Source organism: Psychromonas sp. MME1 (genome assembly GCF_041080865.1).
Classification (GTDB): Bacteria; Pseudomonadota; Gammaproteobacteria; order Enterobacterales; family Psychromonadaceae; genus Psychromonas.
Map to the genome: position 1 here is coordinate 3460288 of NZ_CP160906.1, position 57671 is coordinate 3517958.

At 40.2% G+C, this 57671-nt stretch carries 62 protein-coding genes, 3 tRNA genes and 1 pseudogene (2 of these 66 only partly in view); 42 read left to right on the top strand and 24 right to left on the bottom strand.

Translation table 11 applies throughout. The annotated features are described in order from the left end of the window. The 10 genes from AB2N10_RS15785 to mutY all read right to left on the bottom strand — a co-directional run. Window positions 1-88, bottom strand: partial view of a GGDEF domain-containing protein gene (locus AB2N10_RS15785; protein ID WP_369434086.1) — the 5' portion only. 1418 nt of this gene lie to the left of the window's left edge; the window shows 88 of its 1506 coding nt (coding positions 1-88); its start codon is at window positions 86-88; the stop codon falls past the left edge of the window. Between the two features lie 71 nt (window positions 89-159). Further along, window positions 160-663, bottom strand: a complete 504-nt coding sequence (locus AB2N10_RS15790) for a hypothetical protein (RefSeq protein ID WP_369434087.1) — start codon at window positions 661-663, stop codon at window positions 160-162. Window positions 664-688: 25 nt separating this feature from the next. Beyond that, entirely contained in the window at window positions 689-1894 is a 1206-nt protein-coding gene (locus AB2N10_RS15795; RefSeq protein WP_354623318.1) for an extracellular solute-binding protein, read from the bottom strand. Between the two features lie 197 nt (window positions 1895-2091). Further along, window positions 2092-3573 carry a TIM-barrel domain-containing protein gene (locus AB2N10_RS15800; protein ID WP_369434088.1) on the bottom strand — a complete coding sequence of 494 codons (1482 nt, stop codon included), beginning with the start codon at window positions 3571-3573 and terminating at the stop codon, window positions 2092-2094. Next, window positions 3489-4604: a TIM-barrel domain-containing protein gene (locus tag AB2N10_RS15805; RefSeq protein ID WP_369434089.1), complete on the bottom strand. Its 1116-nt coding sequence runs from the start codon at window positions 4602-4604 to the stop codon at window positions 3489-3491. Before AB2N10_RS15805 ends, AB2N10_RS15800 begins: the two co-directional genes overlap by 85 nt. A 153-nt stretch (window positions 4605-4757) precedes the next feature. Further along, window positions 4758-4833 (bottom strand) — tRNA-Phe (locus AB2N10_RS15810). 23 nt (window positions 4834-4856) lie between these two features. Beyond that, window positions 4857-4932 (bottom strand) — tRNA-Thr (locus AB2N10_RS15815). An 81-nt stretch (window positions 4933-5013) separates the two neighbouring features. Further along, window positions 5014-5089 (bottom strand) — tRNA-Phe (locus AB2N10_RS15820). Window positions 5090-5320: 231 nt separating this feature from the next. Continuing rightward, window positions 5321-5599, bottom strand: coding sequence for an oxidative damage protection protein (locus AB2N10_RS15825; RefSeq protein ID WP_354623320.1), 279 nt, complete (start codon window positions 5597-5599; stop codon window positions 5321-5323). After that, a complete protein-coding gene (gene mutY / locus AB2N10_RS15830; protein ID WP_354623321.1) occupies window positions 5592-6674 on the bottom strand; it encodes an A/G-specific adenine glycosylase in 1083 nt (360 codons plus the stop codon). Before mutY ends, AB2N10_RS15825 begins: the two co-directional genes overlap by 8 nt. Before the next feature lie 206 nt (window positions 6675-6880). On the opposite strand from mutY, the gene trmB reads away from it, so the two are divergent. Continuing rightward, a complete protein-coding gene (gene trmB, locus AB2N10_RS15835; protein WP_354623322.1) occupies window positions 6881-7612 on the top strand; it encodes a tRNA (guanosine(46)-N7)-methyltransferase TrmB in 732 nt (243 codons plus the stop codon). 129 nt (window positions 7613-7741) lie between these two features. Here the strand turns inward: trmB and AB2N10_RS15840 are convergent, their stop codons facing one another. Further along, window positions 7742-9112 (bottom strand): NCS2 family permease, encoded by a 1371-nt coding sequence (locus AB2N10_RS15840; protein WP_369434090.1) that lies wholly within the window; start codon window positions 9110-9112, stop codon window positions 7742-7744. Window positions 9113-9137: 25 nt separating this feature from the next. Between AB2N10_RS15840 and AB2N10_RS15845 the strand changes: the two genes are divergently transcribed. Both AB2N10_RS15845 and AB2N10_RS15850 read left to right on the top strand, forming a co-directional pair. After that, window positions 9138-10010, top strand: a complete 873-nt coding sequence (locus AB2N10_RS15845) for a carbon-nitrogen hydrolase family protein (RefSeq protein WP_354623324.1) — start codon at window positions 9138-9140, stop codon at window positions 10008-10010. Between the two features lie 9 nt (window positions 10011-10019). Then, window positions 10020-10763 carry a metallophosphoesterase family protein gene (locus AB2N10_RS15850; RefSeq protein ID WP_354623325.1) on the top strand — a complete coding sequence of 248 codons (744 nt, stop codon included), beginning with the start codon at window positions 10020-10022 and terminating at the stop codon, window positions 10761-10763. A 46-nt stretch (window positions 10764-10809) separates the two neighbouring features. Here AB2N10_RS15850 and AB2N10_RS15855 read toward each other — a convergent pair whose 3' ends face one another. After that, on the bottom strand, window positions 10810-11904 hold the full coding sequence (locus AB2N10_RS15855; protein WP_354623326.1) for a GNAT family N-acetyltransferase/peptidase C39 family protein: 1095 nt from the start codon (window positions 11902-11904) through the stop codon (window positions 10810-10812). A 74-nt stretch (window positions 11905-11978) separates the two neighbouring features. On the opposite strand from AB2N10_RS15855, the gene AB2N10_RS15860 reads away from it, so the two are divergent. The 6 genes from AB2N10_RS15860 to AB2N10_RS15885 all read left to right on the top strand — a co-directional run bounded on the left by AB2N10_RS15860 (window position 11979) and on the right by AB2N10_RS15885 (window position 17046). Further along, on the top strand, window positions 11979-13430 hold the full coding sequence (locus AB2N10_RS15860) for a RimK family protein (protein WP_354623327.1): 1452 nt from the start codon (window positions 11979-11981) through the stop codon (window positions 13428-13430). Between the two features lie 333 nt (window positions 13431-13763). Continuing rightward, entirely contained in the window at window positions 13764-14381 is a 618-nt protein-coding gene (locus AB2N10_RS15865; RefSeq protein ID WP_354623328.1) for a PEP-CTERM sorting domain-containing protein, read from the top strand. Between the two features lie 277 nt (window positions 14382-14658). Beyond that, the gene (locus AB2N10_RS15870; protein ID WP_354623329.1) at window positions 14659-15162 is read left to right on the top strand and encodes a PEP-CTERM sorting domain-containing protein; all 504 of its coding nucleotides are present in this window, start codon (window positions 14659-14661) and stop codon (window positions 15160-15162) included. A 379-nt stretch (window positions 15163-15541) separates the two neighbouring features. After that, complete coding sequence (locus tag AB2N10_RS15875) at window positions 15542-15796, top strand: hypothetical protein (protein WP_354623330.1); 255 nt, start codon at window positions 15542-15544, stop codon at window positions 15794-15796. 237 nt (window positions 15797-16033) lie between these two features. Further along, window positions 16034-16525 carry a transcription elongation factor GreB gene (gene greB / locus AB2N10_RS15880; protein WP_354623331.1) on the top strand — a complete coding sequence of 164 codons (492 nt, stop codon included), beginning with the start codon at window positions 16034-16036 and terminating at the stop codon, window positions 16523-16525. Window positions 16526-16662: 137 nt separating this feature from the next. Further along, complete coding sequence (locus AB2N10_RS15885; RefSeq protein WP_354623332.1) at window positions 16663-17046, top strand: DUF3461 family protein; 384 nt, start codon at window positions 16663-16665, stop codon at window positions 17044-17046. Between the two features lie 349 nt (window positions 17047-17395). Here AB2N10_RS15885 and AB2N10_RS15890 read toward each other — a convergent pair whose 3' ends face one another. Both AB2N10_RS15890 and AB2N10_RS15895 read right to left on the bottom strand, forming a co-directional pair. After that, the gene (locus AB2N10_RS15890; protein WP_354623333.1) at window positions 17396-17767 is read right to left on the bottom strand and encodes a PilZ domain-containing protein; all 372 of its coding nucleotides are present in this window, start codon (window positions 17765-17767) and stop codon (window positions 17396-17398) included. Further along, complete coding sequence (locus AB2N10_RS15895; RefSeq protein ID WP_369434091.1) at window positions 17767-18147, bottom strand: flagellar brake protein; 381 nt, start codon at window positions 18145-18147, stop codon at window positions 17767-17769. The genes AB2N10_RS15890 and AB2N10_RS15895 overlap by 1 nt, the downstream gene beginning before the upstream one ends. 275 nt (window positions 18148-18422) lie before the next feature. Between AB2N10_RS15895 and AB2N10_RS15900 the strand changes: the two genes are divergently transcribed. Beyond that, window positions 18423-18911: a DUF5610 domain-containing protein gene (locus AB2N10_RS15900; protein ID WP_369434092.1), complete on the top strand. Its 489-nt coding sequence runs from the start codon at window positions 18423-18425 to the stop codon at window positions 18909-18911. Next, on the top strand, window positions 18880-19059 hold the full coding sequence (locus AB2N10_RS15905; RefSeq protein ID WP_369434093.1) for a DUF5610 domain-containing protein: 180 nt from the start codon (window positions 18880-18882) through the stop codon (window positions 19057-19059). Before AB2N10_RS15900 ends, AB2N10_RS15905 begins: the two co-directional genes overlap by 32 nt. Before the next feature lie 73 nt (window positions 19060-19132). On the opposite strand, the gene AB2N10_RS15910 is transcribed toward AB2N10_RS15905, so the two are convergent. Both AB2N10_RS15910 and epmB read right to left on the bottom strand, forming a co-directional pair. Continuing rightward, entirely contained in the window at window positions 19133-19450 is a 318-nt protein-coding gene (locus AB2N10_RS15910) for a hypothetical protein (protein WP_354623335.1), read from the bottom strand. Between the two features lie 41 nt (window positions 19451-19491). Further along, window positions 19492-20508 (bottom strand): EF-P beta-lysylation protein EpmB, encoded by a 1017-nt coding sequence (gene epmB, locus AB2N10_RS15915; RefSeq protein ID WP_354623336.1) that lies wholly within the window; start codon window positions 20506-20508, stop codon window positions 19492-19494. 28 nt (window positions 20509-20536) lie between these two features. Here epmB and efp point away from each other — a divergent pair, with 28 nt between their 5' ends. After that, the gene (efp, locus tag AB2N10_RS15920) at window positions 20537-21106 is read left to right on the top strand and encodes an elongation factor P (RefSeq protein ID WP_354623337.1); all 570 of its coding nucleotides are present in this window, start codon (window positions 20537-20539) and stop codon (window positions 21104-21106) included. 181 nt (window positions 21107-21287) lie between these two features. Here the strand turns inward: efp and frdD are convergent, their stop codons facing one another. Genes frdD through frdA form a run of 4 tightly spaced genes read right to left on the bottom strand, consistent with a single transcriptional unit; the run spans window position 21288 to window position 24590 of the window. Further along, window positions 21288-21665 (bottom strand): fumarate reductase subunit FrdD, encoded by a 378-nt coding sequence (gene frdD, locus AB2N10_RS15925; RefSeq protein ID WP_354623338.1) that lies wholly within the window; start codon window positions 21663-21665, stop codon window positions 21288-21290. Between the two features lie 12 nt (window positions 21666-21677). After that, the gene (locus AB2N10_RS15930; protein WP_354623339.1) at window positions 21678-22067 is read right to left on the bottom strand and encodes a fumarate reductase subunit C; all 390 of its coding nucleotides are present in this window, start codon (window positions 22065-22067) and stop codon (window positions 21678-21680) included. A 10-nt stretch (window positions 22068-22077) separates the two neighbouring features. Then, the gene (locus AB2N10_RS15935) at window positions 22078-22815 is read right to left on the bottom strand and encodes a succinate dehydrogenase/fumarate reductase iron-sulfur subunit (RefSeq protein WP_354623340.1); all 738 of its coding nucleotides are present in this window, start codon (window positions 22813-22815) and stop codon (window positions 22078-22080) included. Beyond that, window positions 22815-24590 carry a fumarate reductase (quinol) flavoprotein subunit gene (gene frdA / locus AB2N10_RS15940; protein ID WP_354623341.1) on the bottom strand — a complete coding sequence of 592 codons (1776 nt, stop codon included), beginning with the start codon at window positions 24588-24590 and terminating at the stop codon, window positions 22815-22817. Before frdA ends, AB2N10_RS15935 begins: the two co-directional genes overlap by 1 nt. A gap of 315 nt (window positions 24591-24905) precedes the next feature. On the opposite strand from frdA, the gene AB2N10_RS15945 reads away from it, so the two are divergent. The 6 genes and pseudogenes from AB2N10_RS15945 to AB2N10_RS15970 all read left to right on the top strand — a co-directional run bounded on the left by AB2N10_RS15945 (window position 24906) and on the right by AB2N10_RS15970 (window position 29794). After that, window positions 24906-26186, top strand: coding sequence for a hypothetical protein (locus tag AB2N10_RS15945; RefSeq protein WP_354623342.1), 1281 nt, complete (start codon window positions 24906-24908; stop codon window positions 26184-26186). Between the two features lie 13 nt (window positions 26187-26199). After that, window positions 26200-26973: a VacJ family lipoprotein gene (locus AB2N10_RS15950; RefSeq protein WP_354623343.1), complete on the top strand. Its 774-nt coding sequence runs from the start codon at window positions 26200-26202 to the stop codon at window positions 26971-26973. Between the two features lie 12 nt (window positions 26974-26985). Next, complete coding sequence (locus tag AB2N10_RS15955; protein WP_354623344.1) at window positions 26986-28179, top strand: amino acid ABC transporter substrate-binding protein; 1194 nt, start codon at window positions 26986-26988, stop codon at window positions 28177-28179. Between the two features lie 94 nt (window positions 28180-28273). Next, window positions 28274-29253 (top strand): annotated as a pseudogene (epmA, locus tag AB2N10_RS15960) (elongation factor P--(R)-beta-lysine ligase). A gap of 1 nt (window position 29254) precedes the next feature. Next, a complete protein-coding gene (locus AB2N10_RS15965; protein WP_354623345.1) occupies window positions 29255-29479 on the top strand; it encodes a hypothetical protein in 225 nt (74 codons plus the stop codon). A gap of 54 nt (window positions 29480-29533) precedes the next feature. Continuing rightward, complete coding sequence (locus AB2N10_RS15970) at window positions 29534-29794, top strand: DUF4404 family protein (RefSeq protein ID WP_354623346.1); 261 nt, start codon at window positions 29534-29536, stop codon at window positions 29792-29794. Between the two features lie 96 nt (window positions 29795-29890). Here AB2N10_RS15970 and rpsT read toward each other — a convergent pair whose 3' ends face one another. Next, window positions 29891-30151 carry a 30S ribosomal protein S20 gene (gene rpsT / locus AB2N10_RS15975; protein ID WP_354623347.1) on the bottom strand — a complete coding sequence of 87 codons (261 nt, stop codon included), beginning with the start codon at window positions 30149-30151 and terminating at the stop codon, window positions 29891-29893. Between the two features lie 306 nt (window positions 30152-30457). On the opposite strand from rpsT, the gene murJ reads away from it, so the two are divergent. The 12 genes from murJ to AB2N10_RS16035 all read left to right on the top strand — a co-directional run bounded on the left by murJ (window position 30458) and on the right by AB2N10_RS16035 (window position 44530). Continuing rightward, on the top strand, window positions 30458-32038 hold the full coding sequence (murJ, locus tag AB2N10_RS15980) for a murein biosynthesis integral membrane protein MurJ (protein ID WP_354623348.1): 1581 nt from the start codon (window positions 30458-30460) through the stop codon (window positions 32036-32038). Window positions 32039-32103: 65 nt separating this feature from the next. Then, window positions 32104-33045: a bifunctional riboflavin kinase/FAD synthetase gene (gene ribF, locus AB2N10_RS15985; RefSeq protein WP_354623349.1), complete on the top strand. Its 942-nt coding sequence runs from the start codon at window positions 32104-32106 to the stop codon at window positions 33043-33045. 28 nt (window positions 33046-33073) lie between these two features. Continuing rightward, window positions 33074-35908, top strand: coding sequence for an isoleucine--tRNA ligase (gene ileS / locus AB2N10_RS15990; RefSeq protein WP_369434094.1), 2835 nt, complete (start codon window positions 33074-33076; stop codon window positions 35906-35908). Window positions 35909-35976: 68 nt separating this feature from the next. Beyond that, window positions 35977-36498 (top strand): signal peptidase II, encoded by a 522-nt coding sequence (lspA, locus tag AB2N10_RS15995; protein ID WP_354623351.1) that lies wholly within the window; start codon window positions 35977-35979, stop codon window positions 36496-36498. A gap of 10 nt (window positions 36499-36508) precedes the next feature. Further along, entirely contained in the window at window positions 36509-36946 is a 438-nt protein-coding gene (gene fkpB / locus AB2N10_RS16000) for an FKBP-type peptidyl-prolyl cis-trans isomerase (RefSeq protein WP_369434095.1), read from the top strand. Window positions 36947-36955: 9 nt separating this feature from the next. Further along, entirely contained in the window at window positions 36956-37900 is a 945-nt protein-coding gene (gene ispH / locus AB2N10_RS16005) for a 4-hydroxy-3-methylbut-2-enyl diphosphate reductase (protein ID WP_354623480.1), read from the top strand. Window positions 37901-38237: 337 nt separating this feature from the next. After that, entirely contained in the window at window positions 38238-38810 is a 573-nt protein-coding gene (gene pilV / locus AB2N10_RS16010) for a type IV pilus modification protein PilV (RefSeq protein WP_354623353.1), read from the top strand. Then, on the top strand, window positions 38807-39814 hold the full coding sequence (locus AB2N10_RS16015; RefSeq protein ID WP_354623355.1) for a PilW family protein: 1008 nt from the start codon (window positions 38807-38809) through the stop codon (window positions 39812-39814). The genes pilV (AB2N10_RS16010) and AB2N10_RS16015 overlap by 4 nt, the downstream gene beginning before the upstream one ends. Next, window positions 39807-40256 carry a hypothetical protein gene (locus tag AB2N10_RS16020; protein ID WP_369434096.1) on the top strand — a complete coding sequence of 150 codons (450 nt, stop codon included), beginning with the start codon at window positions 39807-39809 and terminating at the stop codon, window positions 40254-40256. Before AB2N10_RS16015 ends, AB2N10_RS16020 begins: the two co-directional genes overlap by 8 nt. Before the next feature lie 54 nt (window positions 40257-40310). Beyond that, entirely contained in the window at window positions 40311-43748 is a 3438-nt protein-coding gene (locus tag AB2N10_RS16025; RefSeq protein WP_369434097.1) for a pilus assembly protein, read from the top strand. A 45-nt stretch (window positions 43749-43793) separates the two neighbouring features. After that, window positions 43794-44201 carry a type IV pilin protein gene (locus AB2N10_RS16030; protein ID WP_354623359.1) on the top strand — a complete coding sequence of 136 codons (408 nt, stop codon included), beginning with the start codon at window positions 43794-43796 and terminating at the stop codon, window positions 44199-44201. Window positions 44202-44212: 11 nt separating this feature from the next. After that, complete coding sequence (locus tag AB2N10_RS16035; RefSeq protein WP_354623361.1) at window positions 44213-44530, top strand: TapY2 family type IVa secretion system protein; 318 nt, start codon at window positions 44213-44215, stop codon at window positions 44528-44530. Window positions 44531-44689: 159 nt separating this feature from the next. Here AB2N10_RS16035 and AB2N10_RS16040 read toward each other — a convergent pair whose 3' ends face one another. Continuing rightward, window positions 44690-45130 (bottom strand): GspH/FimT family pseudopilin, encoded by a 441-nt coding sequence (locus tag AB2N10_RS16040; RefSeq protein ID WP_369434098.1) that lies wholly within the window; start codon window positions 45128-45130, stop codon window positions 44690-44692. A 128-nt stretch (window positions 45131-45258) separates the two neighbouring features. Between AB2N10_RS16040 and AB2N10_RS16045 the strand changes: the two genes are divergently transcribed. Continuing rightward, entirely contained in the window at window positions 45259-45597 is a 339-nt protein-coding gene (locus AB2N10_RS16045; RefSeq protein ID WP_354623363.1) for a P-II family nitrogen regulator, read from the top strand. A gap of 72 nt (window positions 45598-45669) precedes the next feature. Here AB2N10_RS16045 and AB2N10_RS16050 read toward each other — a convergent pair whose 3' ends face one another. Beyond that, the gene (locus AB2N10_RS16050) at window positions 45670-46440 is read right to left on the bottom strand and encodes an outer membrane protein assembly factor BamD (protein WP_369434099.1); all 771 of its coding nucleotides are present in this window, start codon (window positions 46438-46440) and stop codon (window positions 45670-45672) included. A 153-nt stretch (window positions 46441-46593) separates the two neighbouring features. Here AB2N10_RS16050 and rluD point away from each other — a divergent pair, with 153 nt between their 5' ends. The 4 genes from rluD to AB2N10_RS16070 all read left to right on the top strand — a co-directional run bounded on the left by rluD (window position 46594) and on the right by AB2N10_RS16070 (window position 51958). Continuing rightward, a complete protein-coding gene (gene rluD / locus AB2N10_RS16055; RefSeq protein WP_369434100.1) occupies window positions 46594-47562 on the top strand; it encodes a 23S rRNA pseudouridine(1911/1915/1917) synthase RluD in 969 nt (322 codons plus the stop codon). Window positions 47563-47564: 2 nt separating this feature from the next. Then, complete coding sequence (gene pgeF / locus AB2N10_RS16060; RefSeq protein WP_354623365.1) at window positions 47565-48305, top strand: peptidoglycan editing factor PgeF; 741 nt, start codon at window positions 47565-47567, stop codon at window positions 48303-48305. 144 nt (window positions 48306-48449) lie between these two features. Then, window positions 48450-51023, top strand: a complete 2574-nt coding sequence (gene clpB / locus AB2N10_RS16065; RefSeq protein ID WP_354623366.1) for an ATP-dependent chaperone ClpB — start codon at window positions 48450-48452, stop codon at window positions 51021-51023. Window positions 51024-51088: 65 nt separating this feature from the next. After that, complete coding sequence (locus tag AB2N10_RS16070) at window positions 51089-51958, top strand: hypothetical protein (RefSeq protein WP_369434101.1); 870 nt, start codon at window positions 51089-51091, stop codon at window positions 51956-51958. A 48-nt stretch (window positions 51959-52006) separates the two neighbouring features. Here the strand turns inward: AB2N10_RS16070 and AB2N10_RS16075 are convergent, their stop codons facing one another. Further along, window positions 52007-53602: an ABC-F family ATPase gene (locus AB2N10_RS16075; protein WP_369434102.1), complete on the bottom strand. Its 1596-nt coding sequence runs from the start codon at window positions 53600-53602 to the stop codon at window positions 52007-52009. 404 nt (window positions 53603-54006) lie between these two features. Here AB2N10_RS16075 and AB2N10_RS16080 point away from each other — a divergent pair, with 404 nt between their 5' ends. From AB2N10_RS16080 to AB2N10_RS16110, 7 genes are all read left to right on the top strand, one after another. Beyond that, complete coding sequence (locus AB2N10_RS16080) at window positions 54007-54201, top strand: Tfp pilus assembly protein FimT/FimU (protein WP_369434103.1); 195 nt, start codon at window positions 54007-54009, stop codon at window positions 54199-54201. Beyond that, window positions 54165-54479 (top strand): GspH/FimT family protein, encoded by a 315-nt coding sequence (locus tag AB2N10_RS16085; RefSeq protein WP_369434104.1) that lies wholly within the window; start codon window positions 54165-54167, stop codon window positions 54477-54479. The genes AB2N10_RS16080 and AB2N10_RS16085 overlap by 37 nt, the downstream gene beginning before the upstream one ends. Further along, window positions 54472-54954, top strand: coding sequence for a type IV pilus modification protein PilV (pilV, locus tag AB2N10_RS16090; protein WP_354623370.1), 483 nt, complete (start codon window positions 54472-54474; stop codon window positions 54952-54954). The genes AB2N10_RS16085 and pilV (AB2N10_RS16090) overlap by 8 nt, the downstream gene beginning before the upstream one ends. Before the next feature lie 74 nt (window positions 54955-55028). Continuing rightward, window positions 55029-56024 carry a PilW family protein gene (locus AB2N10_RS16095; RefSeq protein WP_354623371.1) on the top strand — a complete coding sequence of 332 codons (996 nt, stop codon included), beginning with the start codon at window positions 55029-55031 and terminating at the stop codon, window positions 56022-56024. A 9-nt stretch (window positions 56025-56033) separates the two neighbouring features. Then, window positions 56034-56384, top strand: a complete 351-nt coding sequence (locus AB2N10_RS16100; protein WP_369434105.1) for a PilX N-terminal domain-containing pilus assembly protein — start codon at window positions 56034-56036, stop codon at window positions 56382-56384. Further along, complete coding sequence (locus tag AB2N10_RS16105; protein ID WP_354623373.1) at window positions 56362-56556, top strand: hypothetical protein; 195 nt, start codon at window positions 56362-56364, stop codon at window positions 56554-56556. The genes AB2N10_RS16100 and AB2N10_RS16105 overlap by 23 nt, the downstream gene beginning before the upstream one ends. Before the next feature lie 28 nt (window positions 56557-56584). Further along, window positions 56585-57671: the 5' end (the start) of a pilus assembly protein gene (locus AB2N10_RS16110; RefSeq protein WP_369434106.1), read on the top strand. It continues 2285 nt past the right edge of the window; 1087 of the gene's 3372 nt are visible here — the first part of the coding sequence; it begins with the start codon at window positions 56585-56587; the stop codon falls past the right edge of the window.

The following is a 57671-nucleotide window of genomic DNA, read 5'->3' on the forward strand; positions in this document are numbered from 1 at the left end:
TTCCATAAATGACTTTGCCATTCATGGCAAAACTGACATCGCTTGTAGGGCTTTTAAAGCTATTTGCGATGGCCATAATATTGCGCATGGGAATGACCGCGACTAAGGCACCCTGTACATGTGTTTTGGTAATTGTGCGTACTCTTTTTACTGGAATGGTTAAGGCAAAACCATGCGCTTCACCCTCGCTATTAAGCAGGAATGAATTATCAAAATAGTCGATCCAAAGTGCTGAACGGGGCGATTTTCATCACTGTTTTTAGTTAAAAATCGCTGCACAATTTCGGACTCTTCTAGAGCTGGAATATTTCCTGAATAGGATTCAATGACAAAGCCATCACTATCAATCAGGTATAAAGATTCAACTAATGAAGAGTTCATCGCAAACTCAGCAAGTGCATCAGATGCTAAGCGAGAGTAATGAAGATCGCTAATTGCGGAAACTAATATATCCTGCTGTGAAAATTGTGTAATACGAGTAGATAACAGTTCAACCTGATGAATAATATGCTCCTCTATTTGTTGGGTCATCCTCTCTATTTTTTGATATACAGAAAACTCAGTCATTTGATATGCTTTTTGATAAATAGCCACAGACAAGCTCAAGCTTGGGACTAGGACAAGCAGTACCGATAGGGTTAAAATGAGTTTTCTTAATGTCACAACGGTTTCTCGCCCATATTAAATATTATTTATCGATCGTTTTATTTTGGCGAGACAACTCTTTGCTAGCCGTGCGTTGCATGAATAAAGCGGTTTGTTCCGGCGTATAGTTGTGTTCCATTAAGCGAACAAAGCCTCTTTTCATTGCAAACCATGCTACGGACATGTTTGGACTCGTCGGGAGTGGGTGAGTAAAATTAATCTGTTCCATTACCGCTTTTTCATTGCTGTTCATACGTGTATAGGCATCCGCTAATATTTTATCATTAACGGGCATTAAACCACCTTCATCTAACACCAATTGCTGGGCTTCGAGGCCTTGTGTATATAGTGCGAATTTTTCGAGGATTTTATATTTTTCGCTATCTTCTTGTAAGTTAGGGAAAGCGAGTACATAACTGCCAAACATCGGATACATAGTTTGCCCTTCGACTTTAGGTAGAGTGGCAATACCCAGTTTATTACCCATCTCTTTTTCTAAAGTATGAATGATCCAATCGCCATCAATTAAGTAAGGTGATTGACCATTTTTAAAGTTGGCAACACTACAGGTATGGTCACAGTTAGGATCAACTAGCTTATCTTTAGCTAGGTTTTGGTAGAAACGCAGTGCTTTGACCATTCCAGGGGTATTTAGGGTGACATTGTCGCCAACCATCGGCCAGCTTTGATAAGCTGAAATAAAGGGAATTAACCAGTACATTTCACTGTAATGCCAGGTAATTGGAAAGGTTACCTGATCGCTAAAAGAACGGCTCTGTTCCTTTAACTGCTGCCAATCCGTTATTGGGGTTGTAACCATCTCGCGATTATAAAAGAGCATCAGATGATTACCTTGAAAGACGGGAATACCGTAGCTTGTTTCATTAATTTTGCTAATGGAACGTATTTTCATACTGAGATGTTGTGAAAACCACGAACTAGGGATGGGGGATAGCTTGATTTCATTGTGCATACCCACGAAGTCTGAGGGGATATAAAGCATATCCGGTAGTTCTGCTGTACGTGCTAATGTAACGACTTCATCGCGTAAATCTTCAGCAAGGAATTGGTGTAGCTCTATCTCTATTCCATGATTTTTTTCAAAATTGCTAATAATATTATCTAAATAGTCGTTATGTTGTTGAGTTGTCCAAAAGACTATCTTAGACGCTGCGATTAAGTGCGTAGAAAAGAGAAGCATAAACAGTGGAAGGGCCATTAGTTTCAGTAATCGCACTATGTTTTGCATCGATATAGACTCCTAATTGGGGATATGATGAATAAATTTAATCGAAACAACTATCCATAATAACATTTTCAATTATTTAGCATACTTTTACTGCCTGACTTAGGTCACTTTTTTTGATAATAGTGACCGTTATCTCCATGCGCGATATAAGCTTATCCTTGATAGCCTCTCTTTACGAGAGGCGAGGTGGATAATGATTAAAATTTAAGTTTTATATTCAGCTCATCATCAATGCTAGGTAGTGTGATCGTGACAACGTTACCCTGCTGTGAAAAGGTTAAATCACCACTGTTTGAGCTAACTGATTTAATCTTCATTTGCTTGGGTAATAGCCAAACTAAGCGATCAATATTCAAGGTGCTTCCGTTCACTCTAGATAACGCCACTTCTTGCTGTTTGCTTTGTAATTGGATTTTTTGATAATCGCCCTGCAGATATGCGGTGCTGGCACCATCATCGTCATACCAAGCAAATTGTTGTTCACCGAATCCGAACACTTTTAGTATATTTAAGTTATCGACATGTTCAGGGATTAATGAACCTTGTTGTGCAAATAGCGGTAGAGTTAACCGTTCATTAACATACAGATCTTGTGTTATCCACTGCCCTTTAGAGTCGATGCGCTGTGCCGTTCTAAAATCAAACCAAACGCCTTTAGGTAAGTAAATTTTTGCCAATTTTTGTTCGGCTTTGGCAACACCTGAGCCTACTAAAAAGGGGCCAATCATTTTAACTTGCCCTAAGTTTTTAGCTTGCATGTCATTATCATAGTAATATTCTAAGGATGGAAACATCGGCTCGCCATCTAAAGTCGCTCGATGGGCGAGTGAATAGTAGTAAGGTAATAACTGATAGCGTAAATTAATATTGGCGCGATTACTTGCTAGATCACCGACTCTATCGGGTGCTGTTTCTTTGCAGTTACAAAGGTTTTCCGTGTGTGCGCGCACGGGTACTTCAAATAGGCTTGCATAAGCAAACCATTGCGTGAACAACTCGTCCATCGCTTGCTCTTTAGTTTGTTCTGTACCAATGTGCTGAAGCGCCTTACGATGGAAGCCACCGACATCTGAGCTGTAATAGTCTATTCCTGACCACATCATGTGTGCTTGCTGCGGCATTTGTGAAGCGAGAGAGGCAAAATCACTGGCGATATCTCCAGACCAAATAACCGCACCTAAAGCTTGCATGCCCATGCCGCCTGAGCGAGACATCATGAAGGGACGTTTTTCTGGCGTATTGCGTAAGTAGCCGTCATAAATACCCTGTAACCACTCAATATTATAAGAGTTATGTATCATTTCATGGTCTAACTCTTTGGAATATTTAAAGTAGGGATTATGCATTTCTGGTTCACCTAAATCAGTCCAGTGCCCTACTATGCCTGCATCAATGAGTGCTTGACGGCGATAATCATGCCAAAAATCACGTCCTTTTTTATTCGTCCAATCAAACATGCCTCCATGCCCCCACCAGGCTGGATCTTCCGTGGTATCTAAGCTTTTTCCATTTTCATCGTGAGCAAGGAACCCTTTTTGATCAAGGAGTTGATACTCTTCTAAGCCTTTACTTATATAGGACTCTTCAATGACGATCATATCGATATTTTGTTTTTTGTAGTCGGCAATTTTTGCAACGGGATCTGGGAAGTTTTGCACATCCCATGTAAGGCTACCCATTTTGCTTTTTTCATCTTCACTGATGCCACCAAACCACTGCAATCCATCACAACACCACTTAGTGGAAATTTATTTTTCTTTAGTGTGGTAATTTTGTCGTCCAATTCAGACCAATTATCAAATCCATATTCAGATAACCATAAACCAAAGGCTGATTTTGGTGGTAATAGCGGTGTTCCTACTAACTGCATATATTGGCGACGAATCGTGGCTAAGTCCTTGCCAGTTAATACATGTAATTTAAAGTCACCGCCTGCGGTGTGAAGCGTGTAAGGTGTGCTGCTAAAATCCCAGTTTTGTGGATAGCGGTTATCGAGAATAAGGGCAAAAGGCGGTTTATTTTTATTGTTAGGAAACTCAAAATAGGCTATTGGAAATAGGGTGTTACCATTAAACCCTTTATTAAATGGGGACATAGTATTTTTCCCTTCACGTACTTCACCAAATCGGTTTGCCTTGGTCTCTCCGGGATTTTTAAATTCTTGTCCTAAGCCCAAGATAGATTGGGCTTCAGTTTTTAGTAGCGCACTGGTTTGCTGCCCGCTTTTATTTCCTGCACATAGCTCAAATAATGCATGTTTGCTTGCAGATACTTGTAGGCATTTATCATTAAACTTGACACTGAGTTGTTCAGAGGGGGCAAGCTCGGGTAACGTTAACCAACTTCTTTGCGTAAATTTATTTTCATCTTGGTGATGCTCTGCATCACTAATGATTAAGCTTAATAACGATTTTCTCGATTCAGCCCCATAACTAATGGCTGGTTGTTTTGCTTTTTCGATAAGTGATGCGGTGAGCGCCTGATCATCTCCAATATTGTTACTGAGTGCTTTTTTAAAATCATTGAGATTATCAAAGGGGACATTACGTATGTTGGATAGTTGTTGTCGTTGTTCTTTGCTTAACTCTTTGCGCATTTTAAAGAGGCTTGCTGCACTTAAGTTATACTCCTGTTCATCAGCGAGCCATTGTATTTCAGCCCATAAATGGCTAGAAAATATGAGAGAAAAAAATAATAGCAAACCACGCATTACACTGTCCTTATGTTTTAAATGATAAGCAAAGATAATATTTTTGCTAATAGAGTGCAACTATTGATAGTTAAGCGAGTCTGTAGGTCACGTTTGTGGGGAACAATATAAACAAAAAAGCCACAACTAAAGATTTAGTTGTGGCTTAAATGATGGTGCTTCGTCTCGGAATTGAACCAAGGACACGAGGATTTTCAATCCTCTGCTCTACCGACTGAGCTAACGAAGCAAAACTGGTACTACAATAATAAATGGTGCCGACTACCGGAATCGAACTGGTGACCTACTGATTACAAGTCAGTTGCTCTACCGACTGAGCTAAGTCGGCACACGAAACCGTGTGCTGTTATAGCTGGCATTTTTGCTATAACTTTTGTTTTAGTGAATTACTATTCATTAAAACTAAATATGGTGCTTCGTCTCGGAATTGAACCAAGGACACGAGGATTTTCAATCCTCTGCTCTACCGACTGAGCTAACGAAGCGGAACGAGGCGTATTAAATAGATTTTCCTACACTACGTCAACCTGTTTTTATTATTTTATTGTTATTTAATACTGTTCGCTTAAGCTTTGTGCGTAATTTGACTTATTTTTATTCGCTTAATCTGATTTGCCTAGATTTATCTCTTATTGTTGAGCTGCAAAGAAAATCATATGGCTTATTTGCTGCAATATTAAGCTTAACTTATCAGTCTTAAAAAAGAACATAACAGGTTATTTATCTTCTTTTTTCGGGGTGTAACCTTCAATTTCCAAACCTTTATTTTCAAATAGATAGCCAATCATTACTTTTTCGATATATTTTCTATCTTCAAGTTGCATTAGGTTTAATTTTTTTTCATTGATAAGCATGGTTTGTTTTTGTTGCCATTCCGTCCATGCCTCTTGACTGATGTTATCAAAAATACGTTTGCCCAATTCCCCTGGAATAATTTGAAAGGCAAGACCGGGGGCTTCTTTTTTTAAAAAACTACAAAATACAGTTCTAGGCATTATTTGTTTCCTTTTTATCGATTTTACTAACAGCGTTTAATATTTTTTTTGTTGCTGTTGCAAGTCCCACTTTTTGTGGGGTGTTGAGATTATACCAGAGTGTATTTTCTTCTCTGATTTGTTGGTATTCGATACTACCTACTTTAATTAACACAGGAGAAATATCAAAATGGTAATGGCTAAAAGTATGACGGAAGCTAGGTAATAAAATTTGTTTGTATTGCGTTACTCCCATATCTTGCAATAATTCTTGACTGGACTCAAGTTTGCTTAGTTCTGGGAAGCACCACAGCCCCCCCCAAATACCCGCTGGTGGACGTTTTGTGAGCTGCACGGATATCTGTTGATCGGTTACGGTGTAAAGCACTAACATAAAAGCATGTTTAACTGGAATTTTCTTTTTTGCCTTTGCCGTTGGGTAACAACTCATCGTATTACTTTGGTAGGCTTTACAATCACTATTAACCGGGCAGGTGGTGCATTTCGGTTTGCTGCGAGTGCAAATCATCGCCCCCATATCCATCATTGCTTGATTGAATATATGGCATTGTTCGCTCGGTGTTACTTTTTCTGCAAGCGTCCAAAGTTGATTTTCAACGCGTTTTTCACCCGTCCAACCTTCAATCGCTTGGTGGCGTGTTAGTACCCGTTTAACATTACCATCTAAAATTGCAAAATGTTTACCTAGCGTTAACGACAAGATAGCCCCAGCGGTAGAGCGGCCTATTCCCGGAAGTGCTAACACTTGTTGGAAATCTTGCGGAAACTCTCCGTTAAAGTTATCGCGAATGAATTGTGCAGCCTTGTGTAAATTGCGTGCTCTAGCGTAATAACCGAGCCCCGTCCAATGGTGTAATACTTCATCAATCGGAGCATTGGCAAGATAACTGATAGTCGGGAAAGCGCGCATAAATTTTTTAAAGTAGGGAATGACCGTCGCCACTTGTGTTTGTTGCAACATCACTTCACTGATCCATGTTTTATACAGACTTTTATCTTGCTGCCATGGTAAATGATGGCGGCCATGTTGCTGCTGCCATTGAATGATGCGCTGGCTAAAATCTTCGTTACTCAAAACCGACCCTCTATCACTAAAAATGGTCAGCATAGCAGAGTTATTTAAAAAAATAACATTACAAATATTACGCGATTGTTGTCTGCTAAGCGGTGACACTCAAAGACCAGGCTGATTAATGGACACGTTCACAGAGGGAATGATATTAGCTTGTTTTGCGTATATAATGCGCCAGTAAAATACCTAAACACAAGCAAAGGTCAAACATGACAGAACAACAAAACAGTAATGCCTCCGAAAGTGCACAGCCCGAAGGTAAAGAAAAATATATGCGTAAAATCCGTTCTTTTGTAAAACGAGAAGGGCGCATGACCAATAGGCAGCAACATGCTATTGATAGCCTGTGGGCGACAATGGGGGTTGATTACCAAGAGAAAATGATCGACTTCACCGAGTTATTTGGTCGCGATGCACCGGTGGTGCTTGAAATTGGTTTTGGTATGGGTAAGTCATTAATCGAGATGGCGCAACGCTCTCCGGAAAAAAACTTTTTAGGTATTGAAGTACATGGCCCGGGTGTTGGTGCATGTCTAGCCGATGTCGGTGAAGCTGGGGTAACTAACTTACGTGTCATGAATCATGATGCGGTGGAAGTCTTAGAGCATATGATCCCGAATCAAAGTTTGGCCACTTTCCAACTTTATTTTCCTGATCCTTGGCATAAAGCGCGTCATCATAAACGTCGCATCGTACAGCCTGAATTTATTGAAAATATGCGTCCGAAATTGGCGATTGGTGGCGTTATCCATATGGCAACCGATTGGGAAAACTACGCAGAGCACATGTTAGAAGTATTAAACGCAGCAACAAATTTCAAAAATTGCAGTGGTACAGGTTATGCCCCTCGCCCAGAATGGCGACCTCTGACGAAATTTGAAAACCGTGGTAATAACTTAGGTCACGGTGTATGGGATCTACTATTTGAGCGCATTAGTTAAACATTATTTGATTAATGAATGGTCACGGTCATTTTAGTTGGAAACCGCCAATCTAGTTGGAAACTCTTAAAGCAAAAAGCGAACCATAATAGGTTCGCTTTTTTATTTAATGGAGGTTATCTGCTGGAGTTAAATCGCCCACCCACCAACGTAAAATACGATCAGTGCAATCGTAATCGAAATGATACCCATATTTAATTTCTTCAACTCGCCTGCAAAAATACGTCCCACTAAGAGTGTGGTAAAACCAATCATGATCCCCGTTACGATGTTTGCTGAGAGTATAATAAACACCGCGCAGACAAGCCCAGACAGTGCATCCACAGAATCATCAAAATCAAGTTTAGAGACATTACCTAACATCAATAAGCCAACGTACATTAGTGCAGGCGCCGTTGCGTAAGCGGGGACTAAATAGCTCACCGGTGAAAAGAAAATCATCACTAAGAAAAGTAAGCCGACAATAGTGGCAGTTAAGCCTGTTTTGCCGCCAGCAGCTGTACCCGTTGCCGATTCAATATAAACTGCGGCAGGTGCCCCACCGACGGCTCCAGCAACGATCGAGCTTACCGAGTCAGCTGTTAACGCTTTACCACCGTTAATGATTTGTCCATCATTATCTAATAAATTTGCTTGCCCTGCTAGTGCGCGAATGGTGCCCGTTGCATCAAAAACTGCCGTCATTACTAATGCAATGACCACGGGGAGAATAGTGGGGGTTAAGGCGCCCATTATATCCATTGAACCTATTAGTGTGTCACCCTGTGCGGTTTCTAAGCTAGGTAACGCGAAAAATCCATTATAGGTGACATTGGGGTCAAAAAGTAAGCCAATGATAGAAATAGCAATAATGACTAATAAAATACCGCCTGGTATACGTTTTTTCTCCAAGCCGAAAATAGCCGCAAGGCCAAGTACAGACATCACCGTAGAAAAGGAGTTAATATCACCAAGGGCGATGGGTAAACCTGCATGACTATTTTTAACAATAAGCCCAGAGCTATCGGCAGCAATGAGTAATAGGAATAAACCGATACCAATCCCTGTTCCGTGGGCGATGCCAAGGGGTAAATTAGTTAATATCCACTGGCGAATGCCCGTAACTGTGATTAATGTAAAGACAACGCCCATGATAAATACCGCGCCCAGTGCAACTTCAACACTGACCCCTTGGCCTATCACTAAACTGAATGCAGTAAATGCCGTTAATGATATTGCACAGCCGATAGCCATTGGTAGGTTTACCCATAGCCCCATTAATAATGAACCAAATGCTGCGATTAAACAGGTGGCGATAAACACCGCACCGGCATCAAAACCTGCGGCGCTGAGCATACTTGGTACAACAATCACCGAGTAAACCATTGCCAAAAAGGTCGTTAAGCCAGCGATTAATTCTGTTTTTATGGAACTACCTCGCGCTTTTATTTTGAAAAAATTATCGAGTTTATCCTCTAAGCTTGTTGTTTTTTTTATCTGTGCTGGATTGTCCTGAGACATTGAAATATTCCTTAATTGGCTTATATTGACTGAGAAGTTTTTGTGCGCGCATTCTCACATAAATAGAGTTAAATATAAATACGCTACCGATAGCAGAGCGCATTTTGCTCAAAGCGATGAAATTTTAAGGATAAATGTTGGAATGTTGAAATCAATGGTTACGATTAGCTTGGCTCAGGTTCCTGTGATTAAGGGTAATTTGGTCGAAAACCTTGCCAATCATCTTGAAATGATTGAGTTATCATCAAATCTTAGGGCTAATGTTGTCGTCTTTCCTGAGTTATCATTGACAGGTTACGAGCTTGAATTAGCTCAACAGCTTGCTTTTAGTCAGTCTAGAGATAGCTTTGTGGAACTATCGTGCGCTGCTATTGAACATAATATTATTATTGTTGTTGGTTGCCCTCTCGTAGCTAAAAAAAATGCTAAACCAACGATAGGTTCGGTAATTTGCTTCCCAGATGGCAATGTTGAGTTTTATTCGAAACAATATCTGCATGACTCGGAGGGGGAATATTGCTCTTCAGGCAGTGTTGATTACCTGTTTAATATTAATGGTTATCGAATTGGATTAGCTGTGTGCGCTGATTTTTCATCTCCTCAGCATTCGAGCCACGCTGCCAATGGTGGCGCTGATATCTACATTGTGAGTGCGTTAATTTCCGAATCAGGTTATCAGTGCGATGCTGAAATATTAGCTAATATAGCCACAATGTATAGGTTTCCTGTGTTATTGAGTAATCATATTTCTCAAACAGGTGGCTGGCAGGCTTGTGGTAACAATACGGTTTGGGATGCAAATGGTCAGATTGTATTTAATTCTGATTCAAAAGATCCCTGTTTAGTGTTAACGACTTTGCTTGGTAATGAAGTAAGTGCGGTGAAAGTTAGTATATAAGGAGATGGTATGCGGATAGCCGTTTTATCTGATATTCATAGTAATGTTTATGCGCTCGGAGCTGTTTTATCGGATGTTCGCCGCCGTGGTGTGGATTTTTCCGTTAATTTAGGAGATATTCTATATGGTCCGATCGCACCGCGGGCAACCTTTGATCTTCTCATGGAAAACGAACTCATCACCATCAGGGGGAATCAGGAACGGCAAATTTATGAGGCCAAAGAGAGTGATATAGCATCGAACCCTACGCTGCAGTTTATTCTAAATGAGCTGGGTAATCAGCCGCTAAAATGGATGAAACAACTACCTTTTAACTATCAATTAAACGAAAGCATCTTTCTTTGTCATGGAACGCCCGTTGATGATTTGATCTACCTGTTAGAAAATGTCGATAGCGGTTATGCCAAGGTGCGTTCCGATCAAGAAATAGTCGCACTGCTTAATGGGCAGAGTTCAGAAGTTATTCTTTGTGGGCATACACATACAGCCAGAACTTTATTCACCAGTACGCAGCAATTAATAGTCAATCCTGGCAGTGTTGGATTACCCGCATATCGTGATGATCAACCCGTTAAACATGTAATGGAAAGTTTTACTCCTCATGCTACTTATGCGATTGTGGAATGTTACAAAAATAGGTGGTCAGTACAGCATATTAAAATAGCCTATGATTACGAAAAAGCGGCAAATGAAGCGCTAAAGCGAAACCGAAATGACTGGGCTTATTGTTTAACAACTGGCAGATCTTTATAAAGTTAACCGTACCAGTTGTCGATAGCTCTTTTTTTAAATTATTGACTTATTCCTGCTGTGATTTAATGACAAGGCAGGAGACCTGTTTTTGTTTGCCGTATTGTATAACTTGTATTAATTCCGACTGACTAATGGGCACATAGACGGAGTTGATAGCATCTTTTTGTACTTCGACAAAGGGATCGTGAATAAACATGAACTGTTCGTTATAGCCGTTTAATATAATCCAATGTGGCCCTTTTTCGCCATCAAAACGGTAGGTACTGATCATCAGTAGCACCGCATAGTCTTGATCTATCCAATCGCGTAACTGTGTAAGGGTAGGGATGCAGTTATTAATCTGCACGCCCTGCTCGGTAAGTTGCTGGCAAAAATCGTTGTGCACGATGCTGATCACCTCTTTTTTATTGCCATCGCGTACACTATCGATAAAGGGGATTGAATTTGAACGACTGTACATTTCAATGTGTAAACCGCGTTTTATCGCTGCGAGTGCGAGGCCATGTACGCTGCAACCCCCATGACCGCTGGTCATAAATATAGTGGTCGCTTCACGCCAAATACGTAATTCATCAATGCGGCTCGGTTGATAGCTTGGATTGACTGCGCTGATGCCCATCATGACGCACGCAGCCCCACAGGTAAAGGGGGTTGTCTGTACGTATAATGGCATCTTAATCACTTTACTCGGTCCGGGGGGATCTAAGCGTTTATGCATACGCACACCATCGGCGAGGTCATCATAGTAATGTACGAGTGTTTTCAGTACTTTATAGCCCATTTTTAGATAAAGATTTTTGCCTGCTATATTGTCGTTTCGCACTTCTAGGCGTAAGATAATAAAGCCTCGTTCGACCACGATTTGTTCACATTTTTTTATCAGTTCAAAGGCGAAATTACGCCCCCTGAATTCGGTACTAACGGCAAGTGAATAGAGTCGTGCTAGACGCGTTCCTCGATGAAACAAGACTAGGGCATAGCCTGCCAGTATTCCATCCACCTCGACCACTAATAAGTAGTCCAGTGGTGAGTTGATAAAACGTTTCATTTGTCGAGGGCTGATTTTATCACCGCTAAAAGCGTTGTGTTCGATCAGGTTAAGTTGAGGCAAATCGCTTGATATAGCTTGACGAAGTAGCATGAGTAGGCTCTAGTTGGCAATCATAACAGTAGGTTAATTTACACGCTAAACCCCACAAGAGGCAATAGATATTTATGGCTCAGTTTTTAATTGTTACCGATGATGTTAATGATTGGCGACCTTATTTACCCAGTGACAAGATGGTTACCGTTCATGACTATTTAGAGATGGGTGCTTTTTCCGAAAAAAATGCCATGCAAGTGGTCAATTTGTGCCGCAGTTATGATTATTTAAGCACAGGTTATTACTGCTCTTTGATGGCTGAAGCCCGTGGTCATCGGGTTATTCCACGAGTGATGACGATTAATGATTTATCTCACGACCATTTCTTTAGTTTGCCACAAGCGGGATTAAATAAACTTTCCGATGAAGTTCATGAAATATCAATGAAGCTTTATTTTGGATTTTGTGACAATCCATTGCTGGAACGCCTTGCTCGTAAAATATTTGAACGTTTTTCAGTGCCAATTTTACAAGTTCGTTTGTTAAAAATTTCTGATAAATGGCAAGTGGATCTGATTGAACCTGCTGCGTTTCAGGATTTAACCGATTCAGAACAAGATTTATTTGCTAAATACCTTGAGGTGTTTTCACAAAAGGTCTGGCGTTTACCTAAACCCTCTAAACGTTATCGTTATGAAATAGCGATGTTGGTGGATGAAAATGAAAAAATGCCGCCATCGGATAAAGGTGCTTTAAAGCTATTTACCAAAGCGGCTAACCGTATCGGTATGGACTTAGTACAAATAGGTGCTCATGATCTCGGTCGTTTAGGTGAGTTTGATGGGTTGTTTATCCGTTCCACCACTAATATCAGTAATTTTACCTACCGTTTTGCTAAAACGGCGGAAAAACTGGGGTTAGTGGTCATGGATGATCCCGAATCTATTATGAAGTGTACGAATAAGGTGTTTTTAACTGAGTTATTGAATAAGCATAATGTACCCGTGCCAAAGAGCTTGATATTTAAAGCTTCTGATCAAAACTGGGTTGATAATGTTATTGATAGTATCGGATTACCTGTGGTGCTTAAAGTACCCGATGGTGCATTTTCACTCGGGGTTGTGAAAGTTAAGGATCGACAGACCTTAATCGAACAAGCTGAAAAAATATTCTTGCATAGTGCCCTTATTTTGGCGCAAGCCTTTATGCCTACCGACTATGATTGGCGTATTGGTGTGTTAAACCGCCAACCCATTTTTGCTTGCCGTTACTTTATGAGTCGTGGTCATTGGCAGATTTACCAACATCATCAAAGTGGTCGCGTTAGCAGTGGGGATTTTGATTGTGTAGATTTAAAAATGGTGCCACAAAATATAGTGGATGCAGCGGTTAAAGCTTCTAATTTAATCGGTGCTGGTTTGTATGGTGTCGATTTAAAAGAGATCGACGCTAAAGCTTACGTCATCGAAGTCAATGATAATCCGAGTATCGACCATGGTGTCGAGGATCTATTTTTAGGTGATTTAGTTTACGATCGTGTTATGACTGAATTTTTAAGAAGGATCCAGCTTCGCGGCTTGTAGTACATCAAGAGGTTGCGCTATTGATTATCCATCTTAATTGTTATGGTTAGCGCAACTCTTTTGTTAAAGTGTAAATCAGACCTACCGTACAAATTAATCTTTAATAGAAAGGTGCTTGTTGGTAGGGATGAGCCAGTCATCAATGTATCGATATTTTCGATTGTGCTCCTCTATGCCTAATTTGTACTCATCACCTAATTAGGCTAAGTGTCAGTAATTTTTACATTGTTATTTTTGTTTTTATAAAAATTCATTTCAAAACAATTACTTATTTTGTTGGTGTGATTTTTGCTATGCGCTTGGTGTATGTCAAACTTAATCCAAGGAACGGAAATGAAAAAAACAGTAATATTAGTGACAATGCTTTTCGCAGCAGGGAGTGCAAATGCGGGGGTAATCGATTTTAATAGCAATTCAGATTATAACTATTGGCAAACAGCTATCGTTTCTAATGGTTTTACCTTTACCGATGTTACAGGTCAGGGATCTCTTGGAACGGCAAGGAATCTTGATAGCGAAAGCGTTGATAATGGTAGCGTTCATTTAATGGACTGGGTTAATGGTGGGAGTTTATCCTCTGTTAAAATGGAACAAACAGATGGGGTACTTTTTGATTTGAATAGCTTTGATTTTACCAGTGGTTACTTAAATGGTGGAAATATTGCGTCAGAGTTATCTGTGAATGGTTTTGATGCCGGTGGGAATCTTATCGCAAACTCATTGTTTACCGTTGCTGATTATAACCAATTCTCATTTACTACGTTAAACCTATCACAGGCTTTTCAAGCGCTAAGTTATGTCGTATTTGATGCGCTAGGTTACCGTAACCGCGTTGGATATGATAATATTGTTGTCAATGAAAGCGTCCCTGTTCCAGAGCCTTCTACATTGTTAGTGCTTGGTCTTGGCTTAGCTGGCGTTGCTTTTTCAAGAAAGAAAAAGTCTCGTTAATCAAATTAAAAGTTAATCTAATTGATAAGTAATAGCTGCATTACATTTAATTGCAATGGACAGCTATTACTCGATCATACGCCTTGCTTTACTTCATTTTTCTTCAACAAGTTATGGTCACAATATTCGAATTTTCCTGTCAGTTTTTTTTACAGTTGTGAGTTATATATAAATTGGTTGTTTTGTAAGTGTTTGTTTTTGGTTGGTTATTTGTGGTTGGCATAAATTGTGCTTTATTAAAAATACCTTTTGTGGTTAATAGTAATAGGGAAATACTATGTTAAAAAATATTAAAATGCTTTCTACTGCTGTTGTAATTTCTACAGCGCTAATGGCGAACACAGCACAGGCCACGCTTATTGATTTGACGACAGCGACTACTTCAGGGGTCACGTCAATATCTAGTAATAATGCGTTGTTGAATGCAACCTCTTGGATGTCTGTTGACGTTACCGATGCGTTATCATTTGAGTGGTATTTTAAAGCAAATGATTATCTTCCTTATGATGATTATGGTTATTTTGGTTTAGATGGGGTAAAAACAACATTGGCTTCGGTGAGTAGTGTGGGTGATTATGGAAATTCAGGTTGGATGACTTATCAGTTTGACTCTGCTTTCACTGGCGCACTTACCTTTGGCGTGCAAAATGTTCTTGATAATGGTTTTAATAGTCAACTTACTGTGAAGAATGTGACTGTTCCAGAGCCTGCTACATTGGCTATTTTGGGGTTAGGTTTGGCTGGTTTGGGCTTTAGCCGTCGCAAACGTTCTGCCAAATAAAAATTTCATTTTTATAATTTGAAATGATGAACTTGAGTTTTTTAAGTTCATCATTTTTTGCTTTTCTGCGTTACTGAAGTAATACTAATCCGCATAAGTAGACGAGCTATTTTGCTGGTTAAAATAACTTACTTTTTTGTTGTAAGTTTCGTAAAGGGAGTAACCATTTACGTCAACTTACGCCTCAAATTAAGACATTTTTCCTGCGCAAAATTTAGATCACATACTCAATCATGCGCCTTGCTATTCCTCATTTTTCCTCAACAAACTATGATCATAATATTATGCGGATTGGTATAATAATATTTATTAAATAGTTAAGAATATCTTACACGTGCCGATACACTAACTAAGCGTATTAATAATATAAGGAGGTAATATGAGTCAGCATTTAATCGTCGATTTTATAAACCGTGCTTATGTGTTTAAGCCTTCTAATGATGCGAAACTTGTTATTCATAAAGTGAAAGAGTATCAAGCATCTAACCGTAAAAATAATTTTTCTCCCGAAATGGCTGAAGAAAGCACCCATTCTCTTCACTCGATTAAAGTAAAAAAAATACAACCGGCCAGCGATAATCAGCAAGAGTCACAAGATGTTAAGCCTGATGGGCATATTGATATTACTATTTAACACTTTTAAAAGTGTAGGGTAAGGGAGGTGACTACCAGTAGCTAGTAGTAACATGCTTATTTAATGTAATACCAATCAAGTGACACATATCCTCTCCTCTATTATCCAGATATATTCGCTGCCATTTTATTCCTCGTGGAAGTGCACATTTATATTCTTAATAATTTACTACACCAGCACATACCCGTTATCATTGACTGACTTAAAATAACATTGTTAATGAGATGGAAAGCGATTTTGAGAACTAATTTGATCACCCCTGAAGGGTTTAAAAAGTTACAGAGTGAATTGGATTATTTATGGAAAGAATACCGTCCTGAAATTACACAGAAGGTCACCTGGGCTGCTAGCTTAGGAGATAGATCTGAAAATGCAGATTATAAGGAAAATAAACGAATTTTAAGGCAGATAGATTCGCGTATTCGTTTTTTAACTAAGCGCCTTGAACAATTGCAAGTGATTACGCCACAGTTAGCGCAACAAGGTAAAGTGTTTTTTGGTGCATGGGTTGAAATCGAGAATGAAAATGGTGAACAGAAGCGCTTTAAGATTGTAGGGCCAGATGAAATTTATCAGCGTGGGGAGTTGCAGCAGCGTAAAGATTATATTTCAGTTGATAGCCCGATGGCTCGTGCACTATTAAAATGTGAAGTTGATGATGAGGCGATAGTTATAACACCCGCCGGTCGTGCTTGCTGGTATGTTAATAAAATTGAATATGATTTTTAAACGTTTTTAATTGTAAATTATTTGAACTGTCCGCTTACTATTTTTATCGGCATAACTTATTTCCTAATAACATAGGCTAAGCTTATGTTATTGCTAAGCTGAACTGGCTTGACTGGAATCCATGATAAGGATCTATTATGTATCAAAATTTACAAAGTATTGGCATAACAAATGTTGATGAAATTGAGCGTTATAGTATTCGTCAGGAAGGTGATAACGATATTTTAAAGATCTATTTTAAAAAAGATAAAGGAGCACATCAATTTTTCTCTCGTAGCGTTAAATTTAAATTTCCTAGGCAGCACAAAAAAATAAGCGCAGATCATGGGGGGCGTGGTTTTCGTAATGTATATGAAATAAATAGTTCACTACGTTACATTACTCAAGAGCTTGATACATTAACGGTACAGGTAAAAAGTGAAAAAGAGTTGAAACAACAAATATTAAACGATTTAAAACATTTACAGGCGGTTGTCGCAAGCAAAATAGCTGAGATAGAATCAAAACTCGATAAGTTATAATATTGATACAATGAAAGTATCACTTATACCAACTCCGGTAAGTATGTGATCTAAATTTTGCGTAGGAAAAACAGCTTAATTCAAGGCGTAATTTGACGTAAATGGTTATTCCCTTTGCGAAAATTACAACGCAGCAGTAAGTTGTTTTAACCAGTAAAATAGATCAGCTATTTATTGGAATTGGTATTATACCCATGCTACTTCAAGATGCAAAATCAACAGAAAAAGGGTGCCGAGATGTGAGGCATCAAATTTAAGTGTAGTTATTCTACATAGAGATTTTATAACAACGCAGATGGCTATAGTTATAGCCCTGACTTTATAGTTGATTGCTTATCAGGGCTGTAATTTACGGTGCAATTTCACTTTTCAATACGAATTTAGTGCCATTAAACTTCATATTACTAAGTAATATTTTCACGTGATCTTGGCCTGCTAGGTCGAATCTTAAACCGTATTTGGAGTAGTGAAGCGAGCTCTGTAAATTACATAGACGACCACTGAGCGATAGCTGATTTTGTTTTTTCTTCGGATCAGTAAAAATATCAATCGTGACTTCTTCACCAATCTCGATGTTTTTGGCTAAGGCTGAAATAATAAAACGACAGCCACCCTTAGATAGATCGCGTATTTCGGTTTCCACTTTTTTCCCGTTAACTGTTGCATACCCCGTTAAACTCACCTCATATCTCGGCTCTTTTCTTAATTGACGAAGTTTCATTACCCCTGAACAGAGATAATTATCATTGGAATAACACCACTGAGTATATGCATTATTTGGCTGCGAAATTGAATGATTCCCCCTTCGCCTTTTTGAGAAATTGCACGGACATTCATCAAAAATCCTTCTTGAAAAAAAGCATTTTTTTTGTCTTCAGAAATATTGGGAACTTCAAGTAGTATGAGGTTGTTAGAGTGATAACCTATAAATTTAGTTTTACTCATCAATTTCATGCCAACAGGTGTCATGATATTGATCGTAAATTCGCTACCATGGCTTATCATATCAATGCCATCGCTACTGTTAATGGTCGTTTCAACTCCTTTTTTAGGAGAAAGTGTGGAAACTAGCTGACTATCTAGCTGACTATCCTTGTCCAATGGTTGCTCCATTTATTCGCTCAATAACGATATTGTAGTTGTAAAAATTGCCATTAATAGTTGTTATTAGGATTAGTAACAGAGAATAGGTTGTTTGGCAAACGAAGATTAATGCCGTTATTTTTTTGTATGGTATAAAATATAAAGATGCAGATTAAAGTTTTGCTTAATTTGGTCGATATATAAACAAAATAGGTATTGTATTAATTTATCATCGAAGTGCTCTATTTTGTTGGGCATTACTTATTATTCAATCGTTATAAAGAGGGCGTGTTATGGTTTCTTCAATCAATTCTAATGCTTCTTTCGGCCAAGCGGTAAGTACCCTGGCGAAAGAAAATGGTAATAAAGATCACGCTTCCCTCGATAAACATGTATCAGAGAATGCTAAGTCTGATAAAGCGCAAAAAATAGATCCATCTGCAATTGCGATTAATAAAAAACAGCTCAATGCCGCTATTTTGCAATCATCTTTGCAATTTAATGAGACTATCGCCAATAGACCCAATACCTTAGTTTTAAAAGCGGCTTTGCAGGGTATTAACGACGTATTGAAAAATATGGGGGTCGAGAATACGGTTGAAGATACCTATCAAAAATCTGACATTGATTTTAGTCCCGAAGCGACCGCGGAGCGTATCCTTTCGTTTAGTACGCAGTTTTTCTCGGCTTACCAAGGGCAGCATCCTGAAATGGATGAGCAGGAAGCGAAACGTTCTTTTGTTGAGCTTATTGGGGGGGGGGATAGATCAAGGTTTTTCTGAAGCCCGGGATGTCCTAGGGGGGTTAAAAGTATTAGAAGGAGAAATTGCCGATAATATTGACAAAACTTACGAGATTATTCAAAAGGGATTAGAGGATTTTCTTAAAGGCCCCGATGATGCAGAGCAGGTTGAGGAAAAAGCCGAGTAGTAGCTATATTGACGGTGGTTTGTTGACCCGTTACTTGCAGTAACGGGATTCGTTTAAAATGGGGAACGAGCGATTAAGCTTTTAGATTCTCTTTAAATGCATTGAGAGTTTTAAAAAGTAACTCAATTTTGACCACAATTGCAGGGAGCAGTGTTTTAAAATGGTCTTCATTATCTGTTTGAATCTCCTGTAGATTTGCCGCTAACTCCTCGACATAGGGGAGAAAGGTGGTGGAATGATTTTTAAAATCACTATCCGCACTAAAAATTTGTGCAAAAGCGGCTTTATCTTGCTTGCGCAGCAATTCAAGTTGTTTATCGGCATCAACGGCTTTGTGATAAATTATTTTTATATTCTCTTTTAACTGCTCAAGTACGCGTTTTTTAGACATTTTTGATCCTATTGATGGTTATTTACTCGGAAATGATTTCATTATAGCGAATCAATAACCGTTTTACTTGGCTGACCTGCAATTTCTCGACTTAGTCTAGGTACTAAATAACCTGGCAAGGCGATACTCATCTCTTTCATTAAATGTTGTGCACTTTTTTCTTCTATATCAAAATGGCTAGCACCCTGTACTTTATCTAATAAAAAGAGGTAGTAAGGGAGGATGTTGGCTTCATTGAGTTTCTCACTGAGCGCAATCAAAGCTTGGCCATTATCATTAACCCCTTTTAATAGCACACTTTGATTTAATAGTTGAATACCAGCTTGATGGAGTTTAAGCAGTGCTATTTTTAACGCATTATCTATCTCATTGGCATGGTTAATGTGTAATACCATGATCACCTTTAACCTTGTATTCTGTAACATGCTTATAAGCGAGGCAGTGATTCGGTTAGGAATAACAACTGGTAAACGGGTATGAATTCGTAAGCGACGTAATTGTGGTAACTGTTCAAGTTGCGTAATGACATGTTGTAAAAATTCATCTTTACTCATTAAGGGATCGCCACCGCTTAAAATGACTTCATTAACTTCTGGGTGCGCTTTTATGTAGGTAATAATTTCCTGTAGCTGCTGCTTATTAATATTATTGTCTTGATAGGGAAAGTGTCGTCTAAAACAGTAACGACAATTAACCGCACAACCCGATTTTAAAATAAGTAATACACGGCTTTGGTATTTGTGTAATAAGCCTGACAAACCATTGTCATGCTCCTGTAAAGGGTCAATTGAATAACCGTCAGCAATGAACTCTTCATCAGTGATTGGCAACACCTGTTTAAGTAGCGGATCGTTAATATCTCCCTTTACCATTTTTTTAACAAAGGGCATTGGCACTAACATGGGGAATGCTTTCTTCGCTTTTAGACTAAATGGTGCGATTTCACTGGAAATATCTAATAATTGTAGGAGTTGAAGCGGGTTTTTTACTGCATTAGCGAGTTCCTTTTGCCAAGACGCTAACTCATCGGTATTATTCACGGTAATTATTTGTGCCATTTTTAAAATAAATTATATAGAGGTTAATATGGGAACGTATAGTACCAGTGAATTTAAAGCAGGGCTAAAAATCATGCAAGATAATGAGCCTTGTGCAATTATCGAGAATGAATTTGTTAAACCGGGTAAAGGTCAGGCATTTAGCCGTGTTAAAATTCGTAAATTACTGTCAGGAAAAGTAATCGAAAAAACATTTAAGTCAGGCGAATCGGTTGATTCTGCGGATGTGATGGAGATTGACCTTGCTTACCTCTATAACGATGGTGAATTCTTTCATTTCATGAATAATGATACATTTGAGCAAATTTCGGCGGATCAGAAAGCCGTTGGTGATAATGCGAAATGGTTAATCGAGCAAGACATGTGCACAATCATTACTTGGAATGATAATCCAATTGCGGTTACTCCACCTAACTTTGTTGAAATTGAAGTGACTGAAACAGATCCTGGTCTAAAAGGTGATACGGCTGGAACGGGCGGTAAGCCTGCGACATTAGCAACGGGGGCAGTGGTTCGTGTGCCGTTGTTTATTCAGATTGGTGAAGTCGTTAAGGTTGATACACGTAGTGGCGAATATGTTGGTCGTGTGAAGAAATAAGCATTATATACCCATGCCCTATGGGCTTTAGCTCGAAAATCAGTCCGGCGTTGTAACAGTTGAAAAGTGAATAACAATTACTTCATGTTGCGCCTTGCTCTGTTATCCGAGCTACTGCCTGACAAAGCATATTGAGGTAAAAAAATCCCCCTGTTTAGTTTGGCTAAACAGGGGGATTTTTTTATGACATCTGCAATAGTATGGTAAATACAAAGACACTCACCGCAAATGCAAAGCCATAGCTGATAACCTGTTGCCAATCACGTCCCCGTTTAATGCCCAGGTCATGTAACGCGTGAAAAATGCGATGTAAGGTATGCCATAACGGTAATGCGACTAAAATGAATACAATTACTGCCCCATACCAAGTCGTGGCAAAACCGTGTAATTTTTCGTAGCTTAGATTTTCTTGATTGATAATGCCTAGTGGCACCAATATACCTGTAATTAAGATCATAATCGGTGTTATAAATGCGGTCAACATGCCGCCAGCACCAAATAACCCCCAAAAAATGGGCTCATGGGAGCGTATATATTGCTTTTCTCTGTTATCTGTCATTTGTGCCTCCAATTATAGGGTGATCACCAATAAGAAAAATACCGTTGTGATAGCGAATATTGCATAGTGTGCAGCAACAATGGTTTGATCTTCAAGCTTCTTGCCTTTAATCCATAAATCTGCGGCCTTGGGCGCTAAAGAGAACCAAGTCACCGTATGGTAGAGCGCAAAAACAAGCATGATCAGATGCAGCAAAATAGCAAAGGGGTTGTGCAGGGCTTCTAACCACGCATTGAAGGCTGCTTCACCTTGGCTAAGACGTAACACGCCCCAAGCTAAAATAAGTGAATATATGGTGATTAACACACTGGTGCCCTCACGAATCATATATTTAGTGTAAAAGAGTTGCTTCATCCACCAATCATTGGGGAGCTCTCGTACATAGGGTTTACGTTTACTCATTATTTTCTCCTTAATCGGGTTTGAACATGCCAATTAAATAATCTTTACTGCTTTCAACTTTTAAGAGTTGGATTGCAGCAGCAGGATCAACATCTTTAGGGCAAACAACAGAACAATAACCGACAAAGGTACAGCCCCAAACCCCTTCTTCTTGATTAACTATTTTCATGCGCTGCGCTTCGCCATTATCACGACTATCACGATTGTATCTTGCCAGTAATGCTAAGGCTGCGGGACCTGTAAATTTATTGTCTAACGCATATTGTGGACAGGCTGCGTAACAGAGACCGCAATTAATGCACATTGAGAATTGTTTGTATTTGTCCATCTGCTCAGGTGTTTGTTGGTAAGCTCCTTCCGATAAGCATTTATCATTTTCAGGGATAATATAGGGCTTAACCGACTCTAATTTGGCAATAAAATCATCCATGACGACAACTAAGTCGCGTTCAATCGGAAAGTTAGCTAGAGGTTCTAAACTCACTGTATTGGGATAATAGTCGCGTAAAAAAGCCTTGCAGCCTAATTTAGGAGTGCCATTGACCATCATTCCACAACTGCCACAAATCGCCATTCGGCACGACCAGCGGAAACTAATGCTGCTATCGAGATGATCTTTGATGTATTGCAATGCCTCTAGTACTGATAAGTCTGCACTGTAGGGGATTTCAAAGCGTTGTTTAAAGGGCTCGTTATCCATTTCAGGACGATAGCGAAGCACTTCAATTTCAATAGTTTGTTCACTCATTAAGCTTTCTCCTGCGCTTTGTCACCTGCTGCACCGTAGGCTCTTTCTGCCGGTTGACTGGTGGTGATTGTGACCGATGAATAGTCTATTTTAGGGGCCTTGTCAGCTTGATAATAGGCTAGTGAATGTTTTAAGAAATTAACATCATCGCGTTTTTCAAAGCCATCAATGCGTTGATGAGAGCCACGCGACTCTTCGCGTAAAATCGCACTATGAGCCATCGCTTCAGCGGTATCAAGTAGATAACCGAGTTCAATTGCATACAAAAACTCAGTATTAAAGACACTGGATTTATCGTTGATTTGAATATTTTTATAACGCTGCTTCAGTTCTGCTAGTTTTTCTATGGTTGCTTGCATCGATTCTTTGGTGCGGTAAATACCAACGCCTTGCTCCATGCTATCCCCCATTTCTTTGCGAATGTCGGCCATTTTTTCGCTACCATTGCTGTGCAGCAGCGCTTCTGTCTTGGCTAGGATATCTTCAGCTTGTTTACGCAGAGGTGTTATTTTTTCATGTTTAGCTTCACGTGCATAGTTAGCTGCTTGCTCTCCAGCAAGTTGACCAAACACCGCTAATTCAGTTAACGAGTTTGAACCTAAGCGGTTTGCACCGTGTAAGCCGACGGAAGCACATTCACCAATCGCATATAAGCCTGCTAATTTGGTCGCGGTTTTGGCATCGGTTTCAATTCCACCCATGGTGTAATGTACAGTAGGCCTAACTGGAATTGGTTCATTGACAGGATCTACGCCAACATAGGCTTTTGCTAATTCACGAATAAAGGGGAGACGTTCATTAATTTTGGCTTCCCCTAAATGACGTAAATCGAGGTAGACAACATCACCGCGTGGGGTATTGACGACATTGCCTTTTTGTTGCTCTTGCCAAAAACATTGGCTGAGTTTATCGCGTGGGCCTAATTCCATGTATTTATTTTTAGTTTGCCCAACCGGAACTTCAGGTCCGAGACCATAATCTTGTAAATAGCGATAGCCGTCTTTATTGGTTAAAATACCCCCTTCGCCACGACATCCTTCTGTCATCAGAATACCGCTTCCGGGCAATCCGGTTGGATGATACTGCACAAACTCCATATCACGTAGTGCAACACCATGACGATACGCAAGTGCCATACCATCACCAGTTACAATGCCCCCATTGGTGTTAAAGGTATAAACTCGACCAGCCCCACCGGTTGCCATAATCACAGATTTCGCTTGGATAAGTTTGGCTTCACCTTCGGCAATATCAAGGATAAGTACACCTTGTATCTTGCCATCATCAACGAGTAGGTCTAAACAAAAATGTTCATCATAACGGGTGATTTTAGGGTGCTGTAGAGACGTCTGAAAGAGAGTATGGAGAATATGAAAACCACTTTTATCGGCAGCGAACCAGGTGCGTTCTATTTTCATCCCACCAAAAGCGCGAACGTTAATGGATCCATCCTCTTTGCGACTCCAAGGGCAACCCCAGTGCTCTAATTGGGTTAATTGTTTGGCTGCATTTTCGACAAAATATTGCACAACATCCTGTTCACAAAGCCAATCACCACCAGAAACGGTATCATGAAAGTGGTTTTCAAGAGAGTCATGATCTTGGGCAACGCCTGCAGCCCCTCCCTCCGCTGCAACCGTATGACTGCGCATTGGGTAAACCTTCGAAATTAAGGCTACTTCAAGATCTGGATGATTTTCTGCAATTTCAATTGCAGCCCGTAATCCTGAACCACCCGCACCTATAATAGCTACATCAGTTTTAATTATCTGCACACCTTACCTCCCATCAAATTTTTATGATAATTGAGTGTATCACCACACCTGCTATTTTCCGTGAGAAATGTAAGGTTTTCAATAAGTAGGTTTAAATAGGAGTTATTTTGCTGAAAAAATATAAATATCTGTTCATATTGAAAAATAAATTTAATATATAATTATTGCATAATATACCCATGCTGCTTCAAGTTGCAAAGTCAGGAAGTGATCGATGTAATTCACTTCCATAGTGGTTATAGCTTACAATTAATGACGCAAATAGGATTTTTTGCTGAAGGTGCTGAGGCATTAAATATAAAAAGGATTATATCAATGAACAAGGTAGTTACATTATTGTTACTCGGATTGTTTTCAACAATCTGTTACTCGAATCAGGATAGCTATTATTTTCCTACATTGGGTGCGCAATACAGTGCCTATGAAGCGACGGTAGTCGGTACGCTACCAGAGGTGCAGGCTGATCTTGCAAAAGAAAGCCCATTGGTAAACCAACGCATTACGATATTTCCCGAGAGAGAGGTTCCCGAACCGTTTTTTTTCGATGATCAGTTAAATTACTCTACGGCTTGGCAAAAAAATCCCGCTCCATTAGTTTTTCTGATTGCAGGTACTGGCGCCTCCCATAATGGTAGAAAAAATATCGATATGGCACGAGCCTTTTATCATGCAGGCTTTCATGTGGTATCACTCTCGTCTCCAACCTACATGAATTTTATTGTTGCGGCATCTAAAAACGGTGTCCCAGGCAACGCCTATGAAGATGCGAAAGATCTGTACCGTGTTATGGAAGCTATTTGGAGTCAAGCCAAGCAGGATATTAAAGTCTCTGATTTTTATCTGACTGGTTACAGTTTAGGTGGTTTTAATAGCGCTTTTGTTAGTAAACTTGATGAAGAACGTCGGATCTTTAATTTTCGCAAGGTCCTATTAATTAACCCACCAGTTTCATTGTATAACTCGATTTCACTGCTTGATCGAATGAGTCAAAACATTCCCGGAGGACCTGATAATTTCAATAAATTCTTCGAAGGTTTGTTGCAGGAAATTGGTCATGTTTATAAAAAAAATGATGGTGTTGAGATGGATAGTGAATTTCTATTTCAAGCATATAAAGCGGTTGACCCTACTAATGAAGAGCTTGCCGCGCTAATTGGCGTATCATTTAGAGTTTCCTCGGCTAACTTAATTTACACCTCTGATATTATGACTAAAAGTGGTTTTATAGTGCCTAAGAATGTCACTATGGGGATAAATAGCTCGCCGGGACATTACGCAATTGTTTCCTATCAACTTGGCTTTACGGATTATTTCCATGGTTATTTTTATCCTTATTATAAAGCTCAATATCCACAGTTAAATAGGGATGGTTTTACGGCGTTAATGAATTTACATGCACTGGAATCTTATTTTAAAAATAGTAGCAAAATAGAGGTAATGCACAACGTTGACGATATTATTCTCGAGCCAGGGGAAATAGATTTTTTCATACGGGTTTTTGGTGATAGAGCAAAAATTTACCCTAAAGGGGGGCATTGCGGCAATATGGCGCATAAAGATAATGTCGCGCACATGGTTAGTGTGTTTAAGCAGTAAAAGGATGATACAGATGAATGGAAACACAATAACTCGGTCATACATACATTTTATTTTAGCGCTACTGACGCTGTTATTTATTTCTGCTTGCAGCAGTGTGCCGCAAGTAGAAGGGGATAAACCTGAGCCAGCCTATTTTGACTCAGCCAGAACAGTGAGCGATGATCACGATTTCGTCTTAGCTGATGTATACGATCCATGGGAAGGATTCAACCGCACAATGTATCGCTTTAATTATCGGGCTGACCGTTATGTGCTGCTACCCGTTATTGAAGGGTATCAATATGTTACACCAGAGCTGATGCAAGATGGCATTCATAATTTCTTTGAAAATATCAGAGAAATCACCACTTTTATCAATAGTCTATTGCAATTGGAGCTAACCAAAAGTTACCAAACTGCAGGGCGATTTTTAACTAATTCAACGGTAGGTCTTCTTGGCACGATTGACGTGGCCAGCTATTGGGGAATACCGAAGCACAGGGAAGATTTTGGACAAACCATGGGATATTGGGGCTCAGGCTCTGGTCCTTATTTAGTATTGCCATTATTAGGCCCTTCATCTGTGCGTGATAGTATCGGGCTTGGTGTAGATTCTATTGTGATGAGTAATCTTCGCGACCAATTAAATATGAAATGGGAAGAGGAGCTGATTTGGGATGCACTTAACGCGGTTGATACGCGCTCTAATATTACCTTTCGTTATTATCAGACAGGATCTCCGTTTGAGTATGAGTTAGTACGCAAATTATGGACCGCTAAACGTCAGCTTGATGTTGAAAAATAAGGAATAAGCAGAATGATATTTATCTATAGAAACACCATAAAATTTATCATCTTTGCGGCGTTAACAGTGACTGTATTCGCGATGACGGCAAGTGCGGCACCTAATAATAAACTGATAAAAGTCGGTGTGACCGCATCGCTCTCTGGCGTGTATCAAGAGCAAGGAGAAAATTTGCTCAGAGGCATAAAAATGTGGGCGAATGATGTTAATGCTAGAGGTGCTTTACTTGGCAAAGATATCGAAATAATCCATTATGATGATCAATCCGATCCAGAACAAAGTGCTAAATTATACGAGCGCTTGATTAATGTCGATGGCGTTGATTTATTGATTGGTCCCTACTCATCCGATGTCACGCTCAGAGCAAGTGATGTTGCCGAGAAATATAAAATGCCGATGGTATCAGGGACGGCTGCAGCATCGCAAATTTGGAATAGAGGCTATCAAAATATATTTCAGGTGGATTTACCTGCTGAACAGTATTTAGTTGATGGTTTACGTGTGGCAAAAGCCCGTGGCTTAAAAACACTAGCGATCGTTTTTCAGGATAGTGTTTTTACCAGTGAGGTCGCAATGGGGGCGAAGAAAGCGGCAGAAAAAATGGACATTGAACTACTTGTTTTTGAACAATATTCAAGTCTGCGTAGTGATTTTTCAGAACTGATTAAAAAACTTGTCCAGAAAAAACCGCAACTTGTCTTAGGAGCAACTTACTTTGACGATGCCATTGCGATTGTTCGCGAGAGTAAAAAACAACATTTTAGTCCACTGGCATTTGGCTTTACTTCAGGTCCGTCTCTCGCTGCATTTGGTGAAGCGTTAGGAGATGATGCAGAAAATATTATTGGCTTTACACCATGGATACACGCGGTAAGGGTTCCGTTGGCATTTGATTTTGACTTTCGTTATCGACATATTTATGGCCACGCTGCGGATAGCAATGCCGCTGGTGGTTACGCCGCAGGGGAAGTCCTCGAGGCGGCTGTACGTTTAGCCGGAACACTTGATCAAGATAAAATGCGCAAACAGTTACAAAGTATGAGTTTTCTCTCTATTGTTGGTCGTTATCGCGTTGATTCAACGGGCAAGCAAATAGGTAAAGCAATGTATGCGTTACAGTGGCAGAATAATCAAAGACGTTTAGTGCTGCCCTATATTTTTGCGGAAGCGCAAATTAATTTTTTACTTCCATGGGAGGAACGTTAATTCGTTCTTTCTTATACAAGTAACTGAAACGCTATCTGTTTTTATTTCCGAAACATTCGTTATTGAGTAAACTAGGGCGAACAAAGGAGATAAAATGAATTGGTTACCGAGCGCAACTATAGAACAGCTGCAACAGCGTGCAAAAATAGTACAAGCCATCCGCTATTTTTTTGTGGAACGAGGCTTATTAGAAGTAGAAACTCCCGTATTAAGCCAAGCGGGGGTGACGGACATTCATCTATCTTGTTTTAAAACGCTATTTAATGGCCCAGCTATCTCTGATGGTCAAAGCCATTCCTTAGGCGTACCGCTGTACATGCAAACATCGCCAGAATTCCACATGAAAAGGCTGTTGTCAGCTGGCAGTGGCTCTATCTTTCAAATTAGTAAGGTATTTCGTAATGAGGAATCGGGGCGCTTCCATAATCCAGAGTTTACATTACTGGAATGGTATCGAGTCGGGTTTGACCACTTTTTATTAATGGATGAAATGGATCAGTTATTGCAATTATTGCTCAATTGTCGATCTGCACGCCGCTGTACCTATCAAGATGCTTTTCTTGAAGTATTAAATGTTGACCCATTAGCAGCTACGATTCCTCAACTAATTGAGGCTGGGCAATGTCTCGAATTAGGAGATGTATTAAATAATGAACGCGATCGCGATACTATTTTACAGTTGCTATTCTGTGTTGCGATAGAGCCCGTTATTGCACAAGAACAGCCTTGTTTTGTTTATAATTTTCCAGCTTCTCAAGCGGCGTTAGCAAGAATATCTGAGCATGATTGCCGTGTTGCTGAACGTTTTGAAGTCTATTACCAAGGTATCGAACTGGCTAATGGTTTTCATGAGCTTAGTGATGCCTGGAACAGCTCAAACGGTTCCAAGTTGATAACCGTTTACGTAGCGAAAAAGGGCTCGATACGATGCCGATAGACCATCACTTCATTGACTCTTTAGCGAATTTACCAAATTGTGCGGGCGTAGCGTTGGGGGTGGATCGATTAATTATGTTAGCAACGGACAGTAAACACATTAAAGATGTGGTCAGTTTTACCATTAGTGGAGCATAAAATGGGTAAATTATGGTTAACCGATAGACGTTATCATCTACTGGGCTATTTGCTGCGCATTGTTTACTGGCTAGTCGCTATTTATATCTCTTCTCTCTATTTGCAACATTATGCTGCCGATGAATGGTTTAAATTGGGTTTGATGTTACTCAGTTTATTTTTTGTCGTAGGATTTTTAGTTTTAGCACGTTTGTTGGATCATGTTTTTAAAATAGTAAAAAATTAATCTGTTATTTCAAGCTACACTATTGATAAGTCCTAGTAATTAATCGAGGTTTTTATGGCAATAAACAAAGTAAAATCTGAATTTGAAAAGTTATCTGCAATTTTAGATGAAGGTTTGATTGCGGATGAGTGTACTGCAGGTGAATTAAAACAGGTACATGATCAATTGCAAAAGGCTATAGCGGCTAGAGACCCTGCTCAGCATATTAGAGATAAAAAAATAGCGCAGCAGTTAGTGCTGTTTGAAGAGAGTAATCCTATTGTAGGTAAGGTCGTTAAAGATTTATTAAACGCATTATCGGGAATGGGGATTTAGTTTTTAATAAAAATAAAAAAACCGACATTAAGTCGGTTTTTTATTAAAAAGCTTTATTTTACTTACTTCAATAGAGGCTTAAAAACCTACTATTAATTAAAGTGCTTTAATTTTTGCAGCAAGACGGCTTTTCTTACGAGCAGCTGTGTTTTTGCTAATTAAGCCTTTAGTTGCATAGCTATCTAAAACTGATTGCAATTTTACAAATGCAGAAGTAGCTACTTCTTTATCTGCAGCTTCAATTGCAGTAACAACTTTCTTAATGAAAGTACGCATCATTGTACGACGACTTGCGTTGTGTTTACGGTTATTTTCAGCTTGTAAAGCACGTTTTTTAGCAGACTTGATATTAGCCAAGACCTTAACTCCTAAATTCTGTATAACAAGGGATAATCAAAGGTCGAGGAATATGCCTTGTAACACGTATATTGTCAAATGGTTTCTTTTTAACCGCTGAAAAAACTGGTAAGAAACCGATCAGATGGTTAAACTGCGCACATTTTATACCCAAAGCCCCCACAGATGCAAATTTGATAATGTTTTAAAAGGCAGTTAATTACTTTTTAACTTTCCATTAAAGTAATATGTCATTGTTATTTATTTTATTAATTTTGCAAAGGTAGCCGATTCGGGCGGTTTCTATTCAATTTTAGGGATGATAGTGTGAGCAAAAAATTATTGAGATCTGGTTTGATAGTCAGCTCTATGACGTTGATCTCGCGTGTATTAGGCTTAGTTCGAGATGTTGTTATTGCGCACTTAATGGGGGCAGGGGCCGCCGCTGACCTTTTCTTCTTCGCAAATAAAATTCCCAATTTTTTACGTCGTCTATTTGCCGAAGGCGCTTTTGCTCAAGCTTTCGTGCCAGTGCTGACTGAATATGAAAAAACTAAATCACCGGATCAAGTAAAAGCACTTATCGCTAGTGTCTCGGGAACATTAGGTACAATTATCACTGTTGTTACTATTCTGGGGGTGTTAGGTTCATCGGTTATTACGGCCTTATTCGGCTTTGGTTGGTTTCTTGAATGGTGGAATGGTGGTGAACAGGGCTATAAATTCGAACTGGCCTCTTTGCTACTTAAAATTACCTTCCCCTATTTGTGGTTTATTACATTTACAGCATTATCGGGCGCTATCTTAAATACCTTGGGTAAATTTGCCGTGGCAGCATTTACACCGGTGTTCCTCAATATTGCTATTATTAGCTGTGCATTATGGCTTGCACCAAATTTACAGCAACCTGAAATAGGATTAGCGATCGGCGTCTTTTTAGGTGGGGCTTTGCAGTTTTTATTTCAGATTCCATTTTTACATAAAGAGAAATTGTTAGTGCGACCTACCTGGAATTGGTCTGATCCCGGTGTGGTCAAAATTAGAACATTGATGATTCCCGCTTTATTCGGTGTTTCAGTTAGTCAAATTAATTTGCTATTAGATACTTTCATTGCCAGTTTTCTACAAACAGGATCTATTAGTTGGTTATATTATTCTGATCGTTTGTTAGAATTTCCATTAGGCCTATTTGGTATTGCAATTGCGACGGTGATCTTGCCAAGTTTATCCTCCTCCCATGTCACTAAAGATAATCACTATTTTGCTAAAACCTTAGACTGGGGGATGCGCATGGTATTCCTGTTAGGTTTTCCAGCAATGGTTGGATTGATTGTGCTGGCTGAGCCTATGTTACGTGTTTTATTCATGCGTGGTGAGTTTGATATACAAGATGTATCAATGGCTGGAATGAGCTTATGGGCCTATGCCAGCGGTTTACTAAGCTTTATGTTAGTGAAAATACTTGCCCCAGGCTATTATTCTCGACAGGATACTAAGACGCCCGTTAAATATGGGATGATTGCGATGCTTAGTAACATGCTACTTAATATCATTTTTGCGATCCCCTATGGCTATGTTGGACTGGCTATTGCGACGTCGATATCGGCCACGCTGAATGCATTTTTACTCTGGTTTGGTTTATATCGTAGTGGTGTTTATAAAATACAAAAAGAGAGCATATCCGTCTACTTGCGTATTATTTTCTCCGGAATATTGATGGCGGTGGCGTTGGCACTATTCACTCCGACATTGCAGGAATGGGCACAGTTTTCTTTATTTAAATCAGCGCTTACCTTGTTGCTATTAATCGCGGGTGCCGTGATCACCTATTTTATTATGTTGTTATTGAGTGGCATCCGGGTACATCATTTTAAGGTTTCCACGGATAATGATAAAAATGAGGGCTGATAAGTTGCGCTGCTTACTATATAATCCACTTTTTGCATTTTCATAACTTATCTAAAAGTAAAATAATGGAACTAATACGGGGTATTCATAATCTACAACCTCAGCATCAAGGCTGCGTGTTAAGTATTGGAAATTTCGACGGCATTCATCTTGGCCATAAAGTTGTGTTGGCAAGATTGTTAGTCGAAGCTGAACGTTTACAAGTTCCGGCAACGGTGATGACCTTTGAGCCGCAGCCCGCTGAATTATTTGCCGGAAATAATGCGCCTGCGCGTTTAAGCCGATTACGTGATAAGTTTGTGCAATTAGAAAAACAAGGCATCAATCGCCTGTTATGCGTCTCTTTTACGCATCAATTTGCTAATTTGAGTGCACAAGATTTTATTACTGAGTTATTAATCAAGAAGCTCGGAGTGCAATTTCTCGTGGTGGGTGATGACTTTCATTTTGGCTATCAGCGCCAAGGTGATTTTGAATTATTGAAAGCTGCGGGTAAAAAGTACGGTTTTGTCGTGGTCGATACGAAAAGTTTATTGCAACAGGATAAGCGTATCAGTAGCAGCCGTATTCGTGACTTTTTAGCGGTAGGTGATTTAGCGCAAGCGGAGCAGATGCTGGGAAGAAAATACAGCATTACAGGGCGTGTTGGCCATGGCCGTAAATTAGGGCGAACCATTGGTGTACCAACGGCTAATCTACTATTAAAACGCCGTGTCTCACCTGTTTCAGGGGTTTTCGTTGTGTCCATATTAGGCCTTGATGAAAAAGTGTATCAAGGGGTTGCTAATATTGGAAAGCGTCCAACCGTGCATGGTGTTCGTCAACAGTTAGAAGTACACCTCTTTGATTTTAATCGCGACTTATATGGTGTGCAATTAGAGGTGGTGTTACTAGCTAAGTTACGCGATGAGGTACGCTTTGACTCATTTGCACAATTAAAGATACAAATTGATAAAGATATAAAGCAAGCCAAACAGTGGCATCAACTGAATTCAGATAAATCGTAATTAAACATTATGTTAATGGAAAATAGAAATGAGTGACTATAAAGATACGTTAAACTTACCTAAAACAGGTTTTCCGATGCGTGCAAATTTAGCAAATCGTGAACCTAATATGTTGAAAAATTGGTATAGCAAAGATCTTTACCAACAGATTCGTAGCGCTAAAAAAGGTAAAAAGACATTTATTCTGCACGATGGCCCTCCCTATGCGAATGGTGATATTCACATAGGTCACTCCGTTAATAAAATTATTAAAGATATTATTATTAAGTCTAAAACATTATCTGATTTTGATGCGCCTTACATCCCAGGCTGGGATTGCCATGGGCTACCAATTGAATTAAAAGTAGAGCAGAAGCATGGCAAACCTGGGGCGAAATTGACTGCCGCTGAGTTTCGTATTAAATGCCGTGAATATGCTGCGCGTCAAGTTGACGGTCAACGTAACGACTTTAAACGTTTAGGTATCTTGGGTGAGTGGGATAAGCCCTATCTCACGATGGACTTTAAGACCGAAGCCAATATTGTCCGTGCCTTGGCAAAAATCATTAAAAATGGGCATCTTCATAAAGGTTCTAAACCTGTTCACTGGTGTACTGATTGTGGTAGTGCCTTAGCAGAAGCTGAAGTGGAATACGAAGATAAAAAATCACCTGCAATCGATGTCGCATTTACTGCCGTTGACGATGCAAAAATATTAAGCAGCTTCAACCTTGTTGGTGATGATGAAGGTCATGGTGCGATTGCTGTGGTTATTTGGACAACCACACCTTGGACACTGCCTGCTAACCGTGCGGTTGCTTTGGCGGCTGCCGTTGAGTACTCATTAGTGCAAGCCGATGATCGCCGCTTTATTTTAGCTACTCACCTCGTGCCTGATTGTATGGCGCGTTATGGCGTGAGTGAATTTAAAACCCTCGCTATCTGTTCCGGACTGGATTTAGAAAATCAACTTTTTAATCATCCTTTCTTAACAATAGAAGTGCCAGCGATTGTCGCCGATCACGTGACCACTGAAGCTGGTACGGGTATTGTTCATACTGCTCCAGGACACGGTCAAGACGATTACTCAGTCGGGCTGCGTTATAATCTAGAGGTTGCTAACCCCGTTGGTGATAATGGTGTATTTAGGGAAGATACAGAATTTTTTGCTGGCTTACATGTATTCAAAGCGAATGATCGTGTTGTTGAAGTGTTACAGGAACGAAATGCACTATTATGTCATAAGCCATTGCTACATAGTTACCCACATTGTTGGCGCCATAAAACCCCGATTATTTTCCGTGCAACGCCACAATGGTTTATCGCGATGGATCAGAAAGGACTGCGTGATAATGCATTAAAAGGTATTAAAGAAGTGCAATGGATCCCAAGCTGGGGACAAAATCGTATTGAGAAAATGATCGAAAACCGTCCTGATTGGTGTATCTCTCGTCAACGCACTTGGGGTGTTCCTATTACTTTGTTTGTTAATAAAGAAACGGATGAACTGCATGAAAATAGCGTTGAGATGATGGAGCTTATCGCGCGTAAGATTGAAAAAGAGGGCATTCAAGCTTGGTGGGATCTTGAGCCAGAGACGCTGCTTGGTTTTGAAGCCGAAGAGTTCCGTAAAGTGACGGATACCCTCGATGTTTGGTTTGATTCTGGTACAACGCACTCTGCTGTAGCGGCGGTACGTGAAGAGTACAGACAGGAAAATGGTGAGCAAGCACCGGTTGATATGTATCTTGAAGGTTCAGATCAACATCGTGGTTGGTTCCAATCATCGCTAATGACTGGCATGGCCATTAATAATGTCGCACCATATAAAGAAGTATTAACACACGGGTTCGTGGTTGATGGTCAAGGCAAAAAAATGTCTAAATCAGTGGGGAATGTTTTATCCCCACAAACGGTCATTAACAACCTAGGGGCAGATGTGCTGCGTTTATGGGTTGCCTCTACGGATTATACGGGTGAAATCACTGTCTCTGATGAAATCTTAAATCGTAGTGCCGATAGCTACCGTCGTATTCGTAATACCTCTCGCTTTTTACTGGCAAACCTTAATGGTTTTGAGCCAGCTACAGATATGGTTGCACCTGAAGAGATGGTGGCGTTAGACCGTTGGATCGTCGCGCAAACATTAACCTTGCAAAATGAAGTGGTTGAAGCTTATGAAAGCTATAATTTACATGTGGTTTATCAAAAATTAATGCATTTTTGTTCCATTGAATTAGGTAGCTTTTACTTAGATATCATTAAAGATCGTCAATACACAGCCAAAGCTGAAAGTAATGCACGTCGTAGCTGTCAAACTGCTTTATACCATATTGCCGAATCATTAGTGCGCTTAATGGCTCCGATTCTAAGCTTCACTGCCGATGAAATATGGGCTCGTATGCCAGGTCAACGTAGTGAATTTGTCTTTTCTGAAGTGTGGTATGAAGGTTTATTTGCCTTATCTGATCATGAAGCACTTAGCAATGAAGCGTGGGCTAGCTTAATTTCTGTGCGTGCGGAAGTGAACCGTGCTTTAGAGTTGGCACGTAAAGATAATGTTATTGGTGGTGGATTGGAAGCACAGGTAACACTGTATGCCGATGCAGCTTTAAGTGAGCTGTTAACAAGTTTAGAAGATGAGTTACGTTTTGTCTTAATTACTTCATCTGCCACTGTTAAAGCGTTGGCTGATGCTCCTGAAAATGCACTGGCAACTGAGCTTAAAGGGTTATCGGTTGTCGTTGAGAAAAGCTCCGCAGAAAAATGTTCACGTTGTTGGCACCATAGCGCTGATATCGGACAACATGAAGCGCATCCTGAGTTATGTGGGCGTTGTGTTACCAATATTGATGGTGCTGGCGAAATACGTAAATTCGCTTAGTTTTTTCAGTCCGTTTTATCGCAATGTTAACGCCTTAATTATTTAAGGCGTTTTTTTAGGATCATAAAATGCAAAATATAGAGACCAAAGAAAACTCTGGAATACGTTGGTTATGGTTAACGGCGATCGTTTTTATTATCGATCAAGTCACTAAATATTGGACAGTACAGGCATTAGAGTTACACGAATCTTATCAAGTGTTCTCTTTTTTTCATTTCACCTATGCGCGTAATTACGGTGCTGCATTTAGCTTCTTGAGTGATGCAGGGGGGTGGCAAAAGTACCTATTTACGGGCATCGCAGTGGTTGTTTCTGCCTATTTAATTTATGCATTGAAAAAAAATAGTGCCACACAACGTTGGTCAAATATTGCCTTCGCTCTCATTTTGTCTGGAGCGATTGGTAATGTAACGGATCGATTACTGTTTGGTTACGTGGTTGATTTTTTAGATTTCGATTTAGGTTTTTACCGTTGGCCAACCTTTAATGTGGCTGATATTTCTATTTTTATTGGGGCGGCAATGATGATTTTAGAATCTTTATTCACTGATAATAATAAAAAAGAGTCCTCAGAGAGCGACGAGTCGTAGGAATTGAATTATGGCTAAAATGATTAATGGGCAAAGTGAAGTATTGATGCATTTTTCTATCTGTCTAGCGGATGGATTTGCCGTTGATAGTAGCAAGGTAAATAATAAACCTGCTAAATTTGTGATGGGAGATGGCAGCCTGACGCCCGGTTTTGAAGCTTGTTTGCTCGGTTTAAAAGAGGGACAATCGGAAACATTTACCCTTGCCCCTGAATCGGCTTTTGGATTACCCGATCCTGATAATATCCATTATCTTGAGTTAACGAAATTTAGCGCGGATGTACCAGCAGAAATCGGCTCGATTATTACCTTTACACAACCCGATGGCAGCGATATTCCTGGTATTATTCGCGACGTGGTGGGGGATAGTGTCACGGTTGATTTTAACCATCCATTAGCTGGACAAACGTTAACCTTCTCCGTTGATGTTTTAGAAGTTTTAAATTAGAGGTCAATGATGAAAATTATTCTAGCTAATCCGCGTGGTTTTTGTGCTGGTGTGCATCGCGCTATTGCAATTGTGGAACGTGCTTTAGAGCTTTTTCCTGCGCCCATTTATGTTCGCCATGAAGTTGTTCATAATCAGTATGTGGTTGATGATTTAAAGGCGCGTGGTGCTATTTTTGTCGAAGAGCTAGATGAAGTGCCAGATCATAACATCGTTATTTTTAGTGCCCATGGTGTAGCACAGAGTGTACGTAATGAAGCGAAGCGTCGTACTTTAAAGGTGTTTGATGCAACTTGCCCGCTAGTAACGAAAGTGCATATGGAGGTGACGCGTGCTAGTCGTCGTAATCAAGAGTGCATATTAATTGGTCATCATGGTCACCCTGAAGTGATTGGTACGATGGGGCAATACGACAGCATTGAAGGGGGCATCTATCTCGTTGAATCTCCTGAAGACGTTGCTAATTTACAGGTCAAAAACCCGAATAGTCTCTGTTATAGCTCACAAACCACCTTATCCGTTGATGATACCGCGAATGTCATTACTGCCTTGCGTAACAAATTTCCGCAAATTGAAGGCCCTCGTAAAGACGATATTTGCTATGCCACGCAAAATCGCCAAGATGCCGTTAAAGATTTAGCCCAAAAGAGCGATTTAGTGCTAGTGGTGGGATCGCCTAATTCATCTAATTCGAATCGTTTACGTGAAAAGGCAAGTAGCGTTGGTGTGACTGCCTATTTGATTAATAATGAAGCCGATATTGACTGTGCTTGGTTTGACAAAGTCCAGACCGTGGGGGTTACTGCTGGCGCATCCGCGCCCGATATTTTAGTGCAGGCGGTTATAGACAAGCTACAGTCATTCGGTGGCTCTATGGTCATCGAAAATCCGGGTGTAGAAGAAAACACGGTTTTTGAAGTGCCAGCTGAATTACGCGTTAAGGCAATAGATTAATTGCGGAATAACCATCGTTTTTAGATAAAATGGTAAATGTCACGCATTTATCATTTTTTAATTTTTTTTGATACCCTTCAATAATGCTCAATAAATACTCTTTTGCTTACTGTAGATATGCACCTTTACAGCTATACTTTTAAGTTAGGTTAGCGGGTATGTAGCATATGTTACTAAGTTATATGGATTGATGTCAGCTAGGTAATTGTTATTTATAACCTTATTGTTTGATATGGCAATGACTTTGGTATTCCTCTCATTTTTTCGCCTATTGCTTCTATGTTTATCGCATACCTGATTGATTTCCTTTTATTGAATATATTGTCGGATGACTTGTATGAAAATGGATGGTTTTAGTTTAATCGAAATAATGATTAGTAGCTTTATTTTAGCTTTAGGGCTTTTAGGGCTAGCTGGTATGCAATCGACAGCCCTTAAATCAACCATTGAAATTCAGCAGCGTACCCTTGCCAACTCACTGATTGCAGACATCAGTGAACGAATGCAGTTAAACCGACAGTGGTTAAAAGAGCCCTCCAATAGTTACGCCATCGCCAGCTTAATGAATACCGACTTATCTGCCCCTAGTTGCGTCTCTTCAACAGGAGTCTTTACTAATTGTAGTGGGGAAGATATTAAGAAAAATGATCTCTTTGAATGGAAAAATAAATTTATCGGAGCCAATGTCAGCAGCAGTAATGGGCTAAATCATGGGTTAGTGGAAGCTGATGCCTGTATTGAAGTCGATAGTGATGGACGAAGTGTGATTGTGGTGAGTTGGTATTCAACGCTAAAAAGTAAAGATGCGGCGGCAGGAAAGGCGCTCACAGATTTGGCTGCTAAATGTGGCACTTCAGGGGCCTCTCGTCGGCAAATTGTAATGAAAACATTGGCAGGGAAGTCGCTATGAAAAGATCCCCTCATCATCCCCCGTTAAGTATGATGCAGCGCGGCTATTCCATCGTGGAATGGATGATAGTAATTTTTCTAACGCTTTTTCTGACCGCAGGTCTGTTGACTGTATTTGTCTCGAGTAAGCGGGCGACGGATGATTCATTAAATAGTAGTGAACGGCTAGAAAATGGCAGCTTTGCCTTGCAGTTATTAAGCGAAGATTTAAAGCAAGCCTATTTTTTTGCGCAAGCAACCGGTGAAAATAAAAATTTATGGGATTTAAACGGTGCAATTATTGCTAATAGTGCCGACTGTTTAGATGACGAAAATAGTGCGACTTTTCCTAACTCGGGGAATTACAGGCAGCTTTGGGCTGCGACTATTCCTACTAGTATTGCTAATTTAAAAATGGACTGTATTAACGACAATGATAGTAACACTACGCTAATTGCCAATAGTGGTTACATAGATATTAAACGGGTTAAGGGGTTGGCGCAGGTTAATAATTTTCGTGACGACCGCTATTATTTAGATATTAATCCATCAGGCATTAGCGTTTATCAAGGGGATGCCAGCGCGCTACTTGATGGTAGCGTATCGCCAGTGTGGGAATATATACGCCATGTTTACTATTTAGATGAGCAGGACGATATTCCTCGTTTGCGCCGATTGAGCTTAGAAAAAAATGGTATGAAGCGAGAAGATGTACTCGTTGAGGGGATTGAAAATATGCAATTTATGTTTGCCCTAGATAAATTAATTGCCAGTGAACGAGATGGTTCTATTCATGCTTTTGTTGGTACATCACAGGTTACTGCAAATGATTGGAATACTGGGCGAGTTATTGGTATCAAAATTCTTTTGTTGGCGAGGTCTTTAAAAAATACCCCAGGATATGAAAATACCGACACTTATCAATTAGGAGATTTCTCTTTTACAGCGCCAGGTGATGGCTATAAAAGAGAATTAGTTTCCCATGTATTAACATTCCAAAATAGCGTGGTATTAGTCGATGATTAGTTTAAAAAAACAACGAGGAATGAGCCTATTTATTGCCATGCTACTGTTACCCCTATTGTTGGTATTGGGGATGTTGGTGATGAATAGCTCTTTCTTGGGGTTAAAAATTATTGATACTCGGGTTATGCAGGGAGAATCTAATCTAATTTTAAATAGTGCTGCACAACATATATTAGATCAAAAAGATAACGCTCAGCACTTTGCTGCGGCAGTCTCCTCTAGCACGTTTACTTCAAGTTTATTCACTGATGTTGATGGTAGTGTCACTTTAAATGGTGAGTTAACTTGCCGACGCAGAATGCAAGCAAGTGGTAGTAACTTTAAGTGCAAATATATACAACTAGATTTAAAACACGCCTATGGTCGAGAAACGGCGGGCGGTGCTAAATGGGCGCTTAACTCAATGGGGGTTGGTGTTGAGCAACCCATTATTGTTGAGTAGTGATTCGCTCTGATAATCGATGGATGATTATCCTAAAAGTGATGGAGAAAGGTTATGTTTGTAAAACGTTATGCAATTTTATTGCTTATTTTATTAAGCACTTTAGCAAAGGCTGCTGATACTGAACTTTATGTGGCCGATGTGAGTGCTCAAAATGGTATTCGTCCACAGGTACTGATTGTTTTTGATACATCGGGGAGTATGACGAGTTCTGAGCAGATTGTGCTAGATGCTTTTGATCCAAGCCATGATTATGGGGCGGGTAGCAAAGAAAATAGAATTTATTGGACAAAAGAAGGGGGAGATGTGCCAAGTACGGGGAGTAGTCAATATTTCCTCGTTAGCCAAAATAACTGTCAGGCTTCTTTAGCTAAATTAAGCTCAACGGGCGTTTACAATGGTAACGTGCGCCGTTGGGAAGTAAATGATAAGAAGAGTTCTCGCTCTCGTTGGAAAACATTATCGGGTAATAGTGGTGTTTATTTTGAGTGTAAAGAAGATATCTTAAATGCAGATCCAAGTAACCCCGCCTCTGCTGGCTTACAAGGTTTTCCTATTGATGGTCGTCCCGGACCTTACATTAGCAGCGTCAATAACGTCTTTGCAGGTAACGATGCCGTCACCCTGTACAGTGCTAATTATGTCCATTGGTACAGTAGCAGTGGCACGACCTATAAAAGCCGTTTGTTAATTGCTAAAGAGGCGATTGAAAGCTTAATAAAAAGCACCCCTTCGGTGGATTTTGGCTTACAAGTTTTTAATTATAATAGTGGTGATGCGAGTAGTGCAAAAAACGGTGGTCGCATAGTTAATAAAGTGGCCACTCGAGATGTAGCTGAATCGCAAATCTTGATAAATCAAATCAAAGGGTTGAATGCAAACGGTTGGACGCCGTTGTGTGAAAGTATGTATGAAGCCTATCGTTATTATGCAGGACTCTCTGTTTATTACGGTGATGATGATAGCGACTCAAATCCATATCGTGATAGTACCGCTGAAGAAGATGGGAAATATATTACTCCATTTAAAAATTGCCAAGAGCGCGCCTATGTTATTTTAATGACCGACGGTGAACCAACCAATGATGGTGCGGCTAATTCATTAATTTCCACATTGACGGAAAAATCGGCTATTGAAGGGAGTTATATGCCCACATTAGCGGAATGGATGAATCACTTTGATATTGATGGTGATGTCGATAATGGTGAGCAACATATCACCACCTATACCATTGGTTTTGGGCAAAGCGCTGTGGATGATGCTGGACGATTATTAACGGAAACGGCACAACGAGGTGGCGGTGAGTATTATCCTGCCGCAGACTCTTTAGCGCTGCAAAAAGCTTTTCAGGCAACGATTCTAGATATTTTAAATAGTTCATCCAGTTTGTCCTCTCCTGCTATTGCCAATAATAATTTTGATAGAACGCGCAGCTTAGACTCCGTTTATTACTCCATGTTTATGCCGAGTAATAAATCGGTATGGCAAGGTAACATTAAAAAACTAACGATGAATAGTGCGGGTATCTTGGTGGATCGGTTAGGTAAGCCTGCTATTAATTCCGATGGCAATATTAAAGATAGTGCATCGACCTATTGGGGGGGCGATCAAGATGGTAATGCCGTTGCAGAAGGAGGGGTTGCCGCGATGTTAGGTGATGCCACTAACCGTAAAATATTAACTAATCTTAATACTGATATTAATGCTAAATCAGTCACTTTACAGGAACCAACGCTTAGTAACTTAAAAACTTATTATAGTGTCGCAAGTGATGACCTTCTGGCTGATGAGCTTGGGGTCGCTGCTTTGGAGTTAACGGATTCATTAAGTTGGTTAAAAGGATTGGATGTAGATGATCAAAATCTAAACGGGGAAACCAGTGATTATCGTAGTGATATTTTTGCCGATCCGCTTCATTCAAAGCCCCTTGCCATTACCTATGTTGAAGGGGGTAAACAAGTCGTTCGTTTATTGGTGGGCACTAATGCCGGTTTTTTACACATGTTTACCGATAATGGCGATACAGTCTTAGAGAATTGGGCGTTTATTCCCTCGCAATTATTGCCCTATGGTTTATCGCTAAGAGATGCGCCTGATTCTAGCGAACATCAATATGGTCTAGATCTGTCGCCGATCGCAATCAAGGTTATTGAATCTGATTCAGTGCAAAAAATAATTGCTATCGTCGGCATGCGTCGCGGTGGAAGCAGTTATTTCGCCTTAGATATCACCGATCCGAATGCGCCGAAATTGGCTTGGACTATTGATGCTAGCATGAGTGATTTTACTGAACTAGGGGAAACCTGGTCGATGCCAACGGTAGGCATGTTTTCATATATGAAAGGCGCAAATTTAACCGTTAGCCCTGGGGTGGTGATGGGGGCTGGTTATGATATTAATAAAGATAGCTGTATTCCTTCTAGCAGCGAGTCTTGTCATGATAGTGTTGGGCGTGGAGTCTATGTGGTTAATGCCATAACAGGTGATAAGATATGGTCCGTCAGTGGTGCCATTTGTGCCAGTAATATTAGTGATGCTCATTGTATTCGCGATAGCATTCCTAGCCAAGTCGGTCTTTTAGATAGTGATGATGATGGCTTTATTGACCGTATTTATACGGGGGATACTGGCGGGAATTTGTGGCGAATGGATTTAATCGGTAGTGATACGACTAAGTGGTCAACGATCAAGTTAGCGAGTTTAGGTGGTAATACGCAGGCGACACAGAGGCGTTTTTTTACCGCACCTGTTATTGTTCGTACCTTTGAAAATCATGTGACTAAAAATGAGGAACAGTTCACCTATAATAAAGTCCCCTATGATGGCATTTTATTAGGTTCAGGAGACCGTACCCATCCCGCTTCAAATGTCGCTGTTGAGGATGCTTTTTATAAAATTCATGATTACAACATTAATCCTACACTCTTCGCACAATTAGGTTTCCCTGATAAGCCCACCCCGATTAACGTTAATAATCTCTATGATATTACAGCAGATCCTATTAGCTCCTATACGGGTGAGCAAGTATTAAATGTCTTTGCAGAAATGAGTGCCTTTTCAGGTTGGCAATACCGTTTTACCTCACTAGGTGAAAAATCATTAGGGCAAGGTGCCGTGCTTGAAGGGAGTGTTTACTTTACCTCCTTTGTCCCGAACTCCACGGTGAATATTGGCTGTGGTGTTGGTGATTTGGGTACAGGGTGGCTCTATGCGGTTGATTTACATTCAGGGCAAAAACGTCTGCAGGATGAGAAAGGTGAGTTAGTCGCTAAAAAAGATATTGGTTCGCGCGTACCTGACTCATTAGTTATCCATGCAGGAGAAGACGAAGAGGGCAATAGTGTGATCCGTTTACTGGGGGTTGGACAGGGAGATCAAATTACGGTAATTGATGAGGAAACCGCGAAGGAAGAGGTTGTGCATACCGGGACGGTTGACACACAAACGGATATGATGCCAAGGCGTATTTATAGCTTTTTTGAAGAGAAATAGAGTGTCTAATGCGTAGTATCGCAAATGTTTTTAAGGATTAGATGAATGAAAAAGAGCGGATTTACATTAATTGAATTATTGATTAGCATCGCCATTATTGCGATTCTAGCAGGTGTCGCCTATCCAAGTTATATGCAGCATGTGTTGAAATCGAAACGGAGTGAGGCACAATCAGCACTCGTTGATATCGCTAATCGTCAAGAGATGTATTATCTTGACCATCATCAATATGCGACCAACCTCGCTACTGATCTTGGTTTGTCAGCTAATCCTTTTATTACTGATAATGGTTACTATCGTATCGTCACAAGTTCAGCGAAAGCGACGGTTGATTTTACATTAACTGCAACTGCGATTGGTACCCAGGCCGCTGATAGTGAATGTGCAACGCTTACTATTACGCAAAGCTTAGCTAAGAGTGCATCCACAGGTGGCGATGCCTGTTGGAAATAAAGGGGATAGGGATGAATATTAAATCAACTATATTATTGTTAACACTGTTTATTAGCCCGATTGTTGCTGCAAAAGATGGCACACAAAGCGAATTGCGTGTCCGTTATAAGTGTTATCTTAATTTAAGCAATGACAGCGTGGTTGTGCACCATTTTGTCAGTGATAAAAATAAACGGCAAGAATTTGAAAAAAGTTTATCTTCACGTGTTGTATTTGCCGCAGATGGCATAACATCTTGGCAAATTAAGGATATCTATGAATGTGTACCTGCAAAGCAAGTCTTTGCAAATAAAAAGGCTAGAGAACTTGAAGCCAAAACACCTTTTTAACTATCCGCATTGGCTATTTTATTAAATAACCTTAGGTCGGGATAATTAGCTATGCAGTATCTATTTGCTTATCGCGAGTTAAGCTTAAATAAGTAATGTGACTCTTTTATTCACAATCACTTACTTCTACGATTTTTGCGCGCCCACTGTAAGCGACCTTTATACCGATGGCTTTATCACCACTACAATAGCGAAATAGCGCAAACTCCCGTTTAGGTGGCCATCGGGTGCAAATGTGATACCTTGGTTTTGTGAAAAAAGTAATTTATCTGCGCTATTAAATTTGTGCCCAGATTTGAGTAATTGATCACCGCTGTCGTAAATTTTGTTTTTATTATGATCAATAAATATATCAAGGCCATTTATCCAATTATTGGTGCAATTATTATTGACTAACGGGCAGATCGTCACGAAGTTAATTAGGCTTATCGACTGACTTCTTGCAAAAGATAGTTGGTTTTGTATATTGCTGGCGGTGCTACTTAAACGATTATTTTGTATTAAAGTGTTAAATCCAGGGATCCCAATAGTGATCAGTAGCATGCTAATGATTAATACAATGATTAATTCTAAAAGTGTAAAACCTCGTTTAGCCTGCATTTTTATCTCCCACTGGTAACATGGGTATAAGTGTAATATTATTTTATAAATTCTACCTGTATATTTTTCTCAATTGTATTACAGTAGACAGTTATTATTCTTCGTTTAAAATCATATAAAGGATCAAGATGAAAAAAATAGAAGCGATTATTAAACCATTTAAAATGGATGATGTTCGAGAAGCGCTTGCTGATATCGATATCACAGGGATGACGGTTTCCGAAGTGAAAGGTTTTGGGCGTCAAAAAGGGCATACCGAGTTATACCGTGGTGCTGAATATATGGTCGATTTTTTACCTAAAGTAAAAATTGAGTTGGTTGTTAAGAAAGAAGATGTTGATCGTTGTATTGAAGCGATCATGGCAACGGCGCAAACAGGTAAAATCGGTGACGGTAAAATATTTGTCACACCGGTGGAACGAGTTATTCGTATTCGTACTGGTGAAGAGGATGGCGAGGCCGTTTAGTAGACGAATAGCAGAATTAAAAAAAGGAGAGTTGCGTGTTACAGCGAGCTCTCCTTTTTATTTGTTGGGTGATTAATTGCTTGAATAAAGCAAATAATTATTGGGAAAATTAAGTTTTAATACGGCCAATGCGTTTTGTTTTGGCTCTTCAAGTTTTAGCGCTTTATAGCCTTCAATCATTATTTCTAACGCATTTTCAACAGAGTCCGTATCTGAATAGTTATTTAATACTATTTTGCTTCGATTAATTGCAGCGATAAATGCTTCTCGTTTTATATACCACTGTGCTATGGATATTTCGTAACGTGCTAATCTATTTTTTATATAGATTAGTCGTTGCAAAGCATCGACTGCATATACACTGGTCGGATAGTATTGTATTAAATAGTTAAAATCTTTAAAGGCTTTATAGGAGTTGGTTGGGTCGCGGTTAAAGCGATCGACTCCGAATAGGTCTTGGAAAAATTGCGCATCACTTTCCATGTAGGTTAAACCGCGCATGTAATAAAGATAGTCAAGATTTTTATGGGTTGGATTCAGGCGCATGAAACGATCTATATGAGCTAAAGCTAATGGCGTTGCTGTGCGTTTGTAGTAAGCATAAATAAGGTCTAACTGTACTTGATCCGATTGCGGGCCGAATGGATAACGGCTGTCAATCGCTTCTAAGATTTCACTGGCTTTTTCAAAACTTCCTGTGCTTAGTAGTGCTTTGGCATCGGCATAAAGCAGTTCCGGTGCTTTATCTGCAACTTTGGGTTTTTCACTTTTTTTAGAAGAGCAGCCCGTCGTCAATAAAACAATAAAAAGAGAAGTAATTATTAGTCTGAGGATTTTATTCATAAGTGTTATAATGCCAATGCAGATAAAAAGCACAGTATCTTCTATCGGTTAAAAAAAGAAAAGTTAATTAAGAGAAAATGTGACAATATTGTAGCTTAAAGCAAAAAATTTAGTTTATTTATCCGTAATCGGACAGAGAAAGAGAAAAATTATATGAGTCAACAGTTAAAGCTCAGTGCAGAAGTTACTGATGAACAATTAGGCTTCCGTTTAGATCAGGCACTCGCTTCATTATTTCCTGACTATTCACGAACACGTATTAAAGAGTGGATTTTGTCGGAGATGGTCAAAATTGACGGTGAAGTCATGACTCGCCCTCGAGAAAAAGTGTATACCGGGCAACTGCTTGATGTCGATGCTGTTTTAGAAGATGAAGTGGTATATAAAGCAGAAAATATTAAATTAGATATTGTGTATGAAGATGACCATATTCTCGTGATTAATAAACCGGCAGGTTTAGTTGTCCATCCAGGAGCGGGGAATGCCGATGGTACGGTGTTAAATGCATTATTACACCATTATCCTGCGATTGTAGAAGTACCTAGAGCGGGTATTGTGCATCGTTTAGATAAAGATACAACCGGCTTAATGGTGGTGGCTAAAACGATTCCTGCGCAAACCCACTTAGTGGCGAGTTTGCAAGCGCGTGAAATTACGCGTGAGTATGAGGCAATTGCGATGGGCTGCTTCACGGCGGGTGGTCGAGTAGATGCGCCTATTGGTCGTGATAAAGTTAATCGAGTCAAAATGGCGGTGACTCCAACCGGAGGCAAGCAAGCCGTGACGCATTATCGTGTTGCTGAAAAGTATCGAGCTCACACCCGTTTGCGCCTACGTTTAGAAACAGGGCGAACGCATCAAATACGTGTCCATATGGCTCATATTGGGCATGTTTTGGCTGGCGATCCTGTTTATGGTGGACGACCTCGTCCCCCTAAAGGAGCTTCGGAAGAGCTGGTTAATGTACTGCGCAAATTTAAACGTCAGGCATTGCATGCAACGATGCTTCGTTTAGTGCACCCTGTGATAGGTGAAACAATGGAATGGCATGCGCCAGTGCCAGATGATATGGCTGAGTTAGCGCGTGTTTTACGTGCCGATACACTTTTTTATGCAAAATAATCATGCTCAATTTGCTTAAACCTAATTGGTCTGCACCTAGCTCGATTCATGCCTATTCAACAACACGTTTGGGTGGTGTGAGTACGGGTGTTTACCAAGGTTTAAATTTAGGTATGCATGTTGATGATATGCCAGCGAATGTCCTGGAAAATCGTCAGATATTGAATAATGTATTAAAGCTGTCTTCACCTTTATACTGGTTAACGCAAACGCATAGTACGCGATTGTTAAAGCTTGAAGATAATCCACAATGCAACGAAGCAGATGCCGTTTGGACTTCGCTGCAACGGCGTGCTTGTGTGGTGATGACCGCTGACTGTTTACCGATTTTAGTGACGGATACAAAGGGCTGTTTTGTCTGTGCAATTCATGCTGGTTGGCGTGGGCTTTGTGACGGTATTATTGAAAAATCACTGCATGCAATTTGTACTGATCTTGCTATTCCTAGCTCACAACTATTGGTTTGGTTAGGCCCTTGTATTAGTTCACAAGCGTTTGTTGTAGGCAGTGAGGTGCGCAGTCAATTTATTGCTGAAAATAGACTCGCAGAATCAGCGTTTACTGCACATCAAGATCGTTATTTGGCCGATCTACATCAACTAGCTCGTTTACGTTTAGCGCCATTCAACGTGGCAGAAATAACCGCCAGTGAACACTGCACCTTTAGTGAACCAGAACGCTTCTATTCCTACCGTCGAGATGCAAAAACGGGCCGTATGGCTAGTTTAATTTGGATCGATTAAATTATTGATCTGTTGTGATAAATAACCACTAACTCAAAAATATATCTCCTTTGTATTATAGTTTTAGCGCATGATCCTTGATCTTTTTTAAAATGGCACCATCTTATACTTATAGATAGATATAGGTATTTTTAAGGTGGCGTTATGCGTTTAGATAAATTAACCAGTAAATTTCAATTAGCAATCTCTGATGCGCAATCTTTAGCTTTAGGGCGTGACCATCAATATATAGAGCCAACGCATCTGATGTTGGCGATGTTAAACCAAGATGGTGGTTCAATTAGGCCTATTTTAGCTGATTTGGAAGTTAATCTAAATGTGCTGCGTTCGCAGCTCTCTGCTGCACTTGATAAAATAGCCAAAGTCTCTGGTATCGGCGGAGATGTGCAATTCTCTTCCTCGTTAGGGATGCTGTTTAATCTGTGCGATAAATATGCGCAAAAATCAAAAGATAAGTTTATCTCCTGTGAGCTATTCTTGCTTGCTGCCTGTGAAGATAAAGGCGCATTAGGGGAAATATTAAAGCAACTGGGGTTAAATAAAGAAAAAGTACGTAAGTCCATTGATAAAATCCGTGATGGACAAAAAGTCGATGATCAAAACGTTGATGGTCAAGAGCAGGTGTTAGCCAAATATACTGTCGATCTTACCGAGCGCGCTGAGCAAGGAAAATTAGATCCTGTCATTGGGCGTGATGATGAAGTGCGCCGTATGATTCAAGTATTGCAACGTCGCACCAAAAATAACCCGGTCATTATTGGTGAACCGGGAGTCGGGAAAACGGCGATTGTAGAAGGTCTTGCGCAGCGAATCATTGATGGTGAAGTGCCGGAAGGATTAAAAAACAAGCGAGTATTATCCCTTGATATGGGCTCCTTAATTGCAGGAGCTAAATACCGCGGAGAATTTGAAGAGCGTTTAAAAGCGGTGTTAGCTGAACTTGCGAAGGAAGAGGGGCAAGTTATTTTATTCATCGATGAATTACACACCATGGTTGGCGCAGGAAAAACTGATGGGGCGATGGATGCGGGGAATATGTTAAAACCCGCACTTGCGCGAGGTGAACTGCATTGTGTTGGCGCAACCACGCTCGATGAATATCGTCAATATATTGAAAAAGATGCCGCTCTTGAGCGTCGTTTTCAAAAAGTGCAAGTCGATGAACCGACCGTTGAAGATACGATTGCTATTTTACGTGGTCTAAAAGAACGCTATGAATTACATCATAAAGTGGAGATAACCGATCCCGCTATCGTTGCCGCTGCATCCTTATCTCACCGTTATATAGCGGATCGACAACTGCCCGATAAAGCGATTGATCTTATTGATGAAGCAGCCTCGAGTATACGTCTGCAAATGGATTCCAAACCGGAAGAGTTAGATAAACTAGAGCGTAAAATTATTCAACTTAAGTTGGAACAAAAAGCGTTACAAAATGAGCACGATGAAGCGAGTGTTAAACGACTTGCGGATCTAGAAGAAACGCTGGATGAAAGAAATAAAGCTTATCAACTGTTAGATGAAGTGTGGAAAACAGAAAAGGCGGCGTTATCTGGCACACAAAATATTAAGCAAGCACTAGAGCAAGCGCGTTTAGATTTTGATGTGGCTAGTCGCGCAGCCGATTTAACGCGCATGTCTGAATTACAATACGGTAAAATTCCAGAACTAGAGAAACAGTTAGATTTAGCTACTCAAGCTGAAATGCAAGATATGTCACTGCTAAAACATTGTGTGACAGAAAATGAGATAGCAGAAATATTGGCGCATTGGACGGGGATTCCCGTTGCAAAAATGCTAGAAGGTGAAAAAGATAAACTGCTGAAAATGGAAGAGCACCTTCATACTCGTGTGATAGGGCAAAATGAAGCGATTGATGCCATTGCGAATGCCATTCGTCGCAGTCGAGCAGGGCTTAGTGATCCCGGTAAACCGATTGGCTCCTTCCTATTTTTAGGTCCAACAGGGGTTGGTAAAACAGAATCCTGTAAAGGGTTGGCTAACTTTTTATTCGATAGCGAAGATAATATGGTGCGTATTGATATGTCTGAGTTTATGGAAAAACATTCTGTCTCGCGTTTAGTGGGCGCACCTCCGGGCTATGTCGGCTATGAAGAGGGTGGCTATCTCACCGAAGCGGTACGTCGTAAACCCTACTCGGTGATTTTATTGGATGAAATTGAAAAAGCGCACCCCGATGTCTTTAATATTTTACTACAGGTGTTAGATGATGGGCGTTTAACCGATGGTCAAGGGCGCACGGTTGATTTTAAAAATGCCGTTATCATTATGACATCGAATATTGGCTCCGATATTATTCATGACTCCTTTGATAAATTAAGCTACGAAGAGATTAAGTCGCAATTATTTGATGTGTTAAGCGGACACTTTAAGCCTGAATTTTTAAATCGTATTGATGAAACAGTGGTCTTCCATCCACTGGGTAGAGAGCATATTCAATCAATTGCTAAGATCCAACTTGAAGCATTACAAAAACGCCTTAAAGCGCGCGATTATCTCATGACCTTTAGTGAACAGGCGATTCAGTTACTGGTGCAAGCGGGATACGATCCTGTCTATGGCGCAAGGCCTTTAAAACGGGCCATTCAACAATTGCTTGAAAACTCGTTAGCGCAAGAGATGTTATCTGGTCGATTACTACCCGGTAAAGAGATTGTGGTCGATGTTGAAAATGAAAAAATTCATTTTACCCAGTAAGTGGGTTTCATAGTGCTGTTAATCAAAGAGCCCGTTTAGTCGGGTTCTTTTTTAAGGAATGGTAGATGCTTGATGCTATCTGTAATTTTGATCCAGACAATATTAAAATTTACTCTATTTTTGAGTTTAAACGGCTACCTGAGTCAGAGGTAGATAAATTACGCTATCACTTGCTTTGTCCTGTCTGTCAACAACGCGCTTATTTCCGTCGGGCATCAAAGGATGGTAAACAAGCCTGCTTTGGCTCTCGTTATCATCACCAAGATTGTTCGGAATTTAATCCCTCTAGCACTAAAACTGAAGAAGAACGTACAGTGACTGAGGTCGAAGAGATAGTGCATCAATCGGATGCATTGCTGATTGATTTTAGTAAAGTGATGACGGCCAAAAAAAGCATCAAAGCAAGTGATAGCGATAGCCAAGATACGATTGCTACCATTAAGAAACAGAGTGCATTAACGAGGGGGGGGGCTGTAAAACCTGACGATGCTGATATCAAAGCACAGCCTCTCCTTGCCAAACAAGGTTTAGCGGCATTACTCACGACTCTATTGCGTGGTAGTTCACTTGCTAGCTCAGACCTTTGGATCTACACCAGTGCGACTCATAAATGGCGTGCGAAAAATCTATTTGTTAATGTGGCTGATGCCAAGCCGACCGAAAATGGAGCACCGCGAATGTACTGGGGAACACTTTCCCATGCCGATAAAGAGTTACTCTGGTTTAATCCTGCAGAAGAGGTGAATACTGGTATTCCCATTGCGAAGTATCAGCAAAAGTTATTCAGTCGTTTCAATATTGAATGTGGCGCAGATATAGAGGGGGCGGGATTTATTATGTTTGCAAAGTGCATTGCGAGTCGTGATAAAAAACGTCAATACTTGCAGTTGTGGGATAACGACCTGCAATATATCCATCTGAGTAAAGCGAAGTAGCAATCGAGAGCAGCGTATCGCTACCGCTGCTCTCTTTGATTGCAATGATTAACCTTCAGTAATACCTTGGCTTTTTAGGTATTCACTGTATGGTCCATGGAAATCAACGACTTCATTCTCTTTGATTTCAATAATACGAGTTGCTAGTGAAGATACAAATTCACGGTCATGGCTGACAAAGAGTAGAGTACCTTCGTAGTTTTCCAGTGCTAAGTTTAATGATTCAATGGATTCCATATCTAAGTGGTTAGTGGGTTCATCCATTAATAGAATATTTGGCTGATCCATCATTAATTTACCAAATAACATACGACCCTGTTCACCACCCGAGATGATTTTAACGGATTTGCCGATATCATTTGAACCAAATAATAGGCGGCCTAATGTACCACGTACGAATTGCTCGTCATCACCAGGTTTCATCCATTGTCCCATCCACTCCATGAGCGTTTGCTCTTTTTCAAAGGCGTAGGCATGATCCTGTGCATAGTAACCAAGGTTTGCATTTTCAGACCATTTAAATTCACCGGAATCAAGAGCGACTTCGCCCATTAAAGTACGCAAGAGTGTTGTTTTACCAACACCATTTTGTCCAATAATAGCAATGCGTTCACCGACTTCAACCATTAGGTTAAGATCTTTAAATAGCGGTTTGTCAAACGATTTACTTGCACCCGTCACTTCTAGTGCATTACGGAATAATTTTTTCTCTTGTTTGAATACAATATAAGGATTAACTCGACTTGATGGTTTTACTTCATCAAGCACGATTTTATCCATCTGTTTAGCACGCGAGGTTGCTTGTTTAGCCTTTGATGCATTGGCAGAGAAACGGCTTACGAAGCTTTGTAACTCTGAAAGCTGCGCTTTTTTCTTGGCATTATCAGCCAATAAACGTTCACGAACCTGTGTTGCTGCGGTCATATACTCATCGTAGTTACCTGGGTATAAACGTAATTCACCGTAATCGATATCGGCCATGTGAGTACAAACAGAATTTAAGAAATGACGGTCATGGGAAATAATTACCATGGTACATTGACGTGCTTTTAATTCATTTTCTAACCAACGAATGGTATCGATATCCAAGTTATTGGTTGGTTCATCAAGTAACATAATCTCAGGGTTAGAAAATAGTACCTGTGCCAATAGCACACGGAGTTTCCAGCCGGGGGCAACTTCAGACATTAAGCCGTAATGTTGTTCTAATGGAATACCAACGCTCAGTAGTAACTCCCCTGCGCGCGAGTCTGCTGTGTAGCCATCCATTTCTGCAAATTCAGTTTCTAAATCGGCAACCTTCATGCCATCTTCTTCACTCATCTCAGGCAGGCTATAGATACGGTTACGTTCCGCCATTACTTGCCACATCTCTTTGTGGCCCATTAATACCGTATCAAGTACCGTGAACTCTTCGAATGCGAACTGATCTTGATTCAATTTAGCGATACGCTCATTAGGATCTTTGGCAACATTACCCGCACTCGGTTCTAGATCCCCCGTTAAAATTTTCATAAAAGTGGATTTGCCGCAGCCATTAGCGCCGATCAGACCATAACGGTTACCATTGCCAAATTTCACTGAAATATTTTCAAATAGGGGTTTTGCACCAAACTGCATGGTGATGTTGTTAGTTTGTAGCACTCGCGATACCTTTATTAAATTGCTGACTGAAAATTTGAGGTGGAATATAACATGTGAGATATGTCACGTCACTGTTGAATTATCGAACAATTGTTTTTTCATTACGGATTTGCCTGTACAGCGGGGAAAATCCGTAGCTATTGTATATTTCAAGTGAGGATCACATTTGGTGTAAAAAAATGCTTATGAATATAACTGGGAAAAGTAAAATCTTGCTGTTAAAAAAAAATACGGTAAAGTATGCTATCGCGGTTGTTTTGTGTGCAATTTCGCTTAATTAAGCCGTTCGTACAATTAAATAGTATCTTTTTGTATAACAAGTCTAAACCTTGTTTACACTCATATTTAAAGAATTGAAATCTAACTTAGGTTATTTCGGGATTGAATAAATTTAAGAGCATTTTATGAAAAAGTCAGGTTTTACTATTACCGAAATGGTAGTGACATTGTCTATATTGGCAATATTATTAGCCATCGGTGCCCCCAATTTTAAAGAATTCATTAGTAACGGCAATATGGTCTCTAATACCAATGGTATGATGGAGCCTTTAACTATGCGCGGATGGAGGCAATTAAACGTGGTACTACTGTGCATTTAGGGCAGCTTGATGGCAGCTGGGCCAGTGGTGTAGTTGTCTGGGCGGATAGTGATGGAGACGTTACTCGAGATGCTGGAGAAGAGCTGCGTTTATGGCCCGCCTTTGATAGCGAAAGTACGGTAACTAGTGGGCGTACTGCTTTCACTTTTCGTGCTAGTGGTGAAGTTGATAACGATGGTCAATTAACCATTTGTGATAATCGCACTGGAGAGCAGGGAATGAAAATCTCTATTCTAATCTCCGGTGCCGTGATTGCTGAGAAGGTGACCTGTGCATAATAACAACTTACTTAAACGCTGCCAGAAAGGTAGCTCATTAATCGAAATATTAGTAGCGATCTTTATTCTTGCTGCAGGTTTATTAGGGCTTGTATCTGTACAGATGTTCAGCCTTAAAAACGTCAACAATGCTCAGTTTCAATCCATCGCAACGACCTATGCCTATGATATGGCGGAGCGTATGCGATCTAACCGAGACGCCGTATCCAACGGTGCCTATAACAATATTTTATCGACTATCACCGACCCCAACTGCTCTCCCTGTACATCGACACACATAGCACAGCTTGATGGATTTCAATGGAACCAACAAATCCAAGCCAATGTTAATGCGGGAGGTTTACCAGGAGGTAAAGGGACTGTCACTAAAACTGGCAATATTTACAAAATAACCGTAGCTTGGAAAGAGCAGCAACGCAGCAGCGCAGGTGGTAGCGTTGGTGATGCAAGTTTCACATTAGATATACAAATTTAAAACGACCAAAACGTTAAAGCAACTAACAAAGAGGATTAAGGGGCTGATTATATAGCTACCTAATAGAGGGAACTATGCAGGTATTAAGTAAAAAAAGTGGCTCTTTGTCATTACAACGTGGCTTCTCATTAATCGAGATGATGATCGCTATTCCCCTTGGCTTATTGGTGATGTTAGCTGTACTGCAAATTTTCACTAGCAGTCTGCAAGGCGTACATCTGCAAAATGGCTTCGCGAGGGTGCAAGAGAGTGGGCGCATGGCCACCGAATTAATGATTCGTGATATTCGCGGTGCCGATTACTGGGGCTGTGCAGGTGATGTGAGTCAAATAACCAACCATTTGGATACCACGGATGCTAATTATAACCAATCAATTCTACCGACAGCGGGGGCTGGTCTTGCAGGAAGTAATAATGTCACTTCAGCAACCATCGGTGGGATCAGTGTTAAAGATGCAACCGATACCCTTACCCTTCGCGGTGCAGGTAGTTTATCTGGTGTCAAAGTTACCCCCCCCTTTATGCCAACAGTAGCTGCTGTCATTCATGTTGATACCACTACGACTATCCCTAAGGGGCAGGTTATTTTGATCAGTGATTGTCGGGAAGCAGATCTGTTTAGCAATAGCCAAGAGACCAAGGCAAATGACGGAGCAAATAGCAATATTGCCCATGCAACAGGTAATATTGTGGTTAGTGGCGCAATAGATAATGCCACAAAAGATCTTTCACATACCTACGATGGTAGCGCGCAAATTCTAAGCCCATTCGCCAAAGTCTATTTTATTGGAGTGAACGCTTCTGGTACTCATTCACTTTATCGCAGCGATAATGGGGTTGCCAAGGAGTTGGTGAGAGGAATTAATGATTTGCAGATAATGTATGGTGAAGATACCTCGGATAATGGTTCTGCCGACACCTTTGCCGACGCAGCTTCCGTGACGAATATGGATAACGTTCGCTCTGTCCGTGTCGCCCTAACGGCTGAAAGTGGTGAGAGTGCATCGGGTACAGCGCTAGAAAAAACTTACCAAGTCACAGCTAACATACGCAATAGAACATTGCCATAGGTACATAACATGATATTAAAAAAACAGTCTGGAGCCGTTCTTGTCATCAGCTTGATTATTGTCATTACTTTAACGCTGTTAGTGCTTTCTGGTACTCAGTCCACACTTATGCAAGAGAAAATGACATCAGCGATGCGTGAAGCCCATGTTTCACTAGAAGTAGCTGAATCCGGTGTCAAAGATGCAGAGAGTATGATTGAAAACCTGACTGGTGTTAGCGGATTTAGCGACACAGGTGCGGGGGGAAATATAGCGAAGGGAATGGACCCGCGGATCTTTTTGACGATGCGATTTGGGGGGGAATTTAACCAGTGCGGGAGTAACCTCAGTATCTGGTATGGTATCCCGTTATTTTGTTGAATATTTAGGTGAGTTGGCTCTCGAAGAGGACTTATCTGGTTTGAATATGACGGGCTATGGTGAAACAACTGGCGGTGGCGATATTCATGGATTTAAAATTGTCGCGCGTGCAGCCGGTAAAGATGGCAATACAGAACGTGTCATAGTGAGTTATTACGGCAAACGTTTTTAGTGCGAAAAATAATTAAAGGAATATGATAATGAACAAGTTATTTACTCGGCAATTGGTTGCTGATTTGGTTATTTTTACGATTGCAGCTTACTCAATTGCGCCGGTTGTTAGTGCAGCAGAGCTCACCTTGCCAACAGCGCCGTTAATCACCACTAAATCCGTTAAGCCGAATATGATGCTATTGCTAGATAGCTCAAGCTCAATGTACAGTATTGTACCGGAAGCCCCTTATGATGAGTCTGCGACTTATTATAGTTGCCCATCTGATAAGGAGTTGACAGATAATCAGTATTCGATGCGTATACAATCCGATGGTGTAGTTTATTTAAATAAAAATAATAATTCTGGTAATCCTAAGTATTATTTTGGAAAGGGAAGTGGTCAGCGCTGTTTCAGGGATAGTAAAACTTATACTGTGCGCCTGTATACCGATATTGAAAATAATGATGGTTTAAAAACAACGAGTAGCTATGGCGCTGCACAATATAGTGGCCATTATTTAAACTGGTATTTTTCTGAGGGGAGTTTTGATACCTATCGTAAGGCGGGAACGCGTAGCCGTATTGAAATGGCGCAGGATGCAGCCGTTGATTTAATCACTGGGTTGGAAAATATACGTGTTGGTTTAGCAATTTATGATAACTCCAATGATAGTGATGGAACCCAACAAGGCGCTGGAGCTAAGGTGTTGGTTAATATTGCAGATATTGGTAAGGTAGCTGATACTGGCGCTACCGCGACACAACGTGCAAATGTTATCAGCGAAATTGAAGCTATTGTTGCTGTTGGCTTTACTCCCTTGGGGGAGTCGTTAATGGATATGGGGAAATACTTCACGTTAAAAAATGGGGATGAAAATAACTTAATACTTCACCCCGATGGTGCATCGCAAAGTAGAGCTGCATCGGAGATATTTATCAATGGTCCAGTTTATAAAAATGGCATTTCCGCCCCTGAAGAGGTGGTGGAAAATTGGTGTCAAGATAGTTTTGTTGTCGCCATGACCGATGGTCTCCCTTCAAACGGGCGAGATAATAACATCAGTACTTACTTGCAAAATTATGCCAGTGATGATGGAACCAGCGAATTTGCTGATGATGTTGTTAAGGGCATGT

Bases quoted from the DNA above. Each gene is read 5' to 3' on its own strand.
- AB2N10_RS15795 (WP_354623318.1), bottom strand. From the start codon at position 1,894: ATGCAAAACATAGTGCGATTACTGAAACTAATGGCCCTTCCACTGTTT.
- AB2N10_RS15800 (WP_369434088.1), bottom strand. From the start codon at position 3,573: ATGGGTAGCCTTACATGGGATGTGCAAAACTTCCCAGATCCCGTTGCA.
- AB2N10_RS15805 (WP_369434089.1), bottom strand. From the start codon at position 4,604: ATGCGTGGTTTGCTATTATTTTTTTCTCTCATATTTTCTAGCCATTTA.
- AB2N10_RS15825 (WP_354623320.1), bottom strand. From the start codon at position 5,599: ATGCCTAGAACTGTATTTTGTAGTTTTTTAAAAAAAGAAGCCCCCGGT.
- trmB (WP_354623322.1), top strand. From the start codon at position 6,881: ATGACAGAACAACAAAACAGTAATGCCTCCGAAAGTGCACAGCCCGAA.
- AB2N10_RS15840 (WP_369434090.1), bottom strand. From the start codon at position 9,112: ATGTCTCAGGACAATCCAGCACAGATAAAAAAAACAACAAGCTTAGAG.
- AB2N10_RS15850 (WP_354623325.1), top strand. From the start codon at position 10,020: ATGCGGATAGCCGTTTTATCTGATATTCATAGTAATGTTTATGCGCTC.
- AB2N10_RS15855 (WP_354623326.1), bottom strand. From the start codon at position 11,904: ATGCTACTTCGTCAAGCTATATCAAGCGATTTGCCTCAACTTAACCTG.
- AB2N10_RS15860 (WP_354623327.1), top strand. From the start codon at position 11,979: ATGGCTCAGTTTTTAATTGTTACCGATGATGTTAATGATTGGCGACCT.
- AB2N10_RS15865 (WP_354623328.1), top strand. From the start codon at position 13,764: ATGAAAAAAACAGTAATATTAGTGACAATGCTTTTCGCAGCAGGGAGT.
- AB2N10_RS15870 (WP_354623329.1), top strand. From the start codon at position 14,659: ATGTTAAAAAATATTAAAATGCTTTCTACTGCTGTTGTAATTTCTACA.
- AB2N10_RS15875 (WP_354623330.1), top strand. From the start codon at position 15,542: ATGAGTCAGCATTTAATCGTCGATTTTATAAACCGTGCTTATGTGTTT.
- AB2N10_RS15885 (WP_354623332.1), top strand. From the start codon at position 16,663: ATGTATCAAAATTTACAAAGTATTGGCATAACAAATGTTGATGAAATT.
- AB2N10_RS15890 (WP_354623333.1), bottom strand. From the start codon at position 17,767: ATGAAACTTCGTCAATTAAGAAAAGAGCCGAGATATGAGGTGAGTTTA.
- AB2N10_RS15900 (WP_369434092.1), top strand. From the start codon at position 18,423: ATGGTTTCTTCAATCAATTCTAATGCTTCTTTCGGCCAAGCGGTAAGT.
- AB2N10_RS15910 (WP_354623335.1), bottom strand. From the start codon at position 19,450: ATGTCTAAAAAACGCGTACTTGAGCAGTTAAAAGAGAATATAAAAATA.
- epmB (WP_354623336.1), bottom strand. From the start codon at position 20,508: ATGGCACAAATAATTACCGTGAATAATACCGATGAGTTAGCGTCTTGG.
- efp (WP_354623337.1), top strand. From the start codon at position 20,537: ATGGGAACGTATAGTACCAGTGAATTTAAAGCAGGGCTAAAAATCATG.
- frdD (WP_354623338.1), bottom strand. From the start codon at position 21,665: ATGACAGATAACAGAGAAAAGCAATATATACGCTCCCATGAGCCCATT.
- AB2N10_RS15930 (WP_354623339.1), bottom strand. From the start codon at position 22,067: ATGAGTAAACGTAAACCCTATGTACGAGAGCTCCCCAATGATTGGTGG.
- AB2N10_RS15935 (WP_354623340.1), bottom strand. From the start codon at position 22,815: ATGAGTGAACAAACTATTGAAATTGAAGTGCTTCGCTATCGTCCTGAA.
- AB2N10_RS15945 (WP_354623342.1), top strand. From the start codon at position 24,906: ATGAACAAGGTAGTTACATTATTGTTACTCGGATTGTTTTCAACAATC.
- AB2N10_RS15950 (WP_354623343.1), top strand. From the start codon at position 26,200: ATGAATGGAAACACAATAACTCGGTCATACATACATTTTATTTTAGCG.
- AB2N10_RS15955 (WP_354623344.1), top strand. From the start codon at position 26,986: ATGATATTTATCTATAGAAACACCATAAAATTTATCATCTTTGCGGCG.
- AB2N10_RS15965 (WP_354623345.1), top strand. From the start codon at position 29,255: ATGGGTAAATTATGGTTAACCGATAGACGTTATCATCTACTGGGCTAT.
- AB2N10_RS15970 (WP_354623346.1), top strand. From the start codon at position 29,534: ATGGCAATAAACAAAGTAAAATCTGAATTTGAAAAGTTATCTGCAATT.
- ribF (WP_354623349.1), top strand. From the start codon at position 32,104: ATGGAACTAATACGGGGTATTCATAATCTACAACCTCAGCATCAAGGC.
- ileS (WP_369434094.1), top strand. From the start codon at position 33,074: ATGAGTGACTATAAAGATACGTTAAACTTACCTAAAACAGGTTTTCCG.
- lspA (WP_354623351.1), top strand. From the start codon at position 35,977: ATGCAAAATATAGAGACCAAAGAAAACTCTGGAATACGTTGGTTATGG.
- fkpB (WP_369434095.1), top strand. From the start codon at position 36,509: ATGGCTAAAATGATTAATGGGCAAAGTGAAGTATTGATGCATTTTTCT.
- ispH (WP_354623480.1), top strand. From the start codon at position 36,956: ATGAAAATTATTCTAGCTAATCCGCGTGGTTTTTGTGCTGGTGTGCAT.
- pilV (WP_354623353.1), top strand. From the start codon at position 38,238: ATGAAAATGGATGGTTTTAGTTTAATCGAAATAATGATTAGTAGCTTT.
- AB2N10_RS16015 (WP_354623355.1), top strand. From the start codon at position 38,807: ATGAAAAGATCCCCTCATCATCCCCCGTTAAGTATGATGCAGCGCGGC.
- AB2N10_RS16020 (WP_369434096.1), top strand. From the start codon at position 39,807: ATGATTAGTTTAAAAAAACAACGAGGAATGAGCCTATTTATTGCCATG.
- AB2N10_RS16025 (WP_369434097.1), top strand. From the start codon at position 40,311: ATGTTTGTAAAACGTTATGCAATTTTATTGCTTATTTTATTAAGCACT.
- AB2N10_RS16030 (WP_354623359.1), top strand. From the start codon at position 43,794: ATGAAAAAGAGCGGATTTACATTAATTGAATTATTGATTAGCATCGCC.
- AB2N10_RS16035 (WP_354623361.1), top strand. From the start codon at position 44,213: ATGAATATTAAATCAACTATATTATTGTTAACACTGTTTATTAGCCCG.
- AB2N10_RS16040 (WP_369434098.1), bottom strand. From the start codon at position 45,130: ATGCAGGCTAAACGAGGTTTTACACTTTTAGAATTAATCATTGTATTA.
- AB2N10_RS16045 (WP_354623363.1), top strand. From the start codon at position 45,259: ATGAAAAAAATAGAAGCGATTATTAAACCATTTAAAATGGATGATGTT.
- AB2N10_RS16050 (WP_369434099.1), bottom strand. From the start codon at position 46,440: ATGAATAAAATCCTCAGACTAATAATTACTTCTCTTTTTATTGTTTTA.
- rluD (WP_369434100.1), top strand. From the start codon at position 46,594: ATGAGTCAACAGTTAAAGCTCAGTGCAGAAGTTACTGATGAACAATTA.
- pgeF (WP_354623365.1), top strand. From the start codon at position 47,565: ATGCTCAATTTGCTTAAACCTAATTGGTCTGCACCTAGCTCGATTCAT.
- clpB (WP_354623366.1), top strand. From the start codon at position 48,450: ATGCGTTTAGATAAATTAACCAGTAAATTTCAATTAGCAATCTCTGAT.
- AB2N10_RS16070 (WP_369434101.1), top strand. From the start codon at position 51,089: ATGCTTGATGCTATCTGTAATTTTGATCCAGACAATATTAAAATTTAC.
- AB2N10_RS16080 (WP_369434103.1), top strand. From the start codon at position 54,007: ATGAAAAAGTCAGGTTTTACTATTACCGAAATGGTAGTGACATTGTCT.
- AB2N10_RS16085 (WP_369434104.1), top strand. From the start codon at position 54,165: ATGGAGGCAATTAAACGTGGTACTACTGTGCATTTAGGGCAGCTTGAT.
- AB2N10_RS16095 (WP_354623371.1), top strand. From the start codon at position 55,029: ATGCAGGTATTAAGTAAAAAAAGTGGCTCTTTGTCATTACAACGTGGC.
- AB2N10_RS16100 (WP_369434105.1), top strand. From the start codon at position 56,034: ATGATATTAAAAAAACAGTCTGGAGCCGTTCTTGTCATCAGCTTGATT.
- AB2N10_RS16105 (WP_354623373.1), top strand. From the start codon at position 56,362: ATGGTATCCCGTTATTTTGTTGAATATTTAGGTGAGTTGGCTCTCGAA.